Raw genomic sequence first — 56,807 nt, 5'->3', positions numbered from 1 at the left:
CCGAAAGCCTTTGAGGACTGTGCAATGTTCCGTCGAATCACACTGCTGATTCCACTGCTGGCGATGCTGACCCTGTCCGGCTGCATCATCTTCCCTCACGATGGCTGGCATCACCATCATTACGATGGCGGCCACGGCTACTACTATCGCCGTTGAGCATTGGACGCTCCGACACAGGCATGAGGCCGCGACGCCGTCCAGCCACCCGATATCACCCGACGCCCGCCTGATTGCGGGCGTTTTTTGTTCCCCTCTGCTGATGAGACCGATACACCGTATGGCCTGGCTGGCGGCGACAGGGATAGCGCGCAGGTTCGGTGCACGCGGTCGATGTAGCCGCTGCCGCAGGCTGCGAACGACCGCGCAGCGAGCGCCAGAGCAGGCGCCGCGGTGTTTCAGGTAAATCGTGCATTCAGGGTTTGCGGCAACTGCGTTGCCGATCGCAGCCTCGCGTTGCTCGGCAGCGGCTACCAGGACAGCGCTATGCCTGTCGTTGGAGTCAGTCGAGCCGGGTGTTGTGGATTCCCGGCTGGGCGAAGAGTTCCACCAGCCAGTCGACGAAGACCCGAACCCGGGTCGACAGGTGCCGGTGCGGCGGGTACAGCGCGGTCAGCGGCAGCCTGGGGGGCGGGATGTGCCTGAGCACCTCGCTCAGGCGCCCCTCGGCCAGTTGCTGGGCAACGTGGTAGTACGGCGTCTGCACCAGCCCGTAGCCGGCCTCGCAGGCCGCAAGGTAGCCGTCGGCGCTGTTGACCGACACCTGGCGCGGCAACTCCGGCAGCAGCACCTGGCCCTGCACCTGGAACTCCAGGCCATAACGCTTGCCGCTGACGCTGGAGAAATACTCGATCATCCGGTGCCCGGCCAGATCGTCCAGGCTCTGCGGCACCCCGTGCTGGCGCAGATACTCGGGACTGGCGCAGGTCACCTGCTCCAGCAGCAACAACGGCCGGGCCACCAGCGAATCGTCAAGGGCCAGGCCGCCGCGCAACACGCAGTCCACCCCTTCGCGAATCAGATCCACCGGCCGGTCGTTGAGGCCGATCTCCAGCTCGATCTGCGGATAACGCGCGGAAAACGCCGGCAGCGCCGGAATCACCAGCAACCGCCCGACTCCGGCCGGCATGTCGATGCGCAAGGTGCCGCGGGGGTTGTGGCGCGTGGCGGAAAACGCCGCTTCGGTTTCCTCCAGATCAGCCAGCAAACGCACGCAGCGCTGGTAATAGGCGGCGCCGTCCAGGGTCGGCGTGACCTGCCGGGTGGTGCGCAACAGCAGTTGCACGCCCAGGTACGCCTCCAGTTGCTTGATCAGCACCGTCACCGAAGCCCGGGGCATCTGCAGGCTGTCGGCGGCCTTGGCGAAGCCACCGAGGTCGACGATCCGGGTGAACACACGCATGGCATTAAAACGGTCCATTGGCCTGGCCTGTCGCGGATTATTTAGAAATTACGAATAGTGATAGCGCTTTTAGCCGGTTTATCTTGTTTTTGTCGAGGGGAACAATGGCCGCCATTCCCCCCAACGGAGCTTCCCCCAATGCAAACCCGTCAACTGGGCAAGAACGGCCCGCAGGTTTCCGCCATCGGCCTCGGCTGCATGGGCATGACCGACTTCTACACCACCGGCACCGATACCCGGGAAGCCACCGCCACCCTGCACCGCGCCCTGGAACTGGGAATCAACCTGCTGGACACCGCCGACATGTACGGCCCCCACAGCAATGAAACGCTGATCGGCCAGGCGATTCGCGGCAAGCGCGAACAGGTGTTCCTGGCCAGCAAGTTCGGCATCGTGCGCAACCCGGACGATGCCGCGGCACGGGGGGTCAACGGCCGCCCCGAATACGTTCGCCAGTCGATCGACGGCACCTTGCGACGCCTGGGTGTGGAGACCCTGGACCTGTATTACCAGCACCGTATCGACCCGGACGTGGCCATCGAGGAAACCGTCGGCGCCATGGCCGAGCTGGTGCAGGCCGGCAAGGTCCGCTACCTGGGGCTCAGCGAAGCCTCGGTGACGACCCTGGAGCGGGCCCACAAGGTGCATCCGATCAGCGCCCTGCAAAGCGAATATTCGCTGTGGAGTCGCGACCAGGAAGACAACGGCTGCCTCGCCGCCTGCCAGCGCCTGGGCATTGCCTTCGTGCCCTACAGCCCTCTGGGGCGCGGCTTTCTCACCGGCGCCCTGAAGAGCCCGGACGACTTCGCCGCCGACGACTACCGGCGCTTCAGCCCACGTTTCCAGGGCGAGAACTTCGCGAAAAACCTGTTGCTGGTGGAGCAGGTCCAACAGTTGGCGGCCGCCCGGGGCATTACCGCCGGGCAACTGGCCCTGGCCTGGGTGCTGGCCCAGGGCGACTACCTGATCCCGATTCCGGGCACCAAGCAGCGCAAGTACCTGGAAGAAAACGTCGCCGCGCTGCAGGTCCGCCTCAACACTGAGGAGCTGCAGGCCCTGGAACGGATCTTCAGCCCCGACACCACCGCCGGCGAGCGTTACCCGCAAGCGGTGATGGCCTTGCTCGACCGCTAAACCCCGGGCACAAAAAAGCCCTCGACCGAGTCACCGGTCGAGGGCTTTTTTATCGCCTCACGCCTTGGTGGAGCGGTTCTTGTCGGTCACCGTGGTGCCGTTGCCCTTGCCGTAGCTTTGCAGGTTCTGCAGCACGTAGATGGCTTTCCTGTACTCGGGGATCAAGTAGTTGGCGTACTTGTTGCCCTTGATGTTGTTGCTCTGGATGTTGTCCAGCTGGATCGCGAAGTATTCCAGGGCGTTGAACTTGGCCTCGGGATCCTTCTGCACGCCGAAGCGGTCGAACTTGTCGCCGGCGTTGAGCAGGGTCATCGCCGTCACGTCGCTGATCAGGCCCTTTTCCTTGAGGAAGGTGCTCATGTTGCCCAGCTGCTTGGCGCTGACGTTCTCCGGATCGAAACCCTTGATCTGCTTGTGCAGCTTCATTTCGTCCATCTTGAACACATTCAGCGCCAGCGGGTTCTGGCCGACCATGGCCAGCATCTGCTTGACCTTGGTGCTCTGGCTGACCGGTTTGCCCCGGGTGCCGGTGTCTTGCACCAGCAGGCCGGCCTTGCTGGTCCAGCCGCCGACATTTCCGATTGTCATAAAAACTCCTGTGTCCGGGCTTCCCGCAACTTTTGCCCCGCTTGCGCGACCCACGGGAAGATCGCGCAAGTACAACTAAGGACCGTCTGGAAAGCCTGATTGAAGGGAAGAGATGGTCGGAGTATCGGCACAGCAGGAGGTTGCTCCAATAAATATTTCGAGAATTTACAATTTTCGTACATTCTCGATACAAATGCCTGGAAGCCGCGTTTTTGCTGGCTGCAACAATTATTTAACAATCCGATCCACAGCCACTAGCACGGCAAAACGCAGCAAATAGTTAGTTGTCTTCGGAGGTATTTCCAGTGACTTTCGCTTCACTTGCCGGGGGTTTGCCCGACTTTCCCCACCTGCGCCCCACCCGGGAAAAGTGCCACGGCCATCCCCGGCCTCTCGTGGGCGGTTGCGATCCGCGCCGGACGGTCGGTGACCCAGCCCCATGGCCGCTCGCAGGCAACTATATTTGAGGGTCCCGCCACAAGGAGGTGTGCCATGGAACAACATCAACTGCACCTGCTGGAGGAGCTCATCAGCCACGAGCTCTACATCGATGCGTCGGTCGATACCGTCTATTACTACGTCACCCAACCGGATCGCTGGAGTGAATGGCACCCCTCCTCCCTGCGCTCCGACACCGGCCTGGCCGGCTCATTGCCGACGGGGCATCGCTTCAGCGAAACCATCGACCTGCTCGGCGTGCAGATCCAGATAAACTGCCGGGTGCTGTCCGCGGTGTTTCCCAGGGAGTTCAAGGTCGGTTTCAGTTCCGTGCCGGTGGACGGCTCGCTGCACTATCAGTTGCACAAGTACGGGGACGGCACCCTGTTCAAACGCACGCTGCGTTACTCCACCGACCTCAACCTGAGCAGCTTGCGGGCACGCATCGAACAGATCTCCGTGCTGGCCCTGAGCAATCTCAAGCGCCACCTGGAAACCGCTGTGCGCTGAACCGGCACCCGGCTGACAAATCTGTAATGTCGTCCTCAGTTTCCTGACAGGCCGGGCCGCTTAAGGTCACCTCCTACCTGACACACCAGGATCGAGGGAGCCTTGGGGCATGCACGTAAAACCCACGCGACGCAGTTTTATCAAAGGCCTGGCCGCCGGCGGCGTACTCGCCGGCACCGGACTGTGGCAACAGCCGCTCTGGGCCCGCAACAACGACGGCCAGCTGCCGGCGCTCAGCGGCCAGCAGTTCGACCTGTTCATCGGTGAGACCCAGGTCAACTACAGCGGCGCGCCACGCACCGCGATGACCATCAATGGCGGCCTGCCCGGCCCGCTGCTGCGCTGGCGCGAGGGCGACACCGTGACCATCCGGGTGCGCAACCGCCTGGAACAGGACACCTCGATCCACTGGCACGGCCTGATCCTGCCGGCCAACATGGACGGCGTGCCGGGCCTGAGCTTCCACGGCATCGCCCCCGGCGGTCTCTACGAATACCGCTTCAAGGTCCAGCAGAACGGCACCTACTGGTACCACAGCCACTCGGGCCTGCAGGAACAGGCCGGGGTCTACGGGCCGCTGGTGATCGAGGCCCGCGAGCCGGAGCCCTTCCAGTACGACCGCGACTACGTGGTGATGCTCAGCGACTGGAGCGACGAGGCGCCGGAACGTCTGATGCACATCCTGAAAAAGCAGTCCGGCTACTACAACTTCCACAAGCGCACCGTGGGCGACTTCATCGAGGACGTCAGCCGCGACGGCTGGGCGGCCACCCTCGCCGACCGCAAGATGTGGGCGCAGATGAACATGAGCCCCACGGACCTGGCGGACGTCAGCGGCCATACCTACACCTACCTGATCAATGGCCAGAGCCCGGGCGGCAACTGGACCGGGCTGTTCAAGCCCGGCGAGAAACTGCGCCTGCGCCTGATCAACGGCTCGGCCATGAGCTACTTCGACCTGCGCATCCCCGGCCTGAAAATGACCGTGGTCGCCGCCGACGGCCAGTACGTGCAGCCGGTCAGCGTCGACGAGCTGCGCATCGCCGTGGCGGAAACCTACGACGTGCTGGTCGAGCCCGGCTCGCAGGAGGCCTACACCCTGTTCGCCCAATCCATGGACCGCACCGGCTATGCCCGCGGCACCCTGAGCCAGCGCCCGGGGCTGAGCGCCAGCGTCCCACCGCTGGACCCGCGGCCGCTGATCAGCATGGCCGACATGGGCATGGACCACGGCAGCATGGGCGCCATGCCCGGCATGGATCATGGCCAGATGCAGGGCATGGATCACGGCAATATGGCGGGGATGGATCACAGTCAGATGCGGGGCATGGATCACAGCGGCATGGCCGGCATGTCGGGCATGGACCACGGCGCGATGGGCGGCGCCATGCAGAGCCACCCGGCCTCGGAAGACGGCAACCCGCTGGTGGACATGCAGACCATGAGCCCGACGCCGAAGCTCGACGATCCAGGCATCGGCCTGCGCAACAACGGCCGCCGGGTGCTGACCTACGCCGACCTGCGCAGCACCTTCGAAGACCCCGACGGCCGCGAACCGAGCCGCACCCTCGAGCTGCACCTGACCGGGCACATGGAGAAATTCGCCTGGTCGTTCGACGGCATCAAGTTCAGCGACGCCCAGCCCCTGCGCCTGACCTACGGCGAGCGGGTGCGCATCACCCTGGTCAACGACACCATGATGACCCACCCCATCCACCTGCATGGCATGTGGAGCGACCTGGAGGACGAACAGGGACGCTTCATGGTGCGCAAGCACACCATCGACATGCCGCCGGGCAGCAAGCGCAGCTACCGGGTGACCGCCGACGCCCTGGGGCGCTGGGCCTATCACTGCCACCTGCTGTATCACATGGAGATGGGCATGTTTCGCGAAGTACAAGTGGACGAAGCCGGGAGCGCCGCATGATGCCGAAGAACGCCTTGACCCTGTTCACCGCCCTGCTCGGCCTCGGCGCTGGCACGCTGCAGGCCGCCGAGACCATGGACCACTCGACGATGCAACAGGCGTCCGTGCCGCCGGCTGCCCAGCCAGCCAGTGCCATGTCGGGCATGGACCACGGCCAGATGACCAGCATGGACAGCGCACCGCTGCAAATGATGGACTCGGCGGCGCCGACCCAGAGCCGCACGCCGATCCCGGTGCTCACCGACGCCGACCGCCGGGCCGCCTTCCCGCCGGTAGCCGGCCACGGCGTGCACGACAAGGCCATCAACTCGTTCTGGCTGGTCGACCGCCTGGAGTACCAGGACGCCGATGACGGCAGCGCCCTGGCCTGGGACCTGAACGGCTGGATCGGCGGCGACATCGACCGGCTGTGGCTGCGCAGCGAGGGCGAACGCACCAACGGCCATACCGAAAGCGCCCAGGTCGAGGCCCTCTGGGGGCATGCCATCGGCCCCTGGTGGGACGTGGTCAGCGGCGTGCGCCAGGACTTCAAGCCCGGCGCGCCGCAGACCTGGGCCGCCCTCGGGCTGCAAGGCATGGCCCTGTACAACTTCGAGAGCGAGGCCACCGCCTACCTCGGCGAAGGCGGCCAGAGCGCCCTGGGACTCAAGGCCGAGTACGACATCCTGCTGACCAATCGCCTGATCCTGCAGCCCACCGCGGAGGTCAACCTGTATGGCAAGAACGATCCGCAACGGGGCATCGGCTCGGGCCTCTCCGACCTGGAGGCCGGCCTGCGCCTGCGTTACGAGTTGCACCGCCAGTTCGCACCCTACGTCGGCGTGACCTGGAACCGCAGCTACGGCAAAACCGCCGACTACGCCCGCGAAGAAGGCGAAGACAACAGCGAAGCCCGGCTGGTGCTCGGTGTGCGCCTGTGGTTCTGACCCCGTTCAATTGATAACTAAAAACACTGCGCGGCCAATGCCGCCTGGAGCCTTGCATGTCCTACCTCAAGCATCTCGTCCTCGCCGTCACCTTCGGTGCCGGACTGTCCCTTGCCGGCCTCGCCCAGGCCCACCCGAAGCTGCTGGCCTCGACCCCGGCCGAAGGCGCCAAGGGCGCGGCCCCGGCGAAGATCGAGCTGCAATTCTCGGAAAGCCTCACCACGCAATTTTCCGGAGCCCGGCTGCTGATGACCGGCATGCCCGGGATGACCCACGCGCCGATGCCGGTCAAGGCCAGCGTGGCCGGCGGTACCGACCCGAAAAGCATGATCATCACCCCCGCCGCCCCGCTCTCGACAGGCAGCTATAAGGTCGAGTGGCGGGCGGTGTCCGCCGATACCCATCCGATCACCGGCAGCCTGACCTTCGAAGTCAACTGAACCATGGGCGACCTCCTCACGATCGCCTTGCGCTTTGCCCTCTACCTGGACCTGACGCTGTTGTTCGGCCTGGCGCTGTTCAGTCTTTACGGGCTGGGCAGCGCACAGGACCGCTGGCGCTTTCGCCGGCCCTTGGCGATGACCGTGGTGCTCGGCGTGCTGCTGTCCGGCGGCGCGCTGCTGCAACTGGCGTTGTCGATGAGCGGCGCCGCGAGCCTGGCGGAACTGGACCCGACCCTGTTGCCGATGCTGGTGCTGGAGACCGCTGTTGGCCAGAGCTGGTTGCTGCGCCTGGCGAGCTTGCTGCTGGCCGGCCTGGCGCTGGTGGGGCGCGACAGGTTCAGCCTGTACGGCCTGATCCTGGGGGCGACGACGGCCCTGGCGAGCCTGGCCTGGACCGGACACGGCGCGATGGACGACGGTGCCCGGCGCTATTTGCACCTGGGCAACGACATCCTGCACCTGCTGGGGTCCGGGGTCTGGTTGGGAGCCCTGGCGGCCTTTGCCCTGCTGTTGCGCAACAGCGCCCTCAGCGGCGAACGGCAGACCCGCGACCTGCTCGCGGCGCTCAAGGGTTTTGCCAGCCTGGGGGCGCTGGTCGTGGTCGCCCTGGGCCTGAGCGGGGTGCTCAATTACCTGCTGATCGTCGGCCCGGACCTGACGCCCTTGAGCGGCAGCACCTATGGCCTGCTGCTGGGCCTGAAGGTGGCGGTGTTCGCTCTCATGCTGGTGTTCGCCGCATTGAACCGCTTCCACCTGGTCCCGCAACTGGAGCAGGCACAGCAGGACTCGCCCGGGGTCGCCGTGGCCGCCTTGCGTCGCAGCATGATCCTGGAACTGCTGGCGGCCCTGCTGATCCTCGGCCTGGTGGCCGCGCTCGGCATCCTGAGCCCGGCCCAGCCCTAAGAACGCGCAGGCTTCTGCAGGAGCGAAGCTTGCTCGCGATGAACGATAACGCGGTATGGCTGATCCACCGCGTCGCCTGGATCGCGGGCAAGCCTCGCTCCTACAGGACGGGGTTGCGCACCCAAGGCCAGCCAGGAGGCTTGGTATAACGTTGAAACACATGCGCTGCGCCGCGCTCGAGAAAAGTAGCAAAATACGCCACCCAGTCCGTGCTATCCCTGGCGCCCCTGATGATCAAGAGACTCACCATGAACAAGATTCTGCGCCTGGCGGCCCTGTCCGCCCTGCTCGTCGGCTCCCTGGCCCAGGCCGCCGACCTGATCCCGATCGATGTGCACCGCGACGCCAACTGCGGTTGCTGCAAGAAGTGGATCGAACACCTGCAATCCAACGGCTTCAAGGTCAACGACCACGTCGAAAGCAACATGAGCGAAGTCAAGCAGCGCCTGGGCGTGGTCCCGCGCCTGGCGTCCTGCCACACCGCGGTGCTCAACGGCAAATTCGTCGAAGGCCATGTGCCGGCGGAACAGGTCCTGGCCCTGAGCAAGCGCGACGACCTGCTCGGCGTCGCCGCCCCCGGCATGCCCATGGGCTCGCCCGGCATGGAAATGGACGGCATGCCCGCCGATGCCTTTCAGGTCATCGGCCTGACCAAAGAAGGCAAGGACGTCGTGGTCGCGGACTATCCGGCCCATTGATCCTCACCGCCTGCCTCGGCCTGTTCCTGGCGGCCTTCGGCGCCGCCACCCTGCTCCCGCTGCAATCCGAAGCCGTGCTGGTGGGCCTGCTGCTCAACGGCCAATACGACCTGTGGTTGCTGCTGGCCGTCGCCACCCTCGGCAATGTGCTCGGCTCCCTGGTCAACTGGTGGCTGGGCCAACGCCTGGAGCATTACAAGGACCGCCGCTGGTTCCCGGTCGGCCCACGCCACCTGCAACGCGCCCGCGACCACTACCAGCGCTACGGCCGCTGGTCGCTGCTGCTGAGCTGGCTGCCCATCGTCGGCGACCCGCTGACCCTGGTGGCCGGGGTCATGGGCGAACCGCTGAAACGCTTCCTGCTGCTCGTCACCCTGGCCAAGGGCACGCGGTATGGCGTGCTGGCATGGATGACGCTCGGCTGGGCGGGTTGAGCGGTGGCAGGCACCTGGCTTGCCGCCGGGAACATTTCGTGCCGGGCACTGCCTCTGGTTAGTCGCCCTGAGCGTATCGTTCCAGGACCGGTCGTTGCGCTGGCTGCAGACCCTGCTGGGCTGGCTGGAACCCCATTGTTGTTTTCTCCCCCGGAGCTTTCATGAGCATGCAGATCGCAGTAATCGACGACTGGCAGGACGTGGCCCGAAACGTGGTGGACTGGTCGGTGCTGGCCGGCATCGGCCAGGTCAGTTTCATCCATGACCACCTCGGCGACACCGCCGCCCTGAGCGAGCGCCTGGCGCCGTTCGAGGTGATCTGCGTGATGCGCGAGCGCAGCCGTTTCGACGCGGCCCTGCTACGCAGCCTGCCACGGCTCAAGCTGCTGCTGACCGGCGGCATGCGCAACGCTGCCATCGATCTGGCTGCTGCAGCCAGCCTGGGCATCCAGGTGTGCGGCACCGACAGCTACAAGCACGCGGCGCCGGAACTGACCTGGGCGCTGATCATGGCCCAGACCCGCCACCTGCTCAGCGAGGCCAACGCCCTGCGCGCCGGCCTCTGGCAACAGGGCCTGGGCGGCGACCTGCACGGCAAGACCCTGGGCATTCTCGGCCTGGGCAGTATCGGCCAGCGGGTGGCGCAGTTCGGCCAGGTGTTCGGCATGCGGGTGATCGCCTGGAGCGAGAACCTCAGCGCCGAGCGGGCCGCGGCAGCCGGCGTGACCTACGTCGACAAGCAACAGTTGTTCGAACAGGCCGACGTGCTCTCGGTGCACCTGGTGCTCAGCGAGCGCAGTCGCGGCCTGGTGGACGCCCAGGCACTGGCCTGGATGAAACCCTCGGCGCTGCTGGTCAATACCGCCCGCGGGCCGATCGTCGACGAAGCGGCGCTGATCGCCGCCCTCGAGCGCGGACGCCTGGCCGGGGCCGCACTGGATGTGTTCGACCAGGAGCCACTGCCCCTGGATCATCCGTTCCGGCGCCTGCCCAACGTGCTGGCCACGCCCCACGTCGGTTATGTCAGCCGGCAGAACTATCGGCTGTTCTTCGGACAGATGGTCGAAGACATCCAGGCCTGGGCCGCCGGCCAGCCGATCCGCGTGCTGAGCTAAAGCCGCATCAGGGCATTGCGCCAGCACTGCCCTACCCCTCATCGCGCAGCGCCCGCACACTCACCCACTTAAAGAAACCGGGATGGTCATGTCCTTCCCCTCCGTTGACTGTCACACTCTGCCCCCGATACGGCTGCGTGCGATTGAGAACCGAGCCCCGCGCTAGAGACGGCCCGCCATTAATCTGGCGTAACAGCCAGGCCGCTCGCGGTCATGGCCACTATCTGCCTGAACAGGCGTGCTAAATGCCCGTTCCCCGGCTATCTTCAGCCTCTGGAAAAAAACCGTCGGCCCCTGCGACGCCGGGCCACGGCTGTGTATGATTGAACGCTCGCGCAAGACGGCAATCCAAGGTATGGAGCGCCGGCACCAGGATAGATACCGGGTGCGAACCCAAGCCGGCCCGGTGCATCACCGTGCACCGACTGCCCCGGAACAAGGATGTGACACCGATGAAATCCATACCCCTGAGCGACACCTGGCCGGAGCAGATCTGGAACGGTTCGCGCCAGCTACTCGATGTAATGCCTGTCAATATTGCCAATCTGGTGCCGGCCGGCGCCCGGGCGGTGGTCATCGCTCCGCACCCCGGCGATGAAGTGCTGATCTGCGGCGGCCTGCTGCAGGTGCTGGCCCATCACGGCCATCCGCTGCAACTGATTTCCGTTACCGACGGCAGCGCCAGCCACCCCGGCTCCGACCTGTGGCCGGAGCGGCGCCTGAGCGTGTTCCGCCCCCAGGAAAGCGTCGAGGCCCTGCGCCGCCTGGGGTTGCCCCTGCACAGCCTGAAGTGGATCCGCGGCGGTTTCGCCGATAACGCGCTGCAGGAGCGCGAACATCAGTTGTGCCAGTTCATCGGCCGCTACCTGCGCCCCGACGACGTGGTGTTCAGCACCTGGCGCGAGGATGGCAACGACGATCACGGCGCCGTCGGCCGGGCCTGCGCCAAAGCCACGGCCCAGGTCGGTGCGGTGTTCCTCGAAACACCGGTATGGGCCTGGCACTGGCCGCTGCGCGATGAACACCAGGTGCCCTGGCACCGCGCCCGCAAACTGCGCCTCGACACCTGGACCGTGGCCCGCAAGCGCCACGCGGCGTATGCCTACGCCAGCCAGTTGCAGGGCGATCCGAGCATCGGCTTGGCGCCGACGCTGACGCCGTTGCTGCTGGAGCGGCTGCGCCAGCCCTACGAGATCATTTTCATCTAGTGCCAGGCCGCAGCCCGCAGCCTGGGGAACCCCTGAACCGAGCGACAACGTGTCAGTCGCATGAGTAACAGTCCCGATGACGAGGAGCGAGTGTGAACACCGATTCGACCAGGCGCCCTGTCATGCCGGCAGACGAGACCCCGGCGATCCATCGTCTGCGAATCCTGACCGTCAACACCCATAAGGGCTTCACGGCCCTGAACCGCCGCTTCATTCTCCCGGAGCTGCGCGACGCGGTGCGCAGCTCCCAGGCCGACCTGGTGTTTCTCCAGGAAGTGCTGGGGGAGCACGACCGCCACGCCAAGCGCCACCCTCACTGGCCCCAGCAGTCGCAATACGAGTCCCTCGCCGACAGCCTGTGGAGCGAATTCGCCTACGGGCGCAACGCGGTCTATCCCGACGGCCATCATGGCAACGCCCTGCTGTCGAAGTACCCGATCCGCCAGTACCGCAACCTGGATGTCGCGATCACCGGCCCCGAGCGTCGCGGCCTGCTGCATTGCGTGCTGGATGTGCCGGGGCATGCCGAGGTGCACGCCATCTGCGTGCACCTGAGCCTGCTGGAAAGCCATCGCCAATTGCAGTTGGCGCTGCTCGGCCAGTTGCTCGAATCCCTGCCCCCCGCCGCGCCGGTGATCATCGCCGGCGACTTCAACGACTGGCAGTTGCACGGCAATACCACCCTCGCCCGTCGCAACGACCTGCACGAAGCCTTCGAACGCCACCACGGCAGCCCGGCGAAAACCTACCCGGCGCGCTGGCCGCTGCTGCGCCTGGACCGGATCTACCTGCGCAACGCCAGCAGCCACGCCCCGAAGATCCTCGGCCACAAGCCCTGGCCCCACCTCTCGGATCACCTGCCGCTGGCGGCGGAAGTACGCTTCTGAACATCGCTCCGACACCCGGCGTCCGCCGGTCGTGCACGCCCGGCGATTGTCACCGATACTCGATCACTCGCCTGGCGTTGTCCTGCGGCGTCGGAGCGCGGTGCAATGTTTCCACCTACTGGTTCCAACTGTTGTCCCTATCTGCTGTTCTTGTATAGGAGTCATGCCATGAGCGACAAACCCGTGATTGTGCTGGTCCATGGTTTCTGGGGCGGTGCCGCCCACTGGAACAAGGTCATTGGCGAACTGCTGCAACGGGGGCATACGCGGATTCGCGCGGTGGAACTGCCGCTGACCTCCCTGGCCGACGACGTCGAACGTACCCGCAAGCTGGTGGCCCAGCAGGATGGCCCGGTACTGCTGGTGGGCCATTCCTATGGCGGCGCGGTGATCACCGAAGCCGGCCTGGCGCCGAATGTCGTGGGCCTGGTGTACATCGCCGCCTTCGCCCCCGATTCGGGGGAAAGCCCGGGCAGCATCACCCAGCAACACCCTCCCCTGGCCGCAGTGAACCTGCAGCCCGACAGCGACGGTTACCTGTGGGTCAAGCCGGAGCTGTTCCATGAGAGTTTCTGCCAGGATCTGCCGGAGCGCGACGGGCTGATCATGGGCCTGACCCAGAAAGCGCCGCTGGCCAGCACCTTCGGCGACATCATCGGCGAGCCGGCCTGGAAACACCGGCCGTCCTGGTATCAGATCTCCAGCGCCGACCACATGATCGCCCCGCAAAATCAGCAGCACATGGCCACACGCCTGGGGGCGAAAAAGATCATCACCCTGGATGCCAGCCATGCCTCCCTCGCCTCCCGCGCCGGCGAGGTCGCCGGCCTGATCGACGAAGCGGCCAGCGCGGTGGCCAACGGCTGATATCAGGTTCACCGACGGAGAACTTACCGGCTCGACCAGGCATGGGCGGGTCGGTAGCGGGCTACGAAAAATCGTTTTTTTCCCGCCGTTCCGGCGTTTTTTCGTGCAAACAAGAACTTAGACAAACCAGCGTTTTTCAGTCAGTTACAGCCCCTAAAATACCCACCCCATTGGTCGGTCATTTTCTTGACGCGCACCCTTTCGTCTCCTTAGCTACAGCTTACTACCCCCGGCAAAACAACCAGGGGCAAGCCTCAAAGGCCCGTTCTAGAGCGGATCGGCGAGCTTTGCCCCGACGAACTCGGTCGCCCCTCATTCGGGGTAGGAGAGACGCCACGGCGAGACATTGCATACGAATGCAAGGTAGACCTCCATGAAAACTTCACTCACCCCACAAGAGATCAAAATCATTCTGTGCACCGTTTCGGCTTCGGTGCTGTTGTGTTCTTCCATGGAGGTCAAGGCGTCCCCTGCCGAGGACGAGGCGCGGCTTGGCTATCGCCAGGACCTGCTGCTGAACGACTTGCCGAGCGCCCCGCTCCCCGAGACGTCCAATATCCCCGCCGACGACAGCCTGGGCAGGATGCAGGGACCACCGCAGACCCGTGATCCGCTGTATCGGGCCATGGCACACCCGAGCGAAGTCGGGTACCTCGGCTCGCGTTTTGCCAGCAGCATCAACGGCACCCCCGGCGGCTCGGTGCTCTACACCCTGCAGAGCAGCAGCGGGCATACCCAGCGCATCGGCCTGTTGGGCGGCCAGAGCCAGTTCCAGGCCAACAGCCAGGGCATTCCCGGCGGTTTCAGCGACCCGCGCAATGACAGTTTCAGTGTCCAGGGGCAAAGCCTTGGCGCCTTCTGGAGCCTGAGCAATGCCCAGGGCTGGCATGTCGACCTGTCGGCCAGCGGCGCCCGGGTCAGCGGTTTCACCCGGACCGAAGAGGGCCAGCGCCAGGCCGCCGAGGGCAGCGCGGTGACCCTGTCGGTGCAAGGCGGGATTCCCATCGGCATCAGCGACAACTGGGTGGTCGAACCCCAGGCGCAATTGATCAACCAGCGCGTCAGCCTGGACAACCCGAATGCCGGCGGCAGCGGCAACAGTTCCGCCGGCAACCTGAGTGCCTGGAGCGGCCGCGTCGGCGCCCGCCTGCAAGGCCATTACGAAGTCGCCGGGCGCTCGTTGGAACCCTATGTGCGCACCAGCCTGTGGCACACGGTGTACAGCGGCGACGTGGTGACCCTGGACAAGGTCGACAAGATCAGCAGCAGCCGTAAGTCCTCCACCGTGGACGTCGGCCTGGGCCTGGTGGCCAGGCTCACCCCGACCGTCAGCCTGTACGTGAGTGCCGACTACAGCAGCGACGTGGACGACAACGACCTCAACGGACTGATCGGCAGCCTGGGGGTGCGGATGCGCTGGTAAGACCCACGCCATCGCACCTGTAGCCGCTGTCGAGCACCAGCGAGGCTGCGCCAAGGCCCGCAGGGCCTTCGAGGCCCTCAGGAGCGCGTCCCGTTCCGGGTCGGTCGCAGCCTCGCTGGCGCTCGGCAGCGGCTACAGCAGTGCCCTGGACGGGTACGGGGAACTCGCTGTGCCGGGAATCAAATCGCCGCCCCGGCGGTCCACTCCAGGGAGGGCTGGACAACCCAGGGTTATAAAAGGAGGCCATAACGATGAGTATCCCGATTCCGCCGGAAACCCCCGAGCCGAATATCGACCGTCCGCCGTTACCACCGGTCCTGCCACCGATCGAGCCGCAACCGGTGCCCGAACAGGAACCGCCGGACAGCACCCCGCCGCCCAAGGTCGATCCACCGAGCGATCCGGCACCGGTCACAGCCTGGCTGACCCATACGCCACAACCATGACAATCCCGACCGCCGGGCGCACGTTTCTGCCCGTACTTCCTGGCTTGCCCCGACGGCGGCTGGGGTCAATGCCTCGACCTTACCGAAGCAGAAGCCGACGCATTGACCGTAGCAGACACCACTGATGGCCTGAGCCATCCAAAAGCCATCACTGGTGATTCGCTGATTTGACTGATCTGCATCAGGGCGCCCGGCACAGGCCTGTGCCAGACGCCGGCGCCAGCGGATGCCGGGGGTTAGGCCGGGTATGGCAAGTTGTCGCAGGGCAAGGCCCAGGGGCCATCTGATCTGCTTTTTATTGCGATACCTGAGTCTGTTATGCAAACAGATCGCTGGTCATAGTTCACCTGCCTGATGGAGGCTGATGAGCGAACGACCATGAGCGAAAGAATCCCCGTCCGATTAGTAGAAACATTCGAGCCTGCGCGCCCAAAGACGAAGGCCAAAACCACCGACAAGCAGATCCACACCCGCAGCTTCACCGGTTTGTTCCGCACCTTGCGCATGAGCGGCGCGGGCTTTCTGTTCCTGTTGTTCTTCGGCACCGTGTGGTTGAACTGGGGCGGCCGCCAGGCGGTGCTCTGGGACCTGTCGGAAAGCAAGTTCCATATCTTCGGCGCAACCTTCTGGCCCCAGGATTTCATCCTGCTCTCGGCCCTGCTGATCATCTGCGCCTTCGGCCTGTTCGCCATCACCGTGTTCGCCGGCCGCGTCTGGTGTGGCTACACCTGCCCGCAGAGCTCCTGGACCTGGCTGTTCATGTGGTGCGAAAAGATCACCGAGGGTGAACGCAACCAGCGCATCAAGCTGGCGGCGGCGCCCTGGGGCCTGAACAAGCTGATCCGCCGTTCGGCCAAGCACACCCTGTGGCTGGCCATCAGCCTGCTGACCGGGCTGACCTTCGTCGGCTACTTCACCCCGATCCGACCGCTGGCCCAGGAGCTGCTGACCCTGCAGATCGGCGGCGTCAGCCTGTTCTGGGTGCTGTTCTTCACCGGCGCCACCTACCTCAACGCCGGCTGGCTGCGCGAAGCGGTGTGCATGCACATGTGCCCTTATGCGCGGTTCCAGAGCGTGATGTTCGACAAGGACACCCTGACCATCTCCTACGACCCGGCCCGCGGCGAAAGCCGTGGCCCGCGCAAGCGCGACGTGAAACCGGCCGAGGTCGGCCTCGGCGACTGCATCGACTGCCAGCTGTGCGTGCAGGTCTGCCCGACCGGCATCGACATCCGCGACGGCCTGCAGATGGAGTGCATCGGCTGCGCCGCCTGCATCGACGCCTGCGACTCGATCATGGACAAGATGGGCTATGCCCGCGGCCTGATCAGCTACACCTCGGAGCACCAGCTGCAGGGCGGCAAGACCCACCTGCTGCGGCCGCGCCTGGTGGGCTACAGCGCCGTGCTGCTGGTGATGATCGGCGCCCTGACCCTGGCGCTGACGGAGCGGCCGATGGTGTCGCTGGACGTCAGCAAGGACCGTGGCCTGTTCCGCGAGAACAGCCTCGGGCAGATCGAGAACATCTACAGCCTGAAGATCATCAACAAGACCCAGCAGCGCCAGGACTACCGCCTGCAACTGGTGGACGGCGACGGCTTCCAGCTGCAAGGCAAGAACGAAATCAGCCTGGCCGCGGGCGAGATCGTCGACCTGCCGGTGTCGGTGGCGCTGATCGCCGACAAGCCGCAAAGCAGCTCCCAGGAGTTGAGCTTCAAGGTGGTCGACAGCGATGAGCCGGCCGTCTACAGCGTGGCCAAGAGCCGGTTCGTCGCCCCTTTGAACCGTTGATCCCTTAGACTGGGCGCCGCTTTGCGGCTATCGCGGGCAAGCCTCGCTCCTACAGCTGTATGGCTGTCCTTGTAGGAGCGGGGCTTGCCCGCGAAAAATCGCCCCGACACCGCAGAACCCAACCCGAGCGCGCCCATGAAACGCTACGAAAAATTCGCCGACGACATCGCAGAACTGATCCGCTCCGGGGTGCTCGGCCCTGGCCAACGCGTGCCCTCGGTGCGGTATGCCAGCCAGACTTACGGGGTCAGCCCGTCCACGGTGTTCCAGGCCTATTACCTGCTGGAGCGGCGCGGCCTGATCCGCGCCCGGCCGCGCTCCGGCTACTTCGTCAACACCCATGCGCCGAGCCCGTTCTCCGAGCCGGTGATCAGCAGCCAGGTCAACGAGTCCACCGAAGTCGATGTCAGCGAACTGGTGTTCTCGGTGCTGGAATCGATCAAGGACCCGGCCACCGTGCCCTTCGGCTCGGCCTTCCCCAGCCCGACCCTGTTCCCGCTGCAGCGCCTGTCGCGCTCCCTGGCCAGCGCCAGCCGCGAGATGGACCCGCGGGTGGTGGTCACCGACATGTCGCCGGGCAACCCACAACTGCGCCGGCAGATCGCCCTGCGCTACATGGTCGGCGGGCTGATGCTGCCCATGGAAGAACTGCTGATCACCAACGGCGCCCTGGAGGCATTGAACCTGTGCCTGCAGGCGGTGACCGAACCCGGCGACCTGGTGGCCATCGAGGCGCCGGCCTTCTACGCCAGCCTGCAGGTGCTGGAACGCCTGAAACTCAAGGCGGTGGAAATCCCCGTGCACCCGCGGGACGGCATCGACCTCGGGGTGCTGGCCCAAACCCTGGAACGGCACCCGATCAAGGCCTGCTGGTGCATGACCAGCTTCCAGAACCCCATGGGCGCGACCATGCCCGAGGCGAAGAAGCAGGAACTGGTGGAGTTGCTGCGCACTCATCAAGTGCCGCTGATCGAGGACGACGTCTACGCCGAGCTGTATTACGGCCAGCAGGCGCCGAAACCGGCGAAGGCCTTCGACACCGAGGGCCTGGTGATGCACTGCGGCTCGTTCGCCAAGAGCCTGGCGCCGGGCTACCGCATCGGCTGGGTCGCCGCCGGGCGCTATGCGCAGAAAATCGAGCGGCTGAAGCTGATGACCTCGCTCTGCGCCTCGATGCCGGCCCAGGCCGCCATCGCCGACTACCTGCAGCACGGTGGCTACGACCGACACCTGCGCAAGTTGCGCTATGCCCTGGAAGAACAGCAAAGCGCCATGCTGGCGGCCATCGCCCGCTACTTCCCGGCCCAGACCCGGGTCAGCCAGCCGGCCGGCGGCTACTTCCTGTGGCTGGAACTGCCGGCGCAGATGGATTCATTGAAGCTGTTCCAGATGGCCCTGGCCCAAGGGATCAGCATCGCCCCGGGGCCGATCTTCTCGCCGACCCAGCGCTTTCGTAACTGCATCCGCCTCAACTACGGCAGCCCGTGGAACGAAGCGGCGGAAAAGGCCATGGAAACCCTGGGCAGGATCGTGCGGTCGTTCTAGCCCCAGACACCGCGCTACGTCGGCTACGGCGTCAGCGCCCGCCGCCCAGGTCGATGAAGGTTCCGGTGGAATACGAGGCTTTGTCCGACAGCAGCCAGATGATCGCCTCCGCCACCTCGTCCGGGCGGCCGCCGCGGCCCATGGGGATGGCGGACTCCAGCTTGCTGACCCGGTCGGCGTCGCCGCTCAGGGCATGGAAATCGGTGTAGATGTAGCCCGGGCGCACGCCGTTGACACGGATGCCTTCGCCGGCGACTTCCTTGGACAGGCCGATGGTGAAGGTGTCCAGCGCGCCCTTGGAAGCCGCGTAGTCGACGTACTCGCCGGGCGAACCCAGGCGCGCGGCGACCGACGACACATTGACGATACTGCCGCCCTGCCCGCCATGCCGTGGCGACATGCGCAGCACCGCGTGCTTGGCGCAGAGGATCGGCCCGAGCACGTTGGTCTTCATGATCTTCAGAATGCGGAACTCGGACATTTCGTCGAGCCGCGACTTCTGCCCGACGGTGCCGGCATTGTTCACCAGCGCGGTGACCCGCCCCAGTTCGGCATCGACCCGCTGGTACAGGCCGATCACCTCGTCCTCGATGCTGACATCGGCGCGCACGGCAATCGCCTCGGCGCCCTGTGCCCGGACCTGCTCCAGCACCTGGAAGGCCGCCTGCTCGTCGGCCTGGTAATTGATGCAGATGCGGTATCCCTGCTGTGCCGCCAACAGCGCGGTAGCCGCGCCGATACCGCGACCGCCACCGGTGATGAGCATGACTTTGTCCATGCTGCCAACTCCCTCGCTGATCGTTGAACGCGAGCCATTAAACACCCTGTGGCCAGCGTTGCAAACCTCTCTGGCGCGCTCATTGGCCTCGTGGCTGATCGCCGGTCGCAACGCATCCGCCAAGCCAATTGGCGCGTTTATTCAGGCAGGCGTTCAGCCTGATGGAGGCTCTGTATGAAACGGGCAGCCGGCTGGGGGTGGCCGAGAAAGTAACCTTGCAGCGAATCGCAGCCCAGTTGGGTCAGGAAGTTCTGCTGCACGTCAGTTTCCACGCCTTCGGCGACAATGCGCAGGCCCAGGGCCTGCCCCAGGGCGACGATGGCCGAGACGATCGCCGCGTCGTCGCTGTCGTGCTCCAGGTCGCGGACGAAGCCGCGGTCGATCTTCAGCTCATTGGCCGGCAGGCGCTTGAGGTACATCAGGCTCGAATAGCCGGTGCCGAAGTCGTCGATGGACAGGTCCACGCCCATGTCCGCCAGTTGCTTGAGCACGGTCATGCTCGCATCGGCGTCGCTCATGGCGGTGGTCTCGGTGATCTCCAGGGTCAGGCTGTTGGCCGGCAGCCGATGCCGGCTCAGCGCCCTGGCCACGCTGTCCACCAGCCCGGAGTGACAGAACTGCAAGGCGGAAATATTGACCGCGATCCGCCAGTCTTCATACCCCGCGCTGTACCACTCGCGCATCTGCCGGCAGGCCTCGTTGAGCACCCATTCGCCGATGGGGATGATCAGCCCGGTCTTTTCCGCCAGGTCGATGAACTTGTCTGGCAGCAGCAGCCCCAGTTGCGGGTGCTCCCAGCGCAGCAAGGCCTCGGCGCCCACCGGCGTGCCGTTGGCGGCGTCGAACTTGGGCTGGTAGTACAGCTGGAACTCATCGTGCTCGAGGGCGTGGCGCAGGTCCTGCAGCAGTTGCAACTGGCGGCGCGCGTCGCTGTTCATCGAGGCGTCGAAGAAGCTGTAGCCGTTCTTGCCGGTACCCTTGGCGTGATACATCGCCGCATCGGCATTCATCAGCAGTTCCTGGGGGGTCAGGCCATTGCCCGGGTACACCGCGATCCCGACGCTGGCGGAGATCTGCAGCTCATGCTCGGCAACCCGGAACGCCTGGGCAATCAGCCCCACCTGGCGCGCGGCCAGGCGCAGGGCATCGTCCGGCTCGCCCAGTTGCACCAGCAGCACGAACTCGTCGCCGCCGATCCGCGCCAGGGTGTCCTGGCTGCGCAGGTCCTCGCGCAGGCGCAGGGCCACTTCCCGCAGCAACTGGTCGCCCATGTGATGGCCGAAGGCATCGTTCACCGGCTTGAAGCCGTCCAGGTCGATGAACATCAGTGCGAAACAACCGCCCTGCTCCGTGACCCACTGCATCGCCTGGTCGATCCGGTCGGCCAGCAGCGTGCGGTTCGGCAGACCGGTCAGGGTGTCATGCAGCGCCAGTTGAGTCAGTTCGCGGTTGGCCACGGTCAGCGACTCGGCCAGCACCGCGGTGCGGGCTTCCAGGCGCGCGTCGAGCACCGAGGTCAGCAGCGCGATCACCAGCACCGCCAGGGTGGTGATCAGCACCAGGTTGTCCAGGCCCTTGCCGCTCAGGCCATCCACCGCCGCGCCGCAGAAACTGCCGTCGGCGAAGCGTGCCGCGGCCATCCCGGTGTAGTGCATGCCGACAATGGCGATGCCCATCACCACCGCGGCCCCGCAGCGGGCCAGGCGCACATGGGGGGTGTTGTGGCGCAGGCGGAAGGCGATCCACAGCGCCGCGGCCGAGGCGCCGACGGCAATCAGCAGCGAGGCGCCGAACAGGCTCGGGTCGTAGTCGATGCCCGGCTGCATGCGCATCGCCGCCATGCCGGTGTAGTGCATGGCGCTGATCCCCGCGCCCATGATCAGCGCGCCGAACGCCAGCTGCCAGGCCGGCAGGCTCGGCTGGCTCACCAGCCACAGGGCGAAGCCGCAGGACAGCACGGAAATCAGCAGCGACAGCGCGGTGATGCCCGGGTCGTAGCCCAGGTCGATGGGCAGGCTGAAAGCGAGCATGCCGATAAAGTGCATCGACCACACGCCGATGCCCATCGCCAGGGCCCCGCCCATCATCCACAGGACCGCCGCGCGGCCACGGGTGGTGGCGATGCGCCCGGTCATGTCGAGTGCGGTATAGGAGGCGAGAATCGCCACGAACAGGGAAATCAGGACCAGCGCGGAAGAGTAGGTACCGGTGAGCATGGACGTCTCTTGGCCATTGGCCGGAAGCTTCCCTACCCGGCGGTAAAAGGCGCAATTGTACTGATTGCGCATAGGAACGCACTAGAAGGTAAGCAAAAAGCCATCAACCGTACAGAAAGTACTTGGGCGATAAAACAAATCCGTGACACTGGCCTGCGCAGCCCTTCGGGAAGATCGAAGCGGCAGGGTTTGCGGCTGCTGCGCAGCGGTCGTAAACCGGGCAACGCGGAGTTTCAGATAGATCCAGTACGCAGGTTTTGCGAGGACTGCGTCCTCGATCGCAGCCTCGCTGCGCTCGACAGCGGCTACATGAGATCGGAGCCATGCACCCTGTAGCCGCTGTCGAGCCCCGGCGAGGCAGCGGCTACAGGGAACGAGGCGCAGCGGGCGGTGCGCCCACTAAGGCTGGGTGCTGGCCTGGAGTTGGCCGTCCCAACCGCCGCCCAGGGCGGCGATCAGTTGCACGCTGGTGACCAGGCGGCTTTGCAGCAGGGTCAGTACGCTGCGTTCGTTGCTCAAGGCCGTGGCTTGCACCACCACCACGCCCAGGTAGGCCACCAGCCCGGCCTTGTACTGGTTCTCGGTCAGGCGCTGGGACTCGCGCGCCGCGTCCAGGGCCTGCTGGCGCACCGCGGCCTCGTCTTCCAGGACCTTGAGCTGCACCAGGAAGTTCTCCACCTCGCGGAAGCCGTCGAGCACGGTCTGGCGGTACTTGGCCACGGTCTGGTCGTAGACCGCCTCGGTGCGGTCGACTTCCGCCGAACGCTGGCCGCCGTCGAACAGGGTCATGGCCAGTTTCGGCCCCACCGACCAGAAGCGGTTCGGCAGGCTGATCCAATCGGCGTAGGTACTGCTGCTGTAACCCCCTGCCAGGCTCAGGGTCAGGTCCGGGTAATAGGCGGCCTTGGCCACGCCGATATTGGCGTTGGCGGAGATCACCGCGCGCTCGGCCGAGGCGATGTCCGGACGCCGCTCCAGCAACTGCGACGGCAGGCCCAGCGGCACCTGGGGCAAGGCCGGGATGTCCTGGGTCTCGGCCAGGTTGAATTCGGCCGGCGGCAGGCCGATCAGCACGGCGATGGCGTTTTCCAGCTGGGCGCGCTGCCAGATCAGGTCGATCAGGTCGGCCTGGGTGCTTTTCAGCTGGGTCTGCGCCTGGGCGATGGCGTCCCGGCCGGCGACGCCGGCGCGGTACTGGTTCTCGGTCATGGTCAGCGAACGCTGGTAGGCCGCCACCGTGGCTTCGAGCAGGCGTTTCTGCTGGTCCATCACCCGCAGCTGCAGGTAGTTCTGCACCAGCTCCGACTGCTGGCTCAGGCGCATCGCCGCCAGGTCGGCGAAGCTGGCTTCGGCGCTGGCCTCGTTGGCTTCCAGGCCACGGCGCAGCTTGCCCCAGATATCGGCCTCCCAGCTCACCCCGAGCTGGGTGTTATAGGTGTCGCGAATCCCGCTGGAGGAACTGCTCAGGGCCGAACTGCTGCTGCCGGTGCCCTGGCTGGCGCGGGTTTTCCCGGCGCTCAGGTCCACCGTCGGAAACAGCGCGCCGCGGGCGCTGCGCGCCAGGGCCTGGGCCTGGCGGTACTGGGCCTCGGCCTGGGCCACGCTCTGGTTGGCGCTGTTGAGCTTGTCGATCAGTGCATTGAGCTGGCGGTCGCCGTACAGCTCCCACCAGGCGCCACGGGCCAGGGCATCGCTGGGGTTGGCCTGGCGCCAGCCCGCCGCCTCCTTGTAGTGCGCCGGTTCCGCGACTTGCGGGCGCTGGTAGTCCGGGCCGATGGCGCAGGCGCTGAGCAGCATCAGGCTCAAGCCCAGGCTCAGCCGCCGCGAACTGCGGGCCAGGGCCAGACGCTGAGAAAGGAGGGTGAGCGAACGGTCAGTCATAGCGGCGTTTCCAGAGCGGCATCGGTACGGACCCCGCGCCAGCGGTTGAACCTATGGCGCAGGCGATCGAGATAGAGGTAGACCACCGGAGTGGTGTAAAGGGTCAGGATCTGGCTGAAGACCAGGCCGCCGATGATGGTCAGGCCCAGGGGCCGGCGCATTTCCGCGCCTTCGGCGCTGCTCAGCAGCAAGGGCAAGGCGCCGAGGATCGCCGCCAGGGTGGTCATCAGGATCGGCCGCAGGCGCAGCAGGCAGGCGCTGCGGATCGAGTCCAGCGGGTCCAGGCCCTGGTGGCGTTCCAGCTGCAACGCCAGGTCGATCATCAGGATGGCGTTTTTCTTCACCACGCCGATCAGCAGGAACAGCCCCAGCAGTGAGATCAGGCTGAACTCGCCGCCCAGCACGTAGATCGACAGCAAGGCGCCGACCCCGGCCGACGGCAGCGTGGAGAGAATGGTCAGCGGGTGGATGTAGCTTTCATAGAGCACGCCCAGCACCAGGTACACCGCCAGCAGCGCACCGAGAATCATGAACGGTTGGCTCTTCTGGGTCGCGGCGAAGGCGTCGGCGGTGCCGGCCATCTTGACGATCACCTCTTCCGGCATGCCCAGCTTGGCCAGGGCGCGCTCGATGGCCGCCGTGCCCTGCTCCACGGTCACCCCTTCGGCCATGTCGAAGGAAATGCTCTCCGAGGCGAACTGGCCCTCGTGGCTGACCCGGTCGTCCTCCAGGCTGTTCTCGTAATGGGCGATGGTCGACAGCGGCACCCGCGCGCCATCGGCGGTGATCACCTGCACCTGGTTGAGGGTGATCGGGTCCTGGGCGTACTTCGGGTTGACCTCCATCACCACCTGGTACTGGTTGAGGCTGTCGTAGATGGTGGAGATCTGCCGCTGGCTGTAGGCGTTGTTGAGCACCGCGGTGACCATGTTCATGTCGATCCCCAGGCGCTTGGCCTGGTCGCGGTCCACCACCAGGGTCACCTGCTGGGCGCCCCGCCCTTCGCGGGCGTCGATGGCGGTCAGCTCCGGCAAGGTGCGTAGCGCGGCGACCACTTTCGGATACCACTCGCGCAGCGCGCCCAGGTCGCCGCTCTGGATGATGTAGGAATACTGCGAGGTGGTCTGCTCGCGGCCGCCGCCGAACTGCAGGTCCTGGTCGGCCATCAGCATCAGCTGGGCGCCGGGCACCTTGGGCATGTCCTTGCGCAGGCGCTCGATGACCTTCTGCGCGGAAATATTGCGCTCCTTGATCGGTTTCAGCCGCACCAGCATGAAGGCATTGTTGGTGCCGTTGCTGCCGCCGATAAAGCCGGCCACGCTCTCCACCGCCGGGTCCTTGAGCACCTCGCGGCGGAAGATCTCCATCTTCGGCTGCATCACGGTGAACGACAGGCCGTCATCGCCGCGCACGAAGCCTATCAGTTGGCCGGTGTCCTGTTGCGGCATGAAGGTCTTGGGCACCACCACATACAGCGCGACATTGACGCCGATGGTCAGCAGCAGGCTGAACAGGGTCAGGCGCTTGTGGCGCAGCACCCAGTCCAGGCTGCCGGCGTATTTGTCCACCATCCAGTCGTGGGCGCGCTGGCTCCAGCGCTGCAGGGCATTCTCCCGGCCCGGCACATGGGGCTTGAGCCAGCGGGCGCAGAGCATCGGGGTCAGGGTCAGGGACACCAGCAGCGACACCACGATGGCCGCCGCCAGGGTGATGGAAAACTCGCGGAACAGGTTTTCGATGATGCCGCCCATGAACAGGATCGACAGGAACACCGCCACCAGCGAGACGTTCATCGAGAGCAAGGTGAAACCGACTTCCTTGGCCCCCAGGTAGGCTGCCTTCAGCGGCGCCACGCCTTCGTCGATATGCCGGGAGATGTTCTCCAGGACCACGATGGCGTCGTCCACCACCAGCCCGGTGGCGAGGATCAGCGCCATCAGCGACAGGTTGTTCAGGGAAAACCCATAGAGGTACATCACCGCGAAAGTGCCCACCAGCGACACCGGCACCGCCAGGGTCGGGATCAGCGACGCGCGCCAGTTGCCGAGGAACAGGTAGACCACCAGGATCACCAGGGCCACGGCGATCAGCAGGGTCATCTCGGCCTCGTGCAGGGTGGCCTTGATCACCGGCGAGCGGTCCATGGCCAGGTTGAGCTTGACGCTGGCCGGCAGCACCGCCTGCAACGCCGGCAGCTGTGCCTTGATCTCGTTGACCGTCTCGATGATGTTGGCCCCGGCCTGGCGGTTGATCACCAGCAGCACCGCCGCGTCGTCGTTGAAGAAGCCGCTGTTGTAGCGGTCCTCGACGCCGTCGCTGACCTTGGCCACGTCCTTCAGGCGCAGGGCCGCGCCGTCCTTGTAGTGGATGATCAGCGGCTCGTAGTCACGGGCTTTCTCCAGTTGGTCGTTGGCCTGCACCTGCCACAGCTGCTCGGCGTTCTCCACCGAGCCCTTGGGCCGGCGCACGTTGGCTTCGGCGATGGTCTTGCGCACATCGTCCAGGGCCACGCCGTACTGGTTGAGCAACTGCGGTTCCAGCTCGATGCGCACCGCCGGCAGCGAGCTGCCGCCGATCTGCACCTCGCCGACCCCGGGCACCTGGGACAGGCTCTGGGACAGGATGGTCGAAGCCAGGTCGTACAGCTGGCCCTTCTGCAGTACGTCGGAGGTCAGCGACAGCACCATGATCGGCGCCTGGGACGGGTTGACCTTCTTGTAGGTGGGCATGCTGCGCATGCCGCTGGGCAGCAGGTTGCGCGAGGCGTTGATCGCCGCCTGCACTTCCCGCGCCGCGCCGTTGATGTCGCGGTTCAGGTCGAACTGCAGGATGACCCGGGTCGAGCCCTGGCTGGAGCGGCTGCTCATGGTGTTGACCCCGGCGATGGCGCCGAACGAGCGCTCCAGGGGCGTGGCCACGGTCGAGGCCATGACCTCGGGGCTGGCCCCCGGCAGGCTGGCCTGGACCACGATCACCGGGAAATCCATCTGCGGCAGCGGCGCCACCGGCAGCAGGCCGAAGCTGACGCCGCCCAGGAGCATGATCGCCAGGCTCAGCAGCATGGTGGCGACCGGCCGGCGGATAAAGGGTCCGGACAGGTTCATGGCTGTTCTACCGGCTCCGCGCGCTCAGGCGCCGGGCGCCAGCGCCGGCCCAGGCGGTCGAAATACAGGTAGATCACCGGGGTGGTGAACAAGGTCAGGATCTGGCTCAGCGCCAGGCCACCGACCATCACCAGGCCCAGGGGCTGGCGCAGCTCGGCGCCGGAACCGGTGGCCAGCATCAGCGGCACGGCGCCGAACAGCGCGGCCAGGGTGGTCATCAGGATCGGCCGGAAGCGCAGCAGCGCCGCCTGGTAGATCGCCTGCTCCGGGGCCATGCCCTGGTTGCGTTCGGCGTCGAGGGCGAAGTCGATCATCATGATCGCGTTCTTCTTGACGATGCCGATCAGCAGGATGATGCCGATGATCGCGATCATGCCCAGGTCGTTGCCGCTGAGGATCAGCGCCAGCAAGGCCCCCACCGCCGCCGAGGGCAGCGTGGAAAGGATGGTGATCGGGTGGATATAGCTCTCGTAGAGCACCCCGAGCACGATGTACATGGTCACCACCGCCGCCAGGATCAGCAGCAAGGTGCTCGATAGCGAGGCCTGGAACGCCTGGGCCGCGCCCTGGAACTGGGTCTGCACGCCCAAGGGCATGCCGATCTGCTGCTGCACCTGCTCGATGACCTGCACCGCCTCGCCCAGGGCCACGCCGGGCGCCAGGTTGAACGACATCATCACCGCCGGGAACTGGCCGATATGGGCAATGGCCAGTTGCGCCTGGCGCTCCTCGACCCGGGCCAGGCTCGACAGCCGCACCTGGCCGCCGTCGGTGGTCTTCACATGGATCTGCTCCAGCGCCTGCGGGCCGATGGTCTCGCCGGCCTGGGCCTGCAGCACCACGCGGTACTGACTGGCCTGGGTGTAGATGGTGGAGATCTGCCGCTGGCCGAAGGCGTCGTACAGGGCATCGGTGATGTTCGACACCGAGACGCCGACGCGCGATGCGGCATCGCGGTCGATCACCAGGTACACCTGCAGGCCCTTGTCCTGCAGGTCGCTGGCGACGTCGGTCAGCTCCGGCCGATGGGCCAGGGCGTCCACCAGGCGCCCGCTCCACAGAGCCAGCAGGTCGGCGTCCGGCGACGACATGCTGAATTGGTACTGGGTGCGGCTGACCCGGTCTTCGATGGTCAGGTCCTGCACCGGCTGCATGAACAGGCGGATGCCCACCAGTTGATCGACCTGGGGCTGCAGCCGCGCGATGACCTGGGCGGCGCTGATATCCCGCTCCCGGTGCGGCTTGAGGTTGATCAGCAGCCGGCCGCTGTTGAGCGTGGCGTTGTCGCCGTCGACGCCGATATAGGACGACAGGCTTTCCACCGCCGGGTCGGCGAGAATGATTTTCGCCAGTTCCTGCTGGCGCTGGCCCATGGAGGCGAAGGACACCGACTGCGGCGCTTCGGAAATGCCCTGGATCACCCCGGTGTCCTGTACCGGGAAGAAGCCCTTGGGCACTGCCATATACAGGAACACGGTCAGCGCCAGGGTGCCGACAGCCACCAGCAGGGTCAGCGGCTGGTGCTTGAGCACCCACTGCAACTTGCGCCCGTAACTGGCGATCAACCAGTCGATCCAGGCGCCGCTGGCGCGATAGAAACGCCCCTGCTCCGCTTCCTTGGGCTCCGGCTTGAGCAGGCGCGCGCACATCATCGGCGTCAGGGTCAGGGACACCACCAGGGAGATCAGGATCGCCACCGCCAGGGTGATGGCGAACTCGCGGAACAGCCGGCCGACCACGTCGGCCATGAACAGCAGCGGGATCAGCACGGCGATCAGCGACAGGGTCAGGGACACCAGGGTGAAGCCGATCTGCCTGGCGCCCTTGAGCGCAGCCTGCAGCGGGCTGTCGCCCTCCTCGATGAAGCGCGAAATGTTCTCCAGCATGACGATGGCGTCGTCGACCACGAAACCGGTGGCGATGGTCAGGGCCATCAGGGTCAGGTTGTTGACCGAGAACCCCGCCAGGTACATCACGCCGAAGGTGCCGATCAGCGACAGCGGCACGGCGATCGACGGAATCACCGTGGCGCTGGCCCGGCGCAGGAACAGGAAGGTCACCATCACCACCAGGGCGATGGCGATCAGCAGTTCATGCTGCACGTCGGTGACCGAGGCGCGGATGGTCTGGGTGCGGTCGGTGAGCACGGTGACCTCGAGGCCCGCCGGCAGGTTGTCGGTGATGCTCGGCAGCAGCGCCTTGATCCGGTCCACCACCTCGATCACGTTGGCCCCGGGCTGGCGCTGGATATTCAGCAGCACCGCCTGGTTTTCATTGGCCCAGGCCGCCAGGCGTTCGTTCTCGGCGCCGTCGACGATCTGCGCGACGTCTTTCAGGCGCAGCGGCGCACCATTCTTGTAGGCCAGGATCAGTTCGGCGTAATCCTTGGGCGAAGTCAGCTGGTCGTTGGCGTCGAGCATCGACACCCGGGTCGGGCCGTCGAAGTTGCCCTTGGGCTGGTTGACGTTGGAGGCGCTGATCAGGCTGCGCACGTCCGACAGGTTGAGGCCGGCCGCCGCCAGGGCCTCGGGGTTGACCTTGATCCGCACCGCCTGGCGCTGGCCGCCGGCGATGCTGACCATGCCGACGCCGCTGATCTGCGCGATCTTCTGCGCCATGCGGGTATCGACCAGGTCATTGAGCTTGGGCAGCAGCATGGTCTTGGAGGTGATGGCCAGGGTCAGCACCGGGGTGTCCGCCGGGTTGACCTTGTTGTACACCGGCGGCGCCGGCAAATCGGTGGGCAGCAGGTTGGTGGCGGCGTTGATCGCGGCCTGCACCTGTTGCTCGGCGACATCCATATTGATGTCGAGGTTGAAGCGCAGGGTCAGCACCGAGGCGCCGCCGGAGCTGGTCGAGGCCATCTGGGTCAGGCCGGGCATCTGCCCGAACTGGCGCTCCAGGGGCGCGGTCACCGCGCTGGTCATCACGTCGGGGCTGGCGCCGGGGTACAGGGTCATCACCCGGATGGTCGGGTAGTCGACCTGGGGCAGCGCCGAGACCGGCAGCAGGCGATAGGCGATCAGGCCGGCCAGGACAATGGCCAGCATGCTCAGGGTGGTGGCTACCGGGCGGAGGATGAACAGCCGCGAGAGGTTCATGCGCCGACCTTGTGCGCCGGGGCGTCAGTGGCCGGGGTGTTCGCCGAGCTGGCCGGCTGGCCCTGCAGATGCTGGGTCGGCGTGGCCGGCACGTCTTCGGCGCTGTTGACCACTTCCACCGCGCTGCCGTCCTTCAGGCGGTCGGTGCCTTCCAGCACCACCCGGTCGCCGGCTTCCAGGCCGGACTGGATCACGGTGAAATCGCCATTGCTGTCGCCGACCTGCAACTGACGGATCTTGACCTTGTTGTCGCCGTCCAGGGCGTAGACGAAGGTGCCGTTGGTGCCGAACTGGATCGCCGCCGACGGTGCCAGTACCACGTTCTTCTGGGTGTCGGCCAGCAGGCGCACATTGACGAACTGGTTGGGGAACAGCGCCTGGTCGCGGTTGTCGTAGCGCGCCTTGAACTTCAGGGTGCCGGTGGTGGTGTCGATCTGGTTGTCGAGGCTTTGCAGCATGCCACTGGCCTGCAGTTTCTGGTCGCCGCGGTCCCAGGCTTCCACCGGCAACTTGGCGCCGCTGCGATAACGCTCCAGCACCGTGCCCAGGTTGTTCTCCGGCAGGGTGAAGGCCACGCTGATCGGCTGGGTCTGGGTGATGATCGCCAGCGCCGTGGTGTCGTTGGCCGCCACCAGGTTGCCGACGTCCAGCTGGCGCAGGCCCACGCGGCCGGTGATCGGCGCGCGGATCTGGGTGAATTCGAGGTTGAGCTTGGCGTCGTTGACCGCCGCCTGGTTGGTCTTGACCGTGCCCTGGTACTGGCCGACCAGAGCCGCGGCGGTGTCCAGGGTCTGCTTGGCGATGCTGTCCTGGGCGTACAGGCCGCGATAACGCTCATAGTCGACCTGGGCGTTCTTCAGCTGGGCCTGGTTCTGCAGCAGCGTGCCTTCGGCCTGGAGCAAGGCGTTCTGGTAGGGCCGCGGGTCGATTTGCGCCAACAGGTCGCCGGCCTTGACCATCTGCCCTTCCTCGAAGCTCACCTTGACCAGTTCGCCGGCGACCCGGCTGCGCACATTGATGGTGTTCAGCGCGGTGACGGTACCCAGCGCCTTGTAATACAGCGGGAAGTCGCCGCGGGTGGCCGGCGCCACTCGCACCGGGATCGGCCCGCTCGCACCGCCGAACCCCGGACGCATCATCCCGCTGCGCCCGGCACGGCCGGTCGCGGCCTTCTGTTCGGCGGCGTCCTTGTGGCTGCTCGAGGCCGGCCAGAATTTCCAGGCCAGGCCGGCGACGGCCAACAGGACAAGCAGGCCGAACAGCCAGCGACGGGAGTTGCGGGAAACGGAGGATTGCATGGATTGATCAACCATTGGGCGCGAGAGGATCTTTTTCAGAAGGCTGAAAGATAAGCACTGGCCGGTGTTTAGCAAAGCGCCTTTACCGGCAATTTACCTTGAGCTTACGTTCGCAAGTGTCTGCTAAGCCACTGAAGCACAAATAAAAACGGCCTGGACAGGGCCAGGCCGTGAAGAATTGTAAAACCTGTTACTTCAGAACGGCCAACGCCGCGTCGTAGTTCGGCTCTTCGGCGATCTCCTTGACCAGCTCGCTGTGCAGCACGGTGTCGTTTTCATCCAGCACCACCACCGCGCGGGCGGTCAGGCCGGCCAGCGGGCCGTCGGCGATGGCCACGCCGTAGTTCTCGATGAACTCGCGGCCACGCAGGGTCGACAGGTTCTGTACGTTGTCCAGGCCTTCGGCGCCGCAGAAACGGGCCTGGGCGAATGGCAGGTCGGCCGAGATGCACAGCACCACGGTATTGTTCAGGCCGCTGGCCTGGGCGTTGAACTTGCGCACGGAGGTGGCGCAGGTCGGGGTATCGACGCTCGGGAAGATGTTCAGCACTTTGCGCTTGCCGGCAAAGCTGCTCAGGGTGATGTCGGCCAGGCCAGCGCCCACCAGGGAGAACGCTGGCGCCTTGGCGCCGGCTTGGGGCAGTTGGCCGTTGACTTGAACCGGGTTGCCTTTAAGAGTGACTTGAGCCATGAGCGGAATCCTTTTGAACGGTTGTCGTTGAACAGCAGTGAAGAAATTCGAGAGGCCGAAGTTAACCATGAAACGCCTCGGCCACCTATGCCTGGCCTGCAATTTGTCCCATTGCCCTCACCAGGGAACGCACCGCGCCCTCAGCCCAGCAGGCGCAACATGTTGCGGTGCCGGGCGTCGAAAATGCGCGCCATGTAGGCGTCGACCAGGAGCCGCTCCAGCAGTGCGCCGCCCAGGGCCCGGTACGTCACCCGATCGGTATACAGGGTACCCCCGTCGGCCGCCTCGACCCGGTGCTCGTGACGAAAGGCACGCAGCGGCCCCTTGAGCATCTCGTCGATGAAATGCCGGTCGCCGACCTCGCGGATGACCACGGTCCAGGTCGCCGGTATGACGCCCCACATCCAGTGCCGGAAGCGGAACTCGCGCCCGGCGCTGATGCGCAGGTTGTCGAGATCGACCTCTCCCAGGGGAGTGATGGGTTCGGGAAAGATCTTCGGAAAATTCGCGCCTTCCAGGCAGAAATCCAGGACCTGGGCCGGGCTGCGGCCGGCGATGAAAGTCGTGCGTTCAACCACGGGCATGCTGGAAAAACTCCCTGAGAGCACTCAAAAAAATGACAATAAACATGAGAAATATATTTTAAATTATTGTTTTTATTGAGTTTTTTATTCTTGATAAATCACATTAACTTAACCACTAAAAACACATGGAAATAATCACAATTCACATGAAGAAAAATACCAGACCAAAGCTCCGGCGCCACTCACCGCGGGAGCTGGCGATCAGGGCCTGTGCCGGATGCTTGTGCTGAAAACGCCGCCCACCGCCCTCGCCTCGCCCGCAGGACCGGTCCACTTCAAAGGTTCGACAGCAGGTCCGACGAAGGGGTCAGGCGCAAGCCCCTGACCCCGACACGGCTAACCGGAAACGCTCGGAAAGGGTTGTCGAACGCGGTTATTTTTTCATCCGCAGATAGGACTGGTGCAGGTCCGACGCCCAGCCGTCGATGACGTTTTTCACGTCCGAAGGCTGCATGACCTGGGTGTCGTTTTCCAGGGCCTTGCCGCTGCCCTTGCGCACCACCTGGGCGACCACCTTGTTGTTGCCGCCATCGATGAACTGCGCCTCGGTGCCCAGGGTGGTTTCCTGGTCACGAATGCCGCTGGCCGTGCTCACTGCCGCCGCCACCAGGGCGATCGGAATGATTTCGTAGGGTTTCAGGCCTTCGGTCTTGCTGCTCACGGCGGTGATCGCCGCCCGCACCACCAGCACACCCGGCCCCGGAGCGGTGGCCAGCGGCAGGTCCTTGCCGATCTCGCGCTTGAGCGCCTCATCGTAGTAACGGTTGATGCCGTTCAGGGTGTTTTGCGGGATCTTCGCCGTCGGCTGCGGCTTGGGATAGAACTGGGTGGGCTCGATATAGACGCTGCGGTACTGCTTCAGGTCCAGCTTGGGATCGATCCAGCGCATCACCTCGACGCCCGACGGCGACTTGGCTTCCTTGAGCTGGCTGTAGTCGCGAAGAAAACCGGAATACTCCTCCGGCTTGGTGATGTTGCTGGAACAGCCCACCAACCCGAGGGAGACGATACACAGCGCGCCAGCGATTCGTGCAAGCTTCATAAAGTAACTCCTGTCAGAAAAGCCGGACGCAACGCCGGCTTTAGGAGTTGTAGGTATAGCTAAAAGCCGGCCTCTCGGCATAGCAAAACCGCATCGATCGGCGAAGAATCTCAGCGGATCCGCCTCGGCGGCAAAGCCGCCGCCAGCCCGTTACCAGGTGGTTCCCCGCCTTGCTGCGGCCTGGCGCAAGGCGTCGATGCGCATGGCCTTGAGCAGGGACAGGGTGCCGACCAGGATGATCACGGCGCCAAACACGAAGTCGATGCCGTACAGCTGGTAGTCCCGCAGCGGCCCGACCAGAAACACCCGGACCGCCGCCACACCCAGCAAGGTGGCGAGAAAATCGATGGTCGGCTCGTCGCGGTACACCACCAGCAACAGCGGCAGGCACAGCACCAGCAACAACAGCAGCACGATGATCTTGAACGAACCCTTGCGCTCGATACTGAAGGCACACTCGCTGGCACCGTAGGCGGGATAGTCGCCAGGCTGCGCCAGGCTGTTGGACTCGCTGATGTAGTCGACCGGGTTGTACAGCCGGGTCGGGGTGAAGGTGTTGGACAGGTCCAGCTGGGTAGTGACGCGCTTGAACTTCAGGTCGACCTGCTCGTTGCCCTTGAGGATGTACAGCACCGGCTTGTAGCCGTAGCGGTAGACATCGAAGGGAAACCGGGTGGCCTCGCCGTACACCCGGATCGATCGGCTTTCCAGGTCCGCGTAGGCATTCTTGTGGGGCGAACTGAAGTTGCGGTTCAAGGCCTTGACCTTGACCTCCTCGAAGAACAGCGGCGGGACACTGTAGGACGACTGCAGCGGCTCCAGGCGCAATTTCAGCGGGTAACGCCCCAGTTCGTAGCGGTTGTAGGTGCGTTCGGAAACGTTGACCACTCCCGACACAGTGAAGTCGCCCTGGGTGTTGTTGGTGACCCTGAGCAGCAGATGGTCGCGGGCGAAGAAATCCGGCGAACTGCTCGAGGGGCTGCCACAGGTGCCGTAGCTGTCGAAGGTGTCGCCGAGGCGCCCGCTGCGCGCATCCTGATAGAGGTAGAAATAGCCGACCCACAGGGCCAGGATCAGCAACAACGAAAACAACCCGAGTATTTTTTTAGCCAAGCTCACAACCGCGACTCTCTTCCATGGATAACCCTTGCCAGGCACGCCTGCGGCCAAGCGCAGCACGCCACTCCCTGGCGCCTTCGTAAGAAGTGGGACTCTACCAAAGTGCCACCATCGCCCCAAGAACAAATGCCCCTGGTGTCGCAACAAGGGTGGCGGTCAGACGCAGGTGAAGATCGGGCAAAGCGGCGGTGCGCGCGGACCGGGCCCGCCAACACCGCCCTTCCCTTCAGCGCCGCCGGAACAGCGGCCGCGGCTCGATCGCCGAGCGGCCGTAGAGCACGCTCATGCCCGCCAGCCCCTTGAGGGCATCGTCGGCGCATTTGTCTTCGCGGATGGCAAAGCTGTCGAAACCGCACTGGCGCATATGGCTGAGCTGGTCGCGCAGCACGTCGCCCACGGCCCGCAGTTCGCCCATCCAGCCCAGCCGGGTGCGCAGCAGGTAGGCCTGGCTGTAGGCGCGGCCGTCGCGGAAGCTGGGGAAATCCAGGGCGATCAGCGGGATCAGCTTGAGCCAGGGCCGCAGGCTTTCCACTTCGTCGTCCGGGCCGAGCCAGACCCCGTCCCGCGCCGGTTCGTGCTCGATGCGGCGGATCAGCCAGCGGGCCAGGGGCAGCAGCAGCGGCCCCTCAGGCAACTCGCCCTCGACCTCGCGCACCAGGGTCCAGGGATCGTCTTCGACCCGGCCGGCCTGGCCGTCTTGCAAACGCAACAAATTGATCATGGCTGCAACTCCAATACCTTCGGATAGACCCGCTCCTTGAACGGCTCCAGGCCGATGCGCTGTACGGTGTCGACGAACAGCTCTTCACTTTCCCGGTAACGCACGAAGGTGGCGATGATGCGTTCGATCACCTGGGGGATTTCCTCGGCGCTGAACGACGGGCCGATGACCTTGCCCAGCGCGCTGTGCTTGCCCTGGGCGCCGCCGAGGGTGACCTGGTACCACTCGCTGCCGTTCTTGTCGACGCCGAGGATGCCGATGTTGCCGATGTGGTGATGGCCACAGGCGTTCATGCAGCCGGAGATATTCAGGCTGATATCGCCCAGGTCGTGCAGGTAGTCGAGGTCGTCGAAACGTGCCTGGATCGCCTGGGCGATGGGGATCGACTTGGCATTGGCCAGGGCGCAGAAGTCGCCGCCCGGGCAGGCGATGATGTCGGTCAGCAGGCCGACGTTGGCGCTGCCCAGGCCCTGCTCGCCAGCCAATTGCCAGAGCCGGTACAACGTGGATTTGGGCACGTCCGGCAGGACGATGTTCTGTTCGTGGGCGATGCGGATCTCGCCGAAGCCGAAGTCTTCGGACCAGTCGGCCACCGCCGCCATCTGCTGGGTCGTCACGTCACCGGGCGGCGAAGCGGCGCCGGGCTTGGTCGAGAGCACCACGCTGGCGTAGCCCGGCACCTTGTGCGGCTTGACGTTGTGAGTGACCCAGCGGGCGAAGGCCGGGTTCTCGGCCAGACAGCTGCCGTAGTCGAGGTCGGTGGCCGGCTGGCGGGCGTAGAGCGGTGGGACGAAGGCGCTGGCGACCCGCTGGTACTCGGCCTCGGTCAGTTGCGCCGGGCCATCCTTGAGGTGCTGCCACTCCTCCTCCACTTCCTTGGCGAAGGCCTCGATACCCAGGGCCTTGACCAGGATCTTGATCCGCGCCTTGTACTTGTTGTCGCGCCGGCCGTGGCGGTTGTAGACCCGCAGCACCGCCTCGACATAGGACAACAGGTGCTGCCAGGGCAGGCCGTCGCGGATCTGCTGGCTGAGGATCGGCGTGCGTCCCAGGCCGCCGCCGACCATCACCCGCAGCAGCATCTGCCCGCTCCAGTCGCGGTACAGGTACAGGCCGATGTCATGCATCATGATCGCCGCCCGGTCCTCGCGGGCCGAGCAGATGGCGATCTTGAACTTGCGCGGCAGGTAGAGGAATTCCGGGTTGATGGTCGACCACTGGCGCAGGATCTCCGCCAGTGGGCGCGGGTCCATCAGCTCGTCGGCGGCGACCCCGGCGAAGGCTTCGGTGGTGATGTTGCGCACGCAGTTGCCGGAGGTCTGGATCGCATGCATCTCGACCTCGGCCAGGCGTTCGAGGATGTCCGGCACCTGGGCCAGTTCGATCCAGTTGAACTGCATGTTCTGCCGGGTGGTGAAGTGGCCGTAGCCGCGGTCGTAGTCCCGGGCGATGCTCGCCAGGGTGCGCATCTGCCGCGCGCTGAGGGTGCCGTAGGGAATGGCCACCCGCAGCATATAGGCGTGCTTCTGCATATACAGGCCATTCTGCAGCCGCAGCGGCAGGAATTCTTCTTCGCTCAGCTCGCCAGCCATGAAGCGTTCGACCTGATCGCGAAACTGCGCCACCCGCTCGCGGACCAGAGCCTGGTCGTACTCGTCATAGATATACATGTCACGGCCTCATCAGTACTGCCCCGGATAACTGGCCCCACTCCCGTACCCGTCACTCTGTGACCCTGTAGCCGCTGTCGAGCGCCAGCAGCTACAGGGTCACAGAGTGACGGAGGTATAGGGCCAACCAGGTTTTTGGTGTGGCGCTGACTATGCGCTTACGGCTCAGAACGTTACAGATTCAGGTAAAAACTAAAAAACCGTATCAGCAGGTCGCCGGCCTCAACAGACAGGCGGGAAAATCTGATCCGTATTAATGCGTTTTTTCTGAGCCTGTTTTGTTTCGCCGCCGCTTCCTACAGTGCGCGGCATGCCAGGCCGGGTGGCCTGGCAAGCCTTTGCAACCGTGGAAGCATTGACCATGAGCACAGCAACAATGGAACCGGCCTACAACTACAAGGTGGTGCGCCAATTCGTCATCGCCACTGTGGCCTGGGGCGTGATCGGCATGGCCATGGGGGTGTGGATCGCCTCCCAGCTGGTATGGCCGGAAATGAACCTCGACCTGCCCTGGACCAGCTTCGGCCGCCTGCGCCCGCTGCACACCAGCCTGGTGATCTTCGGCTTCGCCGGCAGCGCACAATTCGCCGCCAGTTACTACGCGGTACAGCGCACCTGCCAGGTGCGGCTGTATTCGGACACCCTGGCCGCCTTCACCTTCTGGGGCTGGCAATCGGTGATCGTGATCATGCTGATCACCCTGCCGCTGGGCTACACCACCACCAAGGAATACGCGGAAATCGAATTCTCCGGCGCGGTGTGGATGGCCGTGGTCTGGGTGGCCTACGCCATCGTGTTCTTCACCACCGTGGTGCGGCGCAAGCCCAAGCACATCTACGTCGGCAACTGGTTCTTCGGCGCCTTCATCCTGGTGATCGCCATGCTGCACGTGGTCAATCACCTGTCGATCCCGGTGGGCTGGTTCAAGTCCTACCCGGTGTATTCCGGCGCCACCGACGCCATGGTCCAGTGGTGGTACGGCCACAACGCCGTGGGCTTCTTCCTCACCACCGGTTTCCTGGGGATGATGTATTACTTCGTGCCCAAGCAGGTCGGGCGCCCGGTGTATTCCTATCGCCTGTCCATCGTCCACTTCTGGGCACTGATCACCCTGTACATCTGGGCCGGTCCGCACCACCTGCACTACACCGCGCTGCCGGACTGGGCGCAGTCCCTGGGGATGGCCATGTCGCTGATCCTGCTGGCGCCGAGCTGGGGCGGCATGATCAACGGCATGATGACCCTGTCGGGGGCCTGGCATAAGTTGCGCAACGACCCGATCCTGCGCTTCCTGGTGCTGTCCCTGGCCTTCTACGGCATGTCGACCTTCGAGGGGCCGATGATGGCGATCAAGACGGTCAACGCCCTGTCCCACTACACCGACTGGACCATCGGCCACGTGCACGCCGGTGCCCTGGGCTGGGTGGCGATGATCACCTTCGGCGCCATCTATCACATGGTGCCCAAGGTCTTCGGCCGCGAGCAGATGTACAGCGTGCCGCTGATCAACCTGCACTTCTGGCTGGCCACCATCGGCACCGTGCTCTACATCGCCTCGATGTGGGTCAACGGCATCACCCAGGGCCTGATGTGGCGGGCGGTCAACGACGACGGCACCCTCACCTACTCCTTCGTCGAGGCCCTGCAGGCCAGCCACCCGGGCTTTATCGTGCGCTTCGCCGGCGGTGTGTTCTTCCTCAGCGGCATGCTGCTGATGGCCTACAACACCTGGCGCACCGTGCGCGTGGCCGACCCGCGCCTGGCCGTGAGCGACGCCCAGATCGCCTGATCGCCCAGGCCTACGACGCGGGCCGGCTGCGGCCCGCGTCCCTTATCCCAGGAATGCCCAGATGATCGACCTCATGCTTGACCTGCTCGGCGTGACCTTTCTCTACCTCAGCATCGGCTACTGCCTGCGCCATCAATCCGCCAAGAGCCTCGACGACGCCAGCCTGATCCCCTTCGCCGACGACCCGGATGTGGCGCACCGGGTGGAACTGGCCACCGGCAAGAAAATCAATGCCGTGGCGCCTGAACCGCAAGAAGCCAGGCCTGGCTGGGGCAACCTGGAGGTTTGACCCCGCCTTCGCGCATGACCGCCACCGCGCTGCTGGGCGCTCGATTGGCCAACGTCCGGTGTTTCGCTTAGGATTCGCCGCTGAATAAACACGGACGTTTCGAAAATGAGCGGAAAACCAGCAGCCCGGGTGACCGACCCGACGGCCTCCCTATGCCGGGCCATGGCACCAATCCCATCGTCAGCGGCTCCCCCGATGTCTTGTTCAACGGCCTGGCTGCAGCCCGGCAAAATGATCAAAGCGCCTGCGGTGCGGCGATTGTCGGCGGGGTGTCGGCAACGGTCTTCATCAATGGACGCAATGCCGCGGTACAGAGCAGTAGCGGTGACCACGGCAACATTATCGTCAGTGGCTCGAGCAGTGTGATCATTGGCGATACCGTTACCCCGGCGCCGATCAGCGCGGTGTCGGCGATGCCCAATCCGGCGGCGGTCGTGGCAGCCCTGCGGCCTGCCGCCACCCCAGCCCCACAGGCCGCAGCACTGGCTAGCTCGCCAGCTCCAGCCATAGCGGCACTGACTTCGCGCCTACCGGCAGCCGTCGGTAATCCGTTGGCGGCAGCATCTGGGCTATCGACTGGATCACGCTCGCCAGCTTGCGCGACAGTGAAAACCTGCTGTTCGCCTATGACGAACCGGATGACATGTTCTCCGGGATCACCCTCCCCGCCGGGCTCAGAAAGTGGTTCAAGCAAGCGGGGGCCGAGGTCCTTTTCGACAACACCCAGTTCTCGTCCCCTATCAACCAGAAGCAGTTGGTCGAACTGTTCCAGTACATCCGTCCCGGTACTCATGTCGCGACCCTTATCGGTGCGGGAATGCTGGCAGCCAATGCCGGGCAGATGAAAAACCACTGGGTGACCTGGGAGCAACCGGCAACAACCTTATCCGGCCCCATCACCCCAAGCACGCCACCGAGTGACGCCATCAGTTCCTCGATGATCTTTTCCTGGGGTGAGTTGTTGCATCAGATCCCTACGGGATCAACCCTGCAGACCATTCTCAAGTACCTGTACGGCGGACTGGTGTTCAGCAAGATCCCTTGAACAGCTCTCAGGAAACTCCCATGAAGTGCACACTGATTTCCGCTCTGGCTCTTTCACTCATGCTCAGCGGATGTGGGCTGGGATTTGTTCCCGGCTGTTATACCCGCCCAGACCTCGTGATGCAGCCAGAAGCCTTGCCAAGCGCCGTCGTCGGCCAGCCGTTCAGAGTCAAACTGAAGGTGGTGGGCGCCGATACGCCGCTGACCGGTTTTTATATCCACCCCGATCACCCGTTGCCCGATGGGCTGGAGCTGAGTTACCAGAAAAGAGCCGATTACGCGCTGATCACCGGCAAACCGCTGACGCCAGGCACCTATACCTTCAACGCGTATGCCAGTAGCTACGGCACCCAATGCCCTGGGCAGAAAGCGCAGAGAACCTATCGACTCAAGGTGCTGGAAGCGGCGCAACCTTGATCCGAGCGCCTCGTCCACGCTCACGGGCCGATGGCAACTAGAAACGCCCGCGATATTGGCTGGGCGTCAGGCCGAGGCATTTGCGAAAGGCGCTGCCCATATGGGACTGGTGGGCGAAGCCGGTTTCCAGGGCGATGGCGGCCAGCGGCAGGTCGCTGCGTTCGATCAGCCGGCGCGCCGCCTGGACCCGAACCTCGACCAGCCAGGCATGGGGCGTCATGCCGATGGCGCGGCTGAAGTCGCGCAGGAAACGCAGCTCCGTGCACCCGCAACAGGCCGCCAGGTCACGCAGCGACAGGGGCTCGGCGTACTGCTCATCGATCAGCTTCAGGACCCGACCGAACGTTGCGCGCCCAGGTGCCTGGCGGGGCGTTTCGCCAGCAGCCAGCGCCGCGAACTGCAAGGTGCATTCCTCCAGCGCCAGCGAATCGCCTACCGGCGCCAGCAACAGCCGCCGGGCCTGGCCAGGGCACGGGCATGCCCGGGCACCTGCCGACGCGCCCCGGCGGCGCGCGATTGTGGTTCTGCCAACCAGCGCAACAGCAGGTATTCGCCACCTTGCGGCGACTCGGAAAACACCTCGACCCCGGCCGGGGTCAGGGCCAGGGTTCCCGGCCAGCTGTCGAAATCCTCGCGCCGGTCGCTGCCGATGGCGTGCACGCCCCACTGGCGCTCCAGGGTCACGCCGAGGCTTTGCCACTGCAACGGATCGCGGGCGCTGTAGGCCGCCCGCGGCAGCAATTGCAGCTCGAGGGTCGCGCCCAGCAGTTGGCGGCTCAGCGGGTTGGCCATGTGAAATTTCCTGATAGATCGCGGGGCGGCGCCACGGGACACTCTCGACATTCGGATCGGTCAGCAACAGGAGTCAGATATGCGCACCATCGGCCTTATCGGCGGCATGAGCTGGGAGTCCAGCGCCGAGTATTATCGCCTGATCAACCAGCAGGTCCGGGACCGTCTCGGGCCGCTACGCTCGGCGCGGCTGCTAATGTACAGCGTCGACTTCGGGCCTGTCGAACAGGCCCAGCATGCCGGGCGCTGGGACCTCGCGGCGGAGATCCTGGTGGATGCGGCGCAGCGCCTGGAAGCCGGTGGCGCCGAATGCGTGGTGCTCTGTACCAACACCATGCACAAGGTCGCCGCGGAGATTCAGGCCGTGCTGTCGGTGCCCTTCCTGCACATCGCCGACCCCACCGCCGAGGCCGCGCTGCAAGCCGATGTCCTGACGGTGGGCCTGCTGGGCACGGCCTTCACCATGGAGCAGGACTTCCTCAAGCAACGTCTGGTCGATCGCGGCCTCAGGGTGCTGGTGCCCGACGCCACGGAGCGCCAGGCCGTGCACCGGATCATCTATGACGAGCTGTGCGTGGGGGTGATCAGCGACGCCTCGCGCCAGCGTTACCAGCAGGTGATCCAGGGCCTGATGGCCCGCGGCGCCCAGGCCATCATCCTCGGCTGCACCGAGATCGGCCTGCTGCTCAAACCCGAACACAGCCCCCTGCCCCTGCTGGACACCACCGAGCTGCATGCCCAGGCGGCGGTGGCCTTTGCCCTGGAGGGCGAACAAAAGCGGCCTAGAGGTTGACCCCGGCCTATCGGCCAACGCAAACCCCGTAGCCGCTGCCAAGCGCCAGCGAGGCTGCGATCGCCCGGAACGGGCGCGGCGCTCTCATGGACGTCGGAGGTCCTTCGGACCTATCGCAGCCTCGCCAGGGCTCGGCAGCGGCTACAGGTCAGTGCAGTCAGGTGCGGGTCAGGGGCGCGGCATCTGGCGCAGGCGCGCCATGCTCACGACGTCGACGTATTGGCCGTCGCGCACCGCGTAGTCGCGCAGCAGGCCTTCGCGCTCGAAGCCGAATTTGCGGTACAGGCCCAGGGCAGCCTCGTTGTCGGCGAACACCGTCAATTCCACCCGTTGCAGGTTCATCCAGTTATCCCCCACCTCCAGCACCGCCGCCAACAGCCGGCTGCCGACGCCCTGGCCCTGCCACTCCAGCGCCACGCCCATGCCGACGCTGCCGCAGTGGGCGCGGCGGATGCGCGAGTACTGCTCGATGCTGCAACTGCCGACCACCGCGCCCTGGTGGAGCGCCACCAGCGCCACCAGTCGTTCGTTGTTCGGCGCCAGGCGATTGCGCCAGACCTGCGCAGACTGAAACGGCATCTGCAACATCTGACGGGCGACCGCGGGGTCGTTGTACAGCGCGGTGATGCCCTCCACATGGGCTTCGCTGAAACGTTCGATGACGATGGCTGGGTTTGCGACGGGCATAAGTCTTCCTTGGTTATGCGATACGGCCATCGAGTGTAGAACGCCAGCGATGCAGCTGGCGAGAGAATGAACAGGCCTGTTCCGGCATGACCATTCTCCTGCGTGCCGCCAGGGGCGCCTGCATCGCCCTCGGCTATTTTCGCGAGCAAGCTTCGCACCTACAGAAGAACCGGAACCCACGGGCGGCTATTGGAAAAACCATTCGCCGCGTTCGTCGAAGGTGTTGATGATCAGCTCCACCAGCATCCGCACCTCGTCGACCGGTTCCGCCTCGGCACTCACCGCCATCCACACCTGGCGCTGCATGGCCTCGCCGAACAGCCCGGGCAAGGCCGTCAGGCCGCGGTCGAAGCGGCTCATGTAATGGGGCAGCAGGCCGATGCAGGCGCTGCAGCGGATCATCTCCAGCATCAGCTCGTAGGAATGCACCTGCACCACGCCGGCCAGGCGCTGCTCCACCAACTGATTCCAGGGCCGCAGTGGCTCGACCTGGCGGTCCTGCTGCCACTGCACCAGCATGTAGTCGGCCAGGTCGTCGAGGCTGTCGGGGCGCGCCGCCACCCGCGAATAACGCTTGGCGATATGCGGCAGATAGTGCAGGCGCACCAGCGGCCGCGGCGGGCTGGTGGGGAAGCTCGGCCCCGGCGCGGGCGAATCCACCCCGCCCAGCCAGACCACCACATCGGCGCTCAGGGCCCGCAACGACAGCTCGCTGTCGATGGAGATGATCTCCAGGCGCACACTGGCGTTGCGCCGCAGCAGGGCAATCAGGTCGCGGCCGAGGATGTCGTGCAGGATCGACTCGGCCACCGCCAGGCGGATCAGCGGCTGTTCGAGCACCGGCAGCGAACGCTCGTGGGCCAGGGCGATCAGCTGTGCCTTGAGCTGCTGACCTTCGCGGGTGAGGCTCAGGAGGCTGCCCTGGAAGCTGAACAACGAACGGCGCAGTTGCGCCTCCAGTTGCGCCAGCTGTTTGCGCAGCAGCGTCGCCTTGATGTTCAGGCTGCGCGCCGCCTGCATGAAACAGCCGCAACGGGCGGTGACCAGGAAATACTGGGCCAGCTCCGGCTCGATCCCGGCGGCCAGGGCCAGCCAGGCCTCCCGCGGCTCCGCGGGGGCGACATAAGGGGTAATGCCCGAGGTGGGGGCGGGTTCCAGAAAGGACATGGGTGACTCCCTGTCAGGTGGTTGATTGCATCCATTGCATGTTGTTTCAAGCAGCGCGGTCCCCTGTAGGAGCGGCCGGTCGACGCTCGATTGCCCGCGATGAACGCGAGGGCAACGCGCTCGTTCAGGCAGTACGCGTCATCGTTAACCACCATCGCGAGCAAGCTTCGCTCCTACAGAAGATGCTCGGCCGTCCTACAGCTTCTCCTCCAGCACCTTGTTCAACTCGGCCCCGTCGATGCTCAGGGTTGCGGTATTGAGCATGCCTTCCAGATAGGCCTTGGCGATCTGTTCCTGGCGCTGGGCCCGCAGGGCCTGGGTCAGGCGTTCGCGCAACTCGTCCAGGGTCGCGCCGCGGGCCGGTTGCTGCTCGGTCAGCTTGAGCACATGAAAACCCGCCGCGCTCTGCACCACATCCGACACTGCGCCGAGCTTCAGCCGCGCCACCGCGCCGCGCACCTCCGGCAACAGCTGCTGCAACGGCTGTAACCCGGAATCGCCGCCGCGCTGGGCGCTGTCGGGGTCCTGGGAGTACTGGCTGGCCAGGGCGGCAAACTCGCCGGGGGCCGCCTGGGCCTTCTTGCTCAGTTCCTGGGCCTGCTTGCGCACCGCCTCCAGCGCCTGGGGCTCGCCGACCGCGAGGAAGATCTGGCTGACCCGGTACAGCGCCGGGGTCTGCCACTGTGCCTTGCCGGCATCAAAGGCCTGCTGCAACTCGGCCTCGCTCGGGTAACCCGCCGGTACCTGGCTGACCGAGCGCAGGTAGTCGCGGAACACGATCTGCTCGGTGGCCAGCCGCGTCTGCCGGGCCACGTCCGGGCGCTGGCGCCAGCCCTGGGCGTCGGCCTGTTCGAGCACGGCCTTTTCCGCCAGGCGCGTGCGAATCCAGTTTTCCAGGGCCGGGCGATTGCCCCGCAGTTGCTCCCGGGACGGCTCCGGCAGCGCGGCGAACAGCGTCTTGAGTTCCTCCGGCGCCACCCGCTGGTTGCCCAGGCGCGCCACAGCCGGACCGTCTTCGGCCGGTTGTCCGGCGGACATCGCCCGGGGCTGTGGCGCCGCCACCGGGTCGCTGCCCGGGCGCCCGCCCAGCCACACCGCCAGCGCCACCAGGGCCAGCGCGCCGGCACCGAGCATCAGGCTTGGCTTCTTCACTGCGCGGGCACCTCGGCAGCGGCCTCGGCGGCGGTCTCAGGTGTGGCCTCGGGCGCTTCGGCCTCGGCCCGCAGGCGCGCCGCATGCTGGCTGTAGTCGCGCAGGTAGACGATGAATTCCTGCAGCAGCCGGTCCCAGAGTTCCAGCTGGCTGCGCAGGTGATCGTTGCCGACCCCGGCCACCACCACGTCCATTTCCATCACCAGGAACTCGCCCTGCACAGACAGCCGGGCAAAACGCCGCGAGGCGTTCCACAGTTCGGCCAGGCCGGCCGGCAGTTCGCCCTGGACCCGCAGCGCGCAGCTGAAGGTGAAGTCCACATAGCTGCTCTCTCCAACACCCGCTGCGTTGCCGAAACGCACGGCGTAGCCGATGCCCTGGCTGGCGCTGAGCAGTTGGACGATGCCGTTCTGGTCGGTCTGGTTGACGCGGTAGCCGGCGCCCTGCAGCAGTTCGGTGAGACTCTGCGGGGTGACGCTGGCGATCAGTTGCACGTGTTCGGTCATGCTCGGTTCTTCCTTGACAGTCAGTGGGCGCTCGCTGCCCGCGGGGCATCGAACTGGGTCTTGTACAGATCGTCGCCGAAGCCCTGGGCCAGTTCTTCGAACTTGACCCGGGCGCTGCCGGCGAAGGGTTGGCGGATTTTCATCACCTCGGCCACATCGATCTTCTCGTAGGCCGCGAGGATCTCTTTGGCCACGCCATACATCTGCTGATTCTTGACCGAACATTGCTGCACTTGTGTGTCACGTTCGCTCAATTGCGCCTGCAACCGGGCCCGCTCCGCCTCTTTGGCCCGGGCCATGACCAGCAGCTCGTCATAGGCCTTCTTGAACTTGCCGATCTGCTCGCTGCTGGCGGCCATCTGCGCCTGGGCCTGGCTGTGCAGGTTCTGCTGCTGGCCGGCCAGTTGCTCGGCCACGCCCCGGGCCTTGGCCAGGTCGGCGCTCAGTTGCTTGATCTGCGCCTGGGCTTCCCTGGCCTGGTTTTCCGCGGCGATACGCGCCGCGCTGGCCTGGGCCTGCTCGCTTTGCAGCGCCTGCAACTGCTGGGTGGTGCTGCGCAACTGGGTGCGCAGCCGTTCCTCCATGCCTTCGGCGCTGGCCCCGCCAGCCACCAGCAGCCCCAGGGTCAACCACAGGCAGCGCCCTGCCCTGGCTCGCGTGTTCATAGCAATGCACCTCATAGCCATGCCTCCCGCGCCTTAGAAGCGCGTGTTGATTTCAAGCTGCAGGACATCGATGTCGAACGGCGCGCCGTACACCGCCTCCGAGCTCAGCCAACGCCCGGTGGCGAAGACGTTCTTGGCCAGGCCGTAGTTGCCGCCGATGAAGTAACCCTTGGCGTTGGTGCCGCCCAGGTGGAACGAGGAATCGTTGAAACCGTCGGGCAGCGCGTCGGGCTGGATGTACTTGTAGCCGGCGAACAGGTTCCAGTCGCCCTGCTTGGCCAGGTCCAGGCTGTTGCCCAGGGTGAACTGCAGCATCCAGGCGTTGGCGCCGCTTTCCAGTTCGCCGCTGCTGTCCAGGTTGTTGACGATCTGGCCGGCGGCGCGCTTGCGCATCTCGCCTTCGTCGTAGCCCAGGTTGTGGACGTAGTTGGCCTGGCTGCGCAGCTTGAAGTCCTGCGGCAGGTCGGCGTCCCACACCAGGTTCAGGTCCAGCAGGTTGAACTCCGAGGCCAGGCCGACGAACTGCGGCTGGGCGGTGGCGGCCGGGTTGGCCGGGTTGGGCGTGATGTCGCGCAGCAGGAACACGCTGTTGCCCTTCTGCATGAAGGCCACGCGGGTGCCGTCGGAGTCGCAGCCCGGCGCTCCGGCCCAGGGTTGGCAAGGGCTGGAACGCTGGCCTTCGATATCGTCGAAGCGGTAATAGGCCAGCGCGCCCTTGAGCCGGTGGTTGCTGTTGATCGCCCAGTTAGCGCCGATCTGCGCGCCGTACAGCCATTTGTTGTCGCTCTCTTCCTTGTCGAAGCCGTTGCTGGTGGTGGTGTCGTTGGTGTACTCCACCGGGAACGCGCCGACGGTGCCGAACAGGCCCCAGTCGCGATTGAGCTTGTGGTTGAAGATCGCCGCCACGCCGTCGAAGTTCAGGTCGGTGGAATACAGCATGTCGGTGGAGAAGAACGGGTTGGCGATCCGCCCGCCGGTGAGGGTCAGCTCGTCGCTGGCCTTCCAGGTCAGGTAGCCCTGGTCGAGCCAGATGTCCTTCTTGCCGAAACCGCCGCCCAGGGTCTGGGTGGTGGACACCGGGTTGTTGTCCGAGCCGGTGCCGATGCGGATGCCGGCCGTCCAGTCCGGGGCGATCTGCGCCTTCATGCCCAGCCGCGCACGCAGACGGAACAGGTTCTCGCGGTCCTCGCGGGTGTTGAGCAAGGGCGGCAGGTTGGTGCTGGTGCTGGGGTTGACGTCGTACGGACCCTTGTCGTTGAGCTTGGCGAAGTCGACGATCTGGTTGCTGTTGCTGCCCGAGTAGTAGCGCGACTCATCGCGCAGGCGAATGTCGCCGTCGAAGCTGATGCGCGACACCCAGTCCGGGAAGGTATTGGGCTGGGCCCAGTTTTCCTGCTTGGCGGTGGCCATGACCTCGGCCTTGACCTGGTCGCGGATCTGCTCGCGCACAATGGCCGGCACGTATTGCACCCGCACATCCCCCGGCGCCGCCGCAGGCCCGGCCGCCACCGCGGCGTTGGCCTGGCGCGCCTGCACGGCTTCCTTCTCCGCCTGGGCGATCAGCCCGTCGGCCTGTTCCTGTTTCAGCACGCCCTGCTGCACCAGCAAACGGATCAGATTGATCGTGGCGTTTTCCGAGGGCGCAGCGGGCGCGGCCGCCGCTTGCCCTACCAGGGTCGCGATGACCATGCCGATCGCCAGGGACAATCGATTCACGTTGGAAATCATCTGCACACAACTCCTTTATGGCAAAACTTGCATAGTCGTTCGGTTAACCCGGGCGCCGCCCCTGCAGGGACAGGCGCACAGGCAGGGTCAGGGAGGCCGGCGGCCGTTCGCTCAAGTGCGGCGCGCCGCGCAGGGCGGCCAGCACCTGGGCGTCGATTTCCGGGTTGCCGCTGGACTTGACCAGCTCGACCCGGGTGATCTCGCCGACGGCGCTCAGCCAGACGTCGGTCTGCAGCGAAAAGGCCTGGTTGCGCAGCTCCGGGTTTTCCCGCAGCACGCGCTGGAAGGTGAAGGCCAGGAACTGGCTGTAGGTGCCGTTGCCCAGGCGCCCGCCGCCGGAGCCGGCCATGCCGCCGCCCTTGCCGGCGCCGATGTTGAAGGCGTCGTTGCCGGCCTGGGTGTCGCCGTCCATCTGCATCGGATTGGCCAGATCGTCCACCGGCGACGGCGGCGCCTCTTCCTCAGGCTTGACCTGTTCCGGCTCCGGGGTCGGCTCCGGTTCGGGCACCTTCTCCTCGACCTTGGGCTCCGGTTCCTTGGGTTTCTCCGGCGGCGGAGGCGGCGGTGGCGGCAGCGGGATGATGGTCGGCACCTTCGGCGCCTCCCGGCGCACCCCGCTCATGTCGTGGGCCCACTGCCAGAACAGCCAGGCGGCGCCGGCCGCCAGCAGCAGCCCGGCGCCCCACTTGAGCAGGCGCGGCGCCATGGCTTTCTTCACGGGCGGCAGGTTGATGGGTTGCTGTGCGGTCATGAGATCAGCCCTGGCTCGGTTTGCCGGTGACCAGGCCGACCTGGGACAGCTCCAGCCGGCGCAACAGGTCGAGGACCTCGATGACTTTCTGGTACTGCACCGTGGCGTCGCCGCGCACGATCACCGGGAAGTCCGGGTTCAGGGCCTTGTCCATGCGCAGGCGCTCTTCCAGCTCCGCCAGGGTCACCGGGTAGGCATCGAGGAACACCTGGCCGCCGTCGTTGACCGAGATCGCCTTGGTCTTGGCCTCGGACAGCGACACCGAAGCGCTGGCCTTGGGCAGGTTGATCTGGATCCCGGAGACCTGGGCGGTGGCGGTGAGGATGAACATCACCAGCACCACCATCAGCACGTCCACCAGGGGCGTGATATTGATGCTGTCGACCGCCGCGTCGTCGTCATCGTCGTGGGAGGCGTTCACAGAAGCCATGACGTTTCTCCTCAGGCCGGCACGGTGGCGGCGGCGCTGTGCGCACGCGCCGGGGCGGTTTCACTGGACTGGCCGGCGCCATGCAGCTCGGCCAGACGGGTGATGAACTCGTCGACGAACACCCGCATGTCGGCGCTGACTTCCTTGTTGCGGGTGATCAGCCGGTTGTAGCCGAACAGCGCCGGGATCGCGACGAACAGGCCCATGGCGGTGGCCAGCAGCGCCGCGGCCATGCCCGGGGCGATGGCGTTGATGTTGACGTCGCCGGCCATGGCTGTACCGAGGAACACCACCATGATCCCCAGCACCGTGCCCAGCAGGCCGATGTAGGGGCCGCCGGCGATGGCGTTGGACAGGGTCGAAAGCTTCGAACCGAGCTGCTGGTTCTCCCGGGTGCGCACGCCGTCCATGGAGCAGCGGATGGCTTCGATGGTGGCCGCCGAGACCGACGAGGTGTCGGCGCCCTGGGCGCGGCGGGTGCGGATTTCCTGGACCGCCACCTGGTACAGGCGCCACAGCGAGGAGTGCTCCAGGCGCTGGGCCAGCTCGCGGTCGTCGGCGAACATTTCCAGGCGCGTGCCGACCCGGGCGAACTGCTCGCGGAACAGCTGGTTGGCGCCGCTGACACGGCTGACCATGCGGTTCTTGCGGTACATGATGATCCACGACTGGAACATCATCAGCACCAGCAGCGCGATGATCACCCAGGCGTCCACCGGCACCGCCTTGAGCAAAAAGCCCAGGCTGCCGAAACCGAAGCCCGACTGTTCTTCGTCGACGCCGTAAGCCACCAGCTTCGACTCCGCGCCCTGGGCCGCGGCATCGGCCAGCAGCAGGCCGGCGGGCCGGGCGACCTTGGACAGGCGCAACTCGTCGATGGCGCCGTTGAACGGCAGGAAGCTGCTGACAGCCCCTGGGGCCGGCGGCAGGTCGGCACCGATGGCCAGCGGCGAGTTGAATGCCGGCAGCGCCAGCGCCAGGCTCGCGCTTTCGCGGCCGTTGACGAACAGCGCCAGCTGGCTGCCCTGGGCGGTCAGGGCCAGGTGCTGCCACTGTCCGGGATTGAGCGGCTGGGTCGACACCCCGCGCTGGCCGTCGACCTCGACGAAGGGCACGCCCTGGTTGACCCCGATCAGCAAGCTGCTGGCGCCTTCGCGCCGGGCCAGCAGCAGTTGCTCGCCGCTGGCCTGGTCCAGGCGCACCCAGGCGCTGACGGTGAACGCATCCTCGGCCCTGTGTTGCAGCGACGGGCTGGCCGGCAACAGCAGCGGCTGGCCGTTGAACTGCAAGGCGCGGCCGATCACCCCGTCGATGCTCGCGCCGGTGGCGTTCTGCGCGTGGTTGCCGTAGGCCGTGGTGTCCTTGGCCGGGGTGCCGTTGGCACCGTCGAAGTGATAGAGGGCGGTGTAGTTCGGGTCGAAGGTCAGCTGGCCGTTGGCGCTGGCCGGGGCTTTCTGGTTGCCGTAGTACATCCAGAGATCCTGGCGCTGGCCGCCCTCCACGTTCGGCACGTCGACCCAGACCAGGGCCATGCCCATCAGCGGGTCGAAGCTTTCGATCTGGTGGTTGAACACCGTCTTGTCGTCGACGCTGACGAAGCGCAGGTCCGAGCCGTCTTCCTTGACCCCGTCGAAACTGAAGTTGCCGGTGTGCAGGCGCACCAGCAGCGCGGTGCGGCCCAGGGCCTGGTTGATGGCCGCGCCCTGGGGCGTGGTGTCGATCGAGATCTGCTTGCGGTAGTGCCAGTCGTCCTGCCACCACGCCTGGGCGGTCGCCGGGAGCACGAAGCCCAGGCAGATCAACAGGGAAATCAGTAAGCGCTGCATGAAAGTTACTCCGTGAAGGATCAAAACGTCGCCTGCACGCTGAAGTGCAGGCGCGAGTCCTGTTTCTGGGTGTTCGGTCCATCGAGCAGCGGATAGCCCCAGTCCAGGCTGCCGGACAGCCACTTGCTCAGACTGGCGCGGGTGCCCAGGCCGACGCTGGCCAGGCTGTACTCGGCCTCCTGCTCGGGAAGCTCGTCGCGCAGGTACATCCGGGCGCCTTCGGCAAAGGCGTAGAAACGCCATTCGTTGACGTAGCCGCCCAGGTACTTGGCCAGGGACGGCGTGCGCAGCTCCTGGGACAGCAGGTAGCCGTCGTCGCTGGTGCGCTCGGCCGCCAGGTAACCGCGCACCGAGGTGGCGCCGCCGGCGGAGAACTGCTCGTTGGACACCAGCGGCCCGGAGGCCAGCTGGAACGCGGTCTTGGTCGCGCTCTGCCAGTCGTTGCCGAAGGTGTAGGTGTAATTCGCGTCGCCCTTGAGCACGGCGAAACTGGAGTCGGCGCGATAGCGCTTGTAGTCGAAGTCTTCGTCCGAACTGCCGTAGCCGAACAGGCTGCGGGTGCCGACCACCAGGCCCAGGCCCAGGCCCAGCTGGGAGGTTTCGGTGTAGCGAAAACCGTTGTAGGCGAAGGTGAACGGCGCGTACTTGAGCGGCACCTTGTCGCGGCTGCCGCCGAGGGTCATTTCTTCCTCGAAGTCCTTGAAATCCACCCCGGCGGAGAACGAGTTGGCCCAGTTGCCGCTGGCCGGCAGGCTGTAGATCAGCGACAGGCCGTAGGAATGGCCCTTGCCCAGCACATTGCTGCCGCCGAGGGTGGCGACGTCGCTGTCGGACTGGTAGCCGGCGAACTGCAGGCTCCAGCGCTCGTTCAACGGCGCGGTGTAGGAACCGGACCAGACCTTGGCGTTGTCCTGGTCTTCGGGGGCGGTGAAATAGGTCAGGGAAATGCTGTGGCCCAGTTGCCACAGGTTGTTGTAGCCCAGGCTGGTGACCGTCCGCAGGTGCTTGGTGTCGGCGCTGTAGTCGTTGTTCAGGCCGATGCTGGCCTGCCAGGGGTTCTGGTCCTCCACCTGCAGGTCGACGTCCATGGTGCCGGGGCGCTGGCCTTCGCGCACCAGCGGCATGACCTGGCGCCCGGGGGTCTTGTTCAGGCTCGCCAACTGGCCCTGGACCTTGGCGAAGTCCGGCACCTCGCCTTCCTTGAGCGCCGGCACTTCGTCGCGGATCTCCACCGGCGAATAGTGCTTGGCGCCCACCACCCGCACCCGGCCGACCTTGGTCTCGCTGACCTGCAGGTAGACGATGCCGTCCTCGACCTTCTGCTCCGGCAGCTCGACGAACACCGACTGGTAGCCGCGGGCCTGATAGACCTTCTGCAAGGCGTCGCGGGCGCCCTCGATATCGTTCAGGGTTTTCTGCGGGCCGAGGAAGGGATACACCGCCTCTTCGATGGCCCGGGCATCGAGCACGGTGTTGCCGCGCACGAAGTACTCGTTCACATCCACCAACCGCGCGGGCGCGTCGCCCCCTGGCGCCGCCCCACCTTCGGCCGCACCCGTTGCCGCCGGGCCGCCCTCCTCGGCCAGCAACGGCTGGCTCAGCGCGACCAGCGCCAGCCAGCCGCACACCGGCAGCCAGCGCCTGGCCGACCCTGGCCGCCCTGTCTTGAACAGTTGCTCCACACCGCCCCCTAGATTTCCAAGAATGTCGAACCGCGTCGAAACCGCTGTCGCCGTCTGTACGGCGTTTGGCCGGTTCAATTGCTCAAGGTCGATGTCGTCGCGTGTTTGGCCAGCCAGCTGTGCAGCAGCGCGAAGTTCAGCGAGAACTCGGGCATGTGCAGCAAGGCGCCACAGAACACTTCACCGATGATTTTCTGAATCAGCCGCACCGCCTGCGCATCGTTCAGCAGCGTGGCGATATCGCGGCTCAGCACGCCGAGGCTCCAGACCTTCTGAGTCAGGTCCAGGCCGACGAACCAGCGGAACAGCAGGTTGTAATTGAGCTGCTCGTACAGCTGTTGCTCGCCGGGCACCGCATACAACAGCTGCAACAGCAGGATGTGCATCACCGTGCGCGGGGCGATGAGCATGCCGGGCTCGCTATCGAGGCCCTGGAGCACGTCGCGGTGCTGGTCGAGCAAGGCGTCGATCTGCGGACGCAGCAACACCAGCGAATGGCCCGGCGGGATGTAGCTCGACACCTCCTTCAAGGCGCCCTGCCAGTCATCCTGGGAAACGATCCAGACCCACGGCGCGCCGTAGCGATACACCGACACCGGCTTCTTGCGCGCAGCCTCGACGATTTTCGACAGCCGCTGGTCCAGCTCCTGCATGCCCACTTTCGCGTAGCGTTCCATAGTCCCCATAACCTCACTCCCGGCGTCCCGCCTCGGCCCAGAACAGCGGCCCGAAGGCCCCCTCAAGCGCGTCACATACCCATGACGGGACTGGCGAAGTGCTACCGAACTTTTGTCACAAAAGCTTCATTCACAACGTGAGGAACGCGATGGACGGCGCAACCGGGCGGCCGTGCAGTTGCGCGGGCATGGGGGATGGGGACGGGAAAAAGGCGGGAGATTGCCGGGGGCGCCCTGCCCTGGCCAACGCGGGACAGGCGCGAGTGCGGCAGGCTGGAACCAGCAGGCGCCTAATCGGGCATCCGGGTTTTTCTGAGTTCGCTGGGAGTAATGCCGAACAGCTGCTTGAACTTGTCGGTAAACCGCGACTGCGATTGGTAGCCGCACTGTTCGGCAATCCGCCCGATGGGTTCCAGGGTGGTCTGTACCAGGGCAAGGCCGTGGCCCAGCTTGGTGCGATCGACCAGCGACTTGATACTGGCCCCTTCGGCTTTCAATTTCCGGCGCAGCGTGGACTCGCTGATGGCCAGCCTTTGCGCCAGACGCTCGACGCTCCAGTCGTCGGCGATCTGCTCGCTGATGATTTCATGCAGTCGATGGCTGAGGCTGGGGTGCCCGGCGATGCTGCTCACCGCCTCGTGGCCGGACAGATAAAGGAGTTGCAGAAGCTCTTGCCGGCGAAAACGCCACAGTTCCCGAGGAGCGAAAACGGACCACTCGACAAACTGCTTCAAGGTTTTCGCCAGGGCGTCATCGATGGTCCCCTGGAAATGACTATTGTCGTTATTCCTGGGGCTCTTGAACTGATCGAAATCGCTGAATTCGAACTCGATCAGCACCGCGAAATACTCATCGCCCGGGATATTCCGCATGTCGATGGTGGGCGTGTTGGACAAGAACAGAAAGCTGCCGGTCGGGCAGACGATCTCATCCTCCTTGCCCAACTGCTTGACCCCGGCCAGGACCAGTATCAGCAACGGCTTGACGATGGGGGCATTGGCGATGCGCTGTTCCTTCAACGACATATAGGCCGAGAACGGCAGCTGCCGGCCTTCGCGCAAGGCCGCTTTGACCCGGCTTATCAGTTCCTGCATGGATTCACCTGTAGCCACCCGGCTATTCCAATCAACCAGCGATGTTCAGCGTCAAAGGGCGCCGGAGCAGCCTTTCGCCCGCGGGAGAAAGGCTGGCCCCATGGCCCGCCTCGAGCAAGTGTCACGTCGTCTGCAGTGCCTGCTCCTGGGGTTGCGGCGCGTCATTTCTTGCCACGTCCACGACCGCTGCAATCTCGCGGATATCCCGGGCGGACATGATGTCCGCCACCGACAACGCGATTTTGCGGGTCGCGGTGGAGAACTCCGCCCGCAGCGTGTTGGTGAACTGAACCACGCCCAGCGACGCCAGGCCACATTCTTCCAGGCTCCACTGCGCTTGCGCCTCCATGCCCGTGGTCCTTTGCACGATCTGCAATATGGCGCCCAGCGTATCGTCCCCCGGGCTGGCCGTCGCCTTCGCCCTCTTCAGGGCTGCGAGCCCCAGGTTGAAACCACGCCGGATGACAGGATCGAGGGGCTGCACCAGCTTGCCAAAAATCACCACCAGGCCGACCACATAGAAATACTCGTACCACTCCACGGGAACGGGTTGCGGGCTGAACCAGTAGAAGTCCTTGCGGTAGCTCCACCAGTTCCACCACTCGCCGTGGCGGGTGGCGGCGTAGTACCACTGACTCACCACCTGATGAAACAGGAAGCAGGCATAGGCCGTGGGGGCGAGAGACTGCGAAATGGGGTTCAAGCGCAGGACTTTGGCCGTCAGGCCCTGCCCGGTACTCAGGGCGAAGATCCAGAGCAGCGTGATGGGCGCGAACAACCGCGAGTTCACTTCGTCCCAGATCCGGTTGACGATGCCGGGGTCGGCAAAGTTGTCAGCTGCTTCCGGACGCAGGAAAAAGGTGTCGAGGGAGGCCTGGGCCATGGCCGGGCCATGGGGAATATAGCCCTGGAGCACATGGGCCACGCTGAGGGCGATCACCAGCAAGGTAATGCCATCGGCCACATGACCCCACAGATAGGCGCGACCTTGTTCCGCGGGCCGGATGGCGTCATACAGAAACGCCGCGCACATGCCGACCACGAAATACACCATCCAGAACGGAGCGAACAGGTAGAACCCGAGCATGACGCCATTGTCCCGATCCGCCAGTGCCATCTGCGCGGCGTCGGGGAGCAGTTTCTCGCCGGTCAGTTGGTCGAAGAACCCATAACCCGTGGCGTCGGCGGCATAGCCGTACCAGAAGCCCAGCAGGATCAAGACATTCAGGCCCAGCCCCAGCACCGTCAGCAACAGCAAGCGCCGGACGTTACCCCGGCTCTTGTAAAGCGCGTTGTACAGCACCGGAAACACCACCAGGCACTGGAAGTACATCGAGATGAACCACAGGTAGAAGCCCATGAACCAGGAGGCCCCCCACAACGGCGTGGCCGACAGTCCCGCCAGGTAGATCGCCACCGTCGACAGCAGATTGGCCAGCCAGGAGTCCGGCAAGAGCGGGGTTCCCTCGCAAAACAGGCGGTCGATGTCGCCCGGTTGCGAGTTCCAGTGGAAGACCGCGGAGAAGGTCGAGGGCTGGCAGTGCGGCAGCAGGTTGCCCAGCGCGAAGAGCAAGGCCAACCCGTAGAGTGGATACATCGCCGAAACCCGCGCCCAGACAAACGAGGCCTTGCGCGTGATCAAAGCCGGCATGAAGACCGCCAGCGAGAACCCCGCGACCATGAAAAAGGCATGCACATGCCAGGGGAACTGGCGCAGGTTGGCCAAGGCGCCCCATGACTCGTCCGAGCCGATGTGCATGAACATCACGTAGCAGGCCAGCAAGAACCTGAACCCGGCCAATGTCGACCAGTCCACCTTAGGGCTGTCCTGCCGCGGTTTCGCAGGAGCCGCCGGCTTGTCGCGGGAGACTGCGGCAGAAGCCGGTTCCGCCGGTTGCTCGGCATTCGGCGCCACCATGCCCAGGACCTGCGCCAGCCCGTTGCGGATGTACTTGCGGCTGGCAGTCTTGGGCAGGTCGTCGTCCGCCACCAGTTTCAGGAAAGCGGGATATTTATAGGGCGCCAGGCCTTTCTGCCTGAGCCATACCCTCATTTCCCTGAGCATATCCTGATGCGTGACCTGGCCCGAGACGGCGGGCCCCAGGACCAGCGCGCACCCGACTTCTTCGCCATACAGCTCGGAGGGAACGGGAAAACACACAGCCGTATCGATCCAGGGATGCTGGGTCAGGACGCTTTCCACCTCGAAGGGCGAAATCTGCTCGCCTCCGCGCTTGATGAGTTCCTTGAGGCGCCCCCGCAACACCAGCGTGCCGTCGGCGTCGATCTCGCCCAGATCGCCGGTCAGGAACCAGCTATGGAGCAAGCCGTCCTCGGGCGACTGCAACAGAAAGCGCGACTGCCGGTCGGCCGTCGGATTGTGCAGGTAGCCGGTAAACACGGTCGGCCCCGAGATGGCGACCTCGCCCGC

General features: G+C 65.3%; 49 protein-coding genes and 2 pseudogenes (1 of these 51 only partly in view). 23 read left to right on the top strand and 28 right to left on the bottom strand.

The genetic code is table 11. The features are described from left to right. The first annotated feature begins 24 nt into the window (after positions 1-24). Positions 25-156 carry a hypothetical protein gene (locus tag ACQKQA_RS01540; RefSeq protein WP_427552752.1) on the top strand — a complete coding sequence of 44 codons (132 nt, stop codon included), beginning with the start codon at positions 25-27 and terminating at the stop codon, positions 154-156. Between the two features lie 343 nt (positions 157-499). On the opposite strand, the gene ACQKQA_RS01535 is transcribed toward ACQKQA_RS01540, so the two are convergent. Next, positions 500-1,417, bottom strand: a complete 918-nt coding sequence (locus ACQKQA_RS01535) for a LysR family transcriptional regulator (protein WP_427552750.1) — start codon at positions 1,415-1,417, stop codon at positions 500-502. A gap of 120 nt (positions 1,418-1,537) precedes the next feature. Between ACQKQA_RS01535 and ACQKQA_RS01530 the strand changes: the two genes are divergently transcribed. Continuing rightward, on the top strand, positions 1,538-2,533 hold the full coding sequence (locus ACQKQA_RS01530; protein WP_427552748.1) for an aldo/keto reductase: 996 nt from the start codon (positions 1,538-1,540) through the stop codon (positions 2,531-2,533). A 57-nt stretch (positions 2,534-2,590) separates the two neighbouring features. On the opposite strand, the gene ACQKQA_RS01525 is transcribed toward ACQKQA_RS01530, so the two are convergent. Continuing rightward, the gene (locus tag ACQKQA_RS01525; RefSeq protein WP_427552746.1) at positions 2,591-3,121 is read right to left on the bottom strand and encodes a hypothetical protein; all 531 of its coding nucleotides are present in this window, start codon (positions 3,119-3,121) and stop codon (positions 2,591-2,593) included. Positions 3,122-3,613: 492 nt separating this feature from the next. Here ACQKQA_RS01525 and ACQKQA_RS01520 point away from each other — a divergent pair, with 492 nt between their 5' ends. The 15 genes from ACQKQA_RS01520 (at position 3,614) to mapR (ending at position 18,682) form a co-directional block, all read left to right on the top strand. Further along, on the top strand, positions 3,614-4,069 hold the full coding sequence (locus ACQKQA_RS01520) for an SRPBCC family protein (protein WP_427552743.1): 456 nt from the start codon (positions 3,614-3,616) through the stop codon (positions 4,067-4,069). A 109-nt stretch (positions 4,070-4,178) separates the two neighbouring features. After that, positions 4,179-5,996: a copper resistance system multicopper oxidase gene (locus tag ACQKQA_RS01515; protein WP_427552741.1), complete on the top strand. Its 1,818-nt coding sequence runs from the start codon at positions 4,179-4,181 to the stop codon at positions 5,994-5,996. A gap of 74 nt (positions 5,997-6,070) precedes the next feature. Beyond that, on the top strand, positions 6,071-6,922 hold the full coding sequence (locus ACQKQA_RS01510; protein ID WP_427552911.1) for a copper resistance protein B: 852 nt from the start codon (positions 6,071-6,073) through the stop codon (positions 6,920-6,922). A gap of 56 nt (positions 6,923-6,978) precedes the next feature. Continuing rightward, entirely contained in the window at positions 6,979-7,362 is a 384-nt protein-coding gene (gene copC, locus ACQKQA_RS01505) for a copper homeostasis periplasmic binding protein CopC (protein ID WP_427552739.1), read from the top strand. A gap of 3 nt (positions 7,363-7,365) precedes the next feature. Then, entirely contained in the window at positions 7,366-8,268 is a 903-nt protein-coding gene (copD, locus tag ACQKQA_RS01500) for a copper homeostasis membrane protein CopD (RefSeq protein WP_427552737.1), read from the top strand. A 248-nt stretch (positions 8,269-8,516) separates the two neighbouring features. Then, complete coding sequence (locus ACQKQA_RS01495; protein WP_427552736.1) at positions 8,517-8,966, top strand: DUF411 domain-containing protein; 450 nt, start codon at positions 8,517-8,519, stop codon at positions 8,964-8,966. Further along, entirely contained in the window at positions 8,963-9,400 is a 438-nt protein-coding gene (locus tag ACQKQA_RS01490; protein ID WP_427552734.1) for a YqaA family protein, read from the top strand. The genes ACQKQA_RS01495 and ACQKQA_RS01490 overlap by 4 nt, the downstream gene beginning before the upstream one ends. 161 nt (positions 9,401-9,561) lie before the next feature. Then, positions 9,562-10,515, top strand: a complete 954-nt coding sequence (locus tag ACQKQA_RS01485) for a D-2-hydroxyacid dehydrogenase family protein (RefSeq protein WP_427552732.1) — start codon at positions 9,562-9,564, stop codon at positions 10,513-10,515. A gap of 452 nt (positions 10,516-10,967) precedes the next feature. Further along, positions 10,968-11,723 carry a PIG-L deacetylase family protein gene (locus ACQKQA_RS01480; protein ID WP_427552730.1) on the top strand — a complete coding sequence of 252 codons (756 nt, stop codon included), beginning with the start codon at positions 10,968-10,970 and terminating at the stop codon, positions 11,721-11,723. 122 nt (positions 11,724-11,845) lie between these two features. Continuing rightward, a complete protein-coding gene (locus tag ACQKQA_RS01475) occupies positions 11,846-12,610 on the top strand; it encodes an endonuclease/exonuclease/phosphatase family protein (protein WP_427552728.1) in 765 nt (254 codons plus the stop codon). Positions 12,611-12,778: 168 nt separating this feature from the next. Further along, positions 12,779-13,477, top strand: coding sequence for an alpha/beta hydrolase (locus ACQKQA_RS01470; RefSeq protein WP_427552726.1), 699 nt, complete (start codon positions 12,779-12,781; stop codon positions 13,475-13,477). A gap of 373 nt (positions 13,478-13,850) precedes the next feature. Then, entirely contained in the window at positions 13,851-14,900 is a 1,050-nt protein-coding gene (locus ACQKQA_RS01465; protein ID WP_427552724.1) for an autotransporter domain-containing protein, read from the top strand. A 251-nt stretch (positions 14,901-15,151) separates the two neighbouring features. Next, a complete protein-coding gene (locus tag ACQKQA_RS01460) occupies positions 15,152-15,346 on the top strand; it encodes a hypothetical protein (protein ID WP_427552722.1) in 195 nt (64 codons plus the stop codon). Between the two features lie 378 nt (positions 15,347-15,724). After that, positions 15,725-17,137 carry a cytochrome c oxidase accessory protein CcoG gene (gene ccoG, locus ACQKQA_RS01455; RefSeq protein ID WP_427552720.1) on the top strand — a complete coding sequence of 471 codons (1,413 nt, stop codon included), beginning with the start codon at positions 15,725-15,727 and terminating at the stop codon, positions 17,135-17,137. 135 nt (positions 17,138-17,272) lie between these two features. Next, positions 17,273-18,682, top strand: a complete 1,410-nt coding sequence (gene mapR, locus ACQKQA_RS01450) for a GntR family transcriptional regulator MpaR (RefSeq protein ID WP_427552717.1) — start codon at positions 17,273-17,275, stop codon at positions 18,680-18,682. 31 nt (positions 18,683-18,713) lie between these two features. Here mapR and ACQKQA_RS01445 read toward each other — a convergent pair whose 3' ends face one another. The 12 genes from ACQKQA_RS01445 to ACQKQA_RS01390 form a co-directional block, all read right to left on the bottom strand. Further along, complete coding sequence (locus ACQKQA_RS01445) at positions 18,714-19,460, bottom strand: SDR family oxidoreductase (protein ID WP_427552715.1); 747 nt, start codon at positions 19,458-19,460, stop codon at positions 18,714-18,716. A gap of 137 nt (positions 19,461-19,597) precedes the next feature. Next, complete coding sequence (locus ACQKQA_RS01440; RefSeq protein WP_427552713.1) at positions 19,598-21,676, bottom strand: putative bifunctional diguanylate cyclase/phosphodiesterase; 2,079 nt, start codon at positions 21,674-21,676, stop codon at positions 19,598-19,600. A 399-nt stretch (positions 21,677-22,075) separates the two neighbouring features. Continuing rightward, positions 22,076-23,557 (bottom strand): efflux transporter outer membrane subunit, encoded by a 1,482-nt coding sequence (locus ACQKQA_RS01435; RefSeq protein ID WP_427552711.1) that lies wholly within the window; start codon positions 23,555-23,557, stop codon positions 22,076-22,078. Continuing rightward, positions 23,554-26,661, bottom strand: a complete 3,108-nt coding sequence (locus ACQKQA_RS01430; RefSeq protein ID WP_427552709.1) for an efflux RND transporter permease subunit — start codon at positions 26,659-26,661, stop codon at positions 23,554-23,556. Before ACQKQA_RS01430 ends, ACQKQA_RS01435 begins: the two co-directional genes overlap by 4 nt. Continuing rightward, positions 26,658-29,762, bottom strand: a complete 3,105-nt coding sequence (locus ACQKQA_RS01425) for an MdtB/MuxB family multidrug efflux RND transporter permease subunit (RefSeq protein ID WP_427552707.1) — start codon at positions 29,760-29,762, stop codon at positions 26,658-26,660. The genes ACQKQA_RS01430 and ACQKQA_RS01425 overlap by 4 nt, the downstream gene beginning before the upstream one ends. Continuing rightward, positions 29,759-31,075 carry an MdtA/MuxA family multidrug efflux RND transporter periplasmic adaptor subunit gene (locus ACQKQA_RS01420; RefSeq protein ID WP_427552704.1) on the bottom strand — a complete coding sequence of 439 codons (1,317 nt, stop codon included), beginning with the start codon at positions 31,073-31,075 and terminating at the stop codon, positions 29,759-29,761. The genes ACQKQA_RS01425 and ACQKQA_RS01420 overlap by 4 nt, the downstream gene beginning before the upstream one ends. Positions 31,076-31,250: 175 nt before the next feature. Continuing rightward, positions 31,251-31,751 carry a thiol peroxidase gene (tpx, locus tag ACQKQA_RS01415; RefSeq protein ID WP_427552702.1) on the bottom strand — a complete coding sequence of 167 codons (501 nt, stop codon included), beginning with the start codon at positions 31,749-31,751 and terminating at the stop codon, positions 31,251-31,253. Positions 31,752-31,891: 140 nt separating this feature from the next. Then, positions 31,892-32,335: an SRPBCC family protein gene (locus ACQKQA_RS01410; RefSeq protein ID WP_427552700.1), complete on the bottom strand. Its 444-nt coding sequence runs from the start codon at positions 32,333-32,335 to the stop codon at positions 31,892-31,894. Positions 32,336-32,708: 373 nt separating this feature from the next. Then, on the bottom strand, positions 32,709-33,377 hold the full coding sequence (locus tag ACQKQA_RS01405; protein ID WP_427552698.1) for a DUF3313 domain-containing protein: 669 nt from the start codon (positions 33,375-33,377) through the stop codon (positions 32,709-32,711). Between the two features lie 150 nt (positions 33,378-33,527). After that, entirely contained in the window at positions 33,528-34,496 is a 969-nt protein-coding gene (locus ACQKQA_RS01400; protein ID WP_427552696.1) for a hypothetical protein, read from the bottom strand. Positions 34,497-34,722: 226 nt separating this feature from the next. Next, positions 34,723-35,217: a DUF934 domain-containing protein gene (locus ACQKQA_RS01395; RefSeq protein ID WP_427552694.1), complete on the bottom strand. Its 495-nt coding sequence runs from the start codon at positions 35,215-35,217 to the stop codon at positions 34,723-34,725. Next, positions 35,214-36,887 carry a nitrite/sulfite reductase gene (locus tag ACQKQA_RS01390; protein WP_427552693.1) on the bottom strand — a complete coding sequence of 558 codons (1,674 nt, stop codon included), beginning with the start codon at positions 36,885-36,887 and terminating at the stop codon, positions 35,214-35,216. The genes ACQKQA_RS01395 and ACQKQA_RS01390 overlap by 4 nt, the downstream gene beginning before the upstream one ends. Before the next feature lie 361 nt (positions 36,888-37,248). On the opposite strand from ACQKQA_RS01390, the gene ccoN reads away from it, so the two are divergent. The 5 genes and pseudogenes from ccoN (at position 37,249) to ACQKQA_RS01365 (ending at position 40,426) form a co-directional block, all read left to right on the top strand. After that, positions 37,249-38,676, top strand: a complete 1,428-nt coding sequence (gene ccoN, locus ACQKQA_RS01385; RefSeq protein ID WP_427552691.1) for a cytochrome-c oxidase, cbb3-type subunit I — start codon at positions 37,249-37,251, stop codon at positions 38,674-38,676. A gap of 61 nt (positions 38,677-38,737) precedes the next feature. Beyond that, the gene (locus ACQKQA_RS01380; protein WP_427552690.1) at positions 38,738-38,965 is read left to right on the top strand and encodes a cbb3-type cytochrome c oxidase subunit 3; all 228 of its coding nucleotides are present in this window, start codon (positions 38,738-38,740) and stop codon (positions 38,963-38,965) included. 105 nt (positions 38,966-39,070) lie between these two features. Continuing rightward, positions 39,071-39,384 (top strand): annotated as a pseudogene (locus tag ACQKQA_RS01375) (PAAR domain-containing protein); the annotation flags it as partial. A gap of 176 nt (positions 39,385-39,560) precedes the next feature. Then, the gene (locus ACQKQA_RS01370) at positions 39,561-40,010 is read left to right on the top strand and encodes a hypothetical protein (protein ID WP_427552915.1); all 450 of its coding nucleotides are present in this window, start codon (positions 39,561-39,563) and stop codon (positions 40,008-40,010) included. 20 nt (positions 40,011-40,030) lie between these two features. After that, positions 40,031-40,426, top strand: coding sequence for a hypothetical protein (locus tag ACQKQA_RS01365; protein WP_427552688.1), 396 nt, complete (start codon positions 40,031-40,033; stop codon positions 40,424-40,426). Between the two features lie 37 nt (positions 40,427-40,463). Here the strand turns inward: ACQKQA_RS01365 and ACQKQA_RS01360 are convergent. Continuing rightward, positions 40,464-41,218 (bottom strand): annotated as a pseudogene (locus ACQKQA_RS01360) (helix-turn-helix domain-containing protein). A 79-nt stretch (positions 41,219-41,297) separates the two neighbouring features. Between ACQKQA_RS01360 and ACQKQA_RS01355 the strand changes: the two are divergent. Further along, the gene (locus tag ACQKQA_RS01355; protein WP_427552686.1) at positions 41,298-42,011 is read left to right on the top strand and encodes an aspartate/glutamate racemase family protein; all 714 of its coding nucleotides are present in this window, start codon (positions 41,298-41,300) and stop codon (positions 42,009-42,011) included. Between the two features lie 168 nt (positions 42,012-42,179). Here the strand turns inward: ACQKQA_RS01355 and ACQKQA_RS01350 are convergent, their stop codons facing one another. From ACQKQA_RS01350 to ACQKQA_RS01290, 13 genes are all read right to left on the bottom strand, one after another. Next, positions 42,180-42,698 (bottom strand): GNAT family N-acetyltransferase, encoded by a 519-nt coding sequence (locus ACQKQA_RS01350; RefSeq protein WP_427552684.1) that lies wholly within the window; start codon positions 42,696-42,698, stop codon positions 42,180-42,182. 186 nt (positions 42,699-42,884) lie between these two features. Beyond that, positions 42,885-43,865: a LysR family transcriptional regulator gene (locus ACQKQA_RS01345; protein WP_427552682.1), complete on the bottom strand. Its 981-nt coding sequence runs from the start codon at positions 43,863-43,865 to the stop codon at positions 42,885-42,887. A 195-nt stretch (positions 43,866-44,060) separates the two neighbouring features. Next, positions 44,061-45,017 (bottom strand): peptidylprolyl isomerase, encoded by a 957-nt coding sequence (locus ACQKQA_RS01340; protein ID WP_427552680.1) that lies wholly within the window; start codon positions 45,015-45,017, stop codon positions 44,061-44,063. Beyond that, positions 45,014-45,523, bottom strand: a complete 510-nt coding sequence (locus tag ACQKQA_RS01335; RefSeq protein WP_427552678.1) for a YbjN domain-containing protein — start codon at positions 45,521-45,523, stop codon at positions 45,014-45,016. The genes ACQKQA_RS01340 and ACQKQA_RS01335 overlap by 4 nt, the downstream gene beginning before the upstream one ends. Positions 45,524-45,543: 20 nt before the next feature. Beyond that, entirely contained in the window at positions 45,544-46,188 is a 645-nt protein-coding gene (locus ACQKQA_RS01330) for a DNA repair protein (RefSeq protein ID WP_427552676.1), read from the bottom strand. 33 nt (positions 46,189-46,221) lie between these two features. Then, on the bottom strand, positions 46,222-47,916 hold the full coding sequence (locus tag ACQKQA_RS01325; protein WP_427552674.1) for a putative porin: 1,695 nt from the start codon (positions 47,914-47,916) through the stop codon (positions 46,222-46,224). Between the two features lie 43 nt (positions 47,917-47,959). Beyond that, entirely contained in the window at positions 47,960-48,667 is a 708-nt protein-coding gene (locus ACQKQA_RS01320; RefSeq protein WP_427552672.1) for an energy transducer TonB family protein, read from the bottom strand. Between the two features lie 4 nt (positions 48,668-48,671). Then, positions 48,672-49,097, bottom strand: a complete 426-nt coding sequence (locus ACQKQA_RS01315; RefSeq protein ID WP_427552670.1) for an ExbD/TolR family protein — start codon at positions 49,095-49,097, stop codon at positions 48,672-48,674. Between the two features lie 11 nt (positions 49,098-49,108). Continuing rightward, the gene (locus ACQKQA_RS01310) at positions 49,109-50,923 is read right to left on the bottom strand and encodes a DUF2341 domain-containing protein (RefSeq protein ID WP_427552668.1); all 1,815 of its coding nucleotides are present in this window, start codon (positions 50,921-50,923) and stop codon (positions 49,109-49,111) included. A 20-nt stretch (positions 50,924-50,943) separates the two neighbouring features. Beyond that, complete coding sequence (locus tag ACQKQA_RS01305; RefSeq protein WP_427552909.1) at positions 50,944-52,557, bottom strand: ShlB/FhaC/HecB family hemolysin secretion/activation protein; 1,614 nt, start codon at positions 52,555-52,557, stop codon at positions 50,944-50,946. 122 nt (positions 52,558-52,679) lie between these two features. Then, positions 52,680-53,282 (bottom strand): transposase, encoded by a 603-nt coding sequence (locus tag ACQKQA_RS01300; RefSeq protein WP_427552665.1) that lies wholly within the window; start codon positions 53,280-53,282, stop codon positions 52,680-52,682. 290 nt (positions 53,283-53,572) lie between these two features. Further along, complete coding sequence (locus ACQKQA_RS01295) at positions 53,573-54,376, bottom strand: helix-turn-helix transcriptional regulator (RefSeq protein WP_427552662.1); 804 nt, start codon at positions 54,374-54,376, stop codon at positions 53,573-53,575. A gap of 121 nt (positions 54,377-54,497) precedes the next feature. After that, a protein-coding gene (locus tag ACQKQA_RS01290) for an AMP-binding protein (RefSeq protein ID WP_427552659.1) crosses the window boundary here: on the bottom strand, positions 54,498-56,807 show its 3' portion. The gene runs 1,977 nt beyond the window's last position; the window shows 2,310 of its 4,287 coding nt (coding positions 1,978-4,287); the start codon falls outside the window, past its right edge; the stop codon is at positions 54,498-54,500.

The organism is Pseudomonas sp. NPDC089530 (assembly GCF_050280705.1).
Classification (GTDB): domain Bacteria; phylum Pseudomonadota; class Gammaproteobacteria; order Pseudomonadales; family Pseudomonadaceae; genus Aquipseudomonas.
Note: the sequence above shows the minus strand (reverse complement) of the source record. Positions and strands in the feature narration are given on the sequence as shown.

What these genes read in the sequence shown, in the direction of transcription:
- ACQKQA_RS01475 (WP_427552728.1), top strand. Translation starts at nt 11,846, where the DNA reads ATGCCGGCAGACGAGACCCCGGCGATCCATCGTCTGCGAATCCTGACC.
- ACQKQA_RS01335 (WP_427552678.1), bottom strand. Translation starts at nt 45,523, where the DNA reads ATGACCGAACACGTGCAACTGATCGCCAGCGTCACCCCGCAGAGTCTC.
- ACQKQA_RS01440 (WP_427552713.1), bottom strand. Translation starts at nt 21,676, where the DNA reads ATGCTCACCGGTACCTACTCTTCCGCGCTGGTCCTGATTTCCCTGTTC.
- ACQKQA_RS01425 (WP_427552707.1), bottom strand. Translation starts at nt 29,762, where the DNA reads ATGAACCTCTCGCGGCTGTTCATCCTCCGCCCGGTAGCCACCACCCTG.
- ACQKQA_RS01535 (WP_427552750.1), bottom strand. Translation starts at nt 1,417, where the DNA reads ATGGACCGTTTTAATGCCATGCGTGTGTTCACCCGGATCGTCGACCTC.
- ACQKQA_RS01365 (WP_427552688.1), top strand. Translation starts at nt 40,031, where the DNA reads ATGAAGTGCACACTGATTTCCGCTCTGGCTCTTTCACTCATGCTCAGC.
- ACQKQA_RS01390 (WP_427552693.1), bottom strand. Translation starts at nt 36,887, where the DNA reads ATGTATATCTATGACGAGTACGACCAGGCTCTGGTCCGCGAGCGGGTG.
- ACQKQA_RS01445 (WP_427552715.1), bottom strand. Translation starts at nt 19,460, where the DNA reads ATGGACAAAGTCATGCTCATCACCGGTGGCGGTCGCGGTATCGGCGCG.
- copD (WP_427552737.1), top strand. Translation starts at nt 7,366, where the DNA reads ATGGGCGACCTCCTCACGATCGCCTTGCGCTTTGCCCTCTACCTGGAC.
- ACQKQA_RS01430 (WP_427552709.1), bottom strand. Translation starts at nt 26,661, where the DNA reads ATGAACCTGTCCGGACCCTTTATCCGCCGGCCGGTCGCCACCATGCTG.
- ACQKQA_RS01320 (WP_427552672.1), bottom strand. Translation starts at nt 48,667, where the DNA reads ATGACCGCACAGCAACCCATCAACCTGCCGCCCGTGAAGAAAGCCATG.
- ACQKQA_RS01460 (WP_427552722.1), top strand. Translation starts at nt 15,152, where the DNA reads ATGAGTATCCCGATTCCGCCGGAAACCCCCGAGCCGAATATCGACCGT.
- copC (WP_427552739.1), top strand. Translation starts at nt 6,979, where the DNA reads ATGTCCTACCTCAAGCATCTCGTCCTCGCCGTCACCTTCGGTGCCGGA.
- ACQKQA_RS01515 (WP_427552741.1), top strand. Translation starts at nt 4,179, where the DNA reads ATGCACGTAAAACCCACGCGACGCAGTTTTATCAAAGGCCTGGCCGCC.
- ACQKQA_RS01300 (WP_427552665.1), bottom strand. Translation starts at nt 53,282, where the DNA reads ATGGAACGCTACGCGAAAGTGGGCATGCAGGAGCTGGACCAGCGGCTG.
- ACQKQA_RS01395 (WP_427552694.1), bottom strand. Translation starts at nt 35,217, where the DNA reads ATGATCAATTTGTTGCGTTTGCAAGACGGCCAGGCCGGCCGGGTCGAA.
- ACQKQA_RS01325 (WP_427552674.1), bottom strand. Translation starts at nt 47,916, where the DNA reads ATGATTTCCAACGTGAATCGATTGTCCCTGGCGATCGGCATGGTCATC.
- ACQKQA_RS01345 (WP_427552682.1), bottom strand. Translation starts at nt 43,865, where the DNA reads ATGTCCTTTCTGGAACCCGCCCCCACCTCGGGCATTACCCCTTATGTC.
- ACQKQA_RS01510 (WP_427552911.1), top strand. Translation starts at nt 6,071, where the DNA reads ATGGACCACTCGACGATGCAACAGGCGTCCGTGCCGCCGGCTGCCCAG.
- ACQKQA_RS01530 (WP_427552748.1), top strand. Translation starts at nt 1,538, where the DNA reads ATGCAAACCCGTCAACTGGGCAAGAACGGCCCGCAGGTTTCCGCCATC.
- ACQKQA_RS01420 (WP_427552704.1), bottom strand. Translation starts at nt 31,075, where the DNA reads ATGGTTGATCAATCCATGCAATCCTCCGTTTCCCGCAACTCCCGTCGC.
- ACQKQA_RS01435 (WP_427552711.1), bottom strand. Translation starts at nt 23,557, where the DNA reads ATGACTGACCGTTCGCTCACCCTCCTTTCTCAGCGTCTGGCCCTGGCC.
- ACQKQA_RS01520 (WP_427552743.1), top strand. Translation starts at nt 3,614, where the DNA reads ATGGAACAACATCAACTGCACCTGCTGGAGGAGCTCATCAGCCACGAG.
- ACQKQA_RS01380 (WP_427552690.1), top strand. Translation starts at nt 38,738, where the DNA reads ATGATCGACCTCATGCTTGACCTGCTCGGCGTGACCTTTCTCTACCTC.
- ACQKQA_RS01485 (WP_427552732.1), top strand. Translation starts at nt 9,562, where the DNA reads ATGAGCATGCAGATCGCAGTAATCGACGACTGGCAGGACGTGGCCCGA.
- ACQKQA_RS01330 (WP_427552676.1), bottom strand. Translation starts at nt 46,188, where the DNA reads ATGAACACGCGAGCCAGGGCAGGGCGCTGCCTGTGGTTGACCCTGGGG.
- ACQKQA_RS01355 (WP_427552686.1), top strand. Translation starts at nt 41,298, where the DNA reads ATGCGCACCATCGGCCTTATCGGCGGCATGAGCTGGGAGTCCAGCGCC.
- ACQKQA_RS01470 (WP_427552726.1), top strand. Translation starts at nt 12,779, where the DNA reads ATGAGCGACAAACCCGTGATTGTGCTGGTCCATGGTTTCTGGGGCGGT.
- ccoG (WP_427552720.1), top strand. Translation starts at nt 15,725, where the DNA reads ATGAGCGAAAGAATCCCCGTCCGATTAGTAGAAACATTCGAGCCTGCG.
- mapR (WP_427552717.1), top strand. Translation starts at nt 17,273, where the DNA reads ATGAAACGCTACGAAAAATTCGCCGACGACATCGCAGAACTGATCCGC.
- ACQKQA_RS01350 (WP_427552684.1), bottom strand. Translation starts at nt 42,698, where the DNA reads ATGCCCGTCGCAAACCCAGCCATCGTCATCGAACGTTTCAGCGAAGCC.
- ACQKQA_RS01315 (WP_427552670.1), bottom strand. Translation starts at nt 49,097, where the DNA reads ATGGCTTCTGTGAACGCCTCCCACGACGATGACGACGACGCGGCGGTC.
- ACQKQA_RS01405 (WP_427552698.1), bottom strand. Translation starts at nt 33,377, where the DNA reads ATGAAGCTTGCACGAATCGCTGGCGCGCTGTGTATCGTCTCCCTCGGG.
- ACQKQA_RS01540 (WP_427552752.1), top strand. Translation starts at nt 25, where the DNA reads ATGTTCCGTCGAATCACACTGCTGATTCCACTGCTGGCGATGCTGACC.
- ACQKQA_RS01310 (WP_427552668.1), bottom strand. Translation starts at nt 50,923, where the DNA reads ATGCAGCGCTTACTGATTTCCCTGTTGATCTGCCTGGGCTTCGTGCTC.
- ACQKQA_RS01495 (WP_427552736.1), top strand. Translation starts at nt 8,517, where the DNA reads ATGAACAAGATTCTGCGCCTGGCGGCCCTGTCCGCCCTGCTCGTCGGC.
- ACQKQA_RS01465 (WP_427552724.1), top strand. Translation starts at nt 13,851, where the DNA reads ATGAAAACTTCACTCACCCCACAAGAGATCAAAATCATTCTGTGCACC.
- ACQKQA_RS01295 (WP_427552662.1), bottom strand. Translation starts at nt 54,376, where the DNA reads ATGCAGGAACTGATAAGCCGGGTCAAAGCGGCCTTGCGCGAAGGCCGG.
- ACQKQA_RS01480 (WP_427552730.1), top strand. Translation starts at nt 10,968, where the DNA reads ATGAAATCCATACCCCTGAGCGACACCTGGCCGGAGCAGATCTGGAAC.
- tpx (WP_427552702.1), bottom strand. Translation starts at nt 31,751, where the DNA reads ATGGCTCAAGTCACTCTTAAAGGCAACCCGGTTCAAGTCAACGGCCAA.
- ccoN (WP_427552691.1), top strand. Translation starts at nt 37,249, where the DNA reads ATGAGCACAGCAACAATGGAACCGGCCTACAACTACAAGGTGGTGCGC.
- ACQKQA_RS01410 (WP_427552700.1), bottom strand. Translation starts at nt 32,335, where the DNA reads ATGCCCGTGGTTGAACGCACGACTTTCATCGCCGGCCGCAGCCCGGCC.
- ACQKQA_RS01525 (WP_427552746.1), bottom strand. Translation starts at nt 3,121, where the DNA reads ATGACAATCGGAAATGTCGGCGGCTGGACCAGCAAGGCCGGCCTGCTG.